Here is a 56,523-nt window from a genome sequence, read left to right on the forward strand (position 1 = left end):
CTGCCGGTCGTCTGGTAGGCGCAGGCGAGGTTGTTGCGTGAGGTAAGGGTGCTGGGGTGGTGGGGTCCCAGGAGGTCTTCGAAGTCTTTGAGGTTTTGCTCGTACAGGGTAATGGCTTCCTCAAGTTTGCCCGCGTCGTGGTAGGCGCAGGCGAGGTTGTTGCATGAGGCCAGGGTATGGGGATGGTTGGGGCCCAAGGTATCGCACGCCTGAGTGACGGAGTCAGTGAGGGTAAGGGCCAGTTGTGGCATTCCAAGGTTGGTTGCGTACCGCAATGTTGTTGCGAGCGTTAAAACGAAAGTCGGACCAGAAAATAGCGGATAAGAGTAGTCTTGTGAAGCGACTGAACGTATTTGTTCGACAAGATTGCGTGTCTCTCGTCGCTGCTGTTCAAAATTGTCTAATCGTTCGATGTCGATACTGTTGAGAAGTGTCGTTGCGTACGTGCTTGCTTCGTCAAACTTCCTCTGGTTGCTCAGGTAGGTTTCTCGGTAAACTTGCCCTTGGAGGCGGTGAATGATGATCTTGTCACCGTTGGTGGATTCTTGAAAGATGGATGCTCTCTTCAGGAATGACAGGGTGTCTCGAACTGCGTCGGAGTCATCGTGGAGCTCGAGGAGCCAGTGGGTTGGCACTCCGGAAGCGACAAGAAGGGAGAGTGTGTCGAGGAGTGATATAGCGATCCTCTCCTGCCGAGGATGTTTCTTTCTGAGTTGCTCTAAGACCTGCTCGTACGCCATAAACAGTGCGACCCCGACGGCATCCGGGTAGTCATCGCCCTCGAGACGACTAATGCTTGACTCGAGCGGGTGATTGCTCAGTCTTTCGAGGTACTCAGATAAGGTGTATTCACCCCATTTTGCTGTCGCAGCGGCTTGAGCTATGGCAACAGGCAAGTCACCGAGTGCTTCCGCGATCTGGTCTGCCGCCTCGCGATGAGTGTCACCACTGCGTTCGCAGAGGAGAGCGATTGACTGCTCGCGATCGAAGACGCCAACCTTAATCGGCAACCATCCCAAACTGTCCCAGTCGAGGTAGCGTGTGGTGGTGACAACGACTCGGACTCTGTTGCCCTCAGGGGTAAAACCCTTCAGGTCGTCGAGATTCTCCACGTTGTCGAAGACGAAGAGGCGGTCCGTCGCATCTGCTGAGCGTAGCTGATCCAGGAAGCGCCGAATAATAGTCTCCGGAGGGATGTCTTTCGGTGCATCGATACCGATGCGCAGTGCGAGCTCGTAGAGATCGGCAACTAGTTCCGTACGCGAGGCGGCATTGATCCACGCGACGATGGGCCAGCCCTCGTCTTCACACTTGGCGGCAACTGCAGCGGCCAGCTGAGTCTTGCCGCTTCCTCGCATCCCCGTCAGGACTGTCTTTGGTTCAGCGTGAGTGAAAACAGCATCGAAGAGCTCATCCTGCCCCTCCCGCTTGACGAAGCCTGCGGTGACCGTGGGGCGGCTGCCGAAGCGAATCCGCGTGGGTGAGGCAGATTGTCTGTGCGGGATCGCGCTATGGATCTTCTTGATGCCCGTAGCCATCGTCCCCAATAGCTCGTGAGTCTCTGCTTGCCCCTCCAACAGTCGTTCCTGCCCGGCAAGTAGTTGCTCCTGGCCTGCGAGCAGTTGTTTGTGTGCGGCAATGTCAAAGCTGGGTGAGCCTGGCGCGAGATGGGTGAACTCTTCGGCGACGATGTGGGTCAGGTCGTTGAAGAAGGGTTCGGCTGCTGCCTCGACGTTCCGACGGCGGCCGGCTGTCCGTTGCCGGAGGTACGCTTCGAAGGCGTCCGGGTGGAGCACTGCCTCGATGACTGTGTCGTCGTCTTCGCTGATTTCCTTGAGTGCCACCTCCATCTCGGTGACGGCTCCAGCTAACGCGGAATGGTCAACCTTTTGGTACCGCTCGTTGGCGTTATCCACCTGTTTCTGAAGCTGGGCCTTGATGGACGCCTCCAACCGATTCTCCTCGCCACCTCGTGCCTGCAGCAAGCCCCGCATACTGCGCCAAGCGTTAAGTACGTCGTCAGGCAGAGACGCCGCGCTGCTCCACGAAGGATCTACGGCCACTGCGGCTCCGCGCATAAGCAGCCCGGCGATGCTGGCAGACAGGACAGCGAAGGAGAGGGGATCGGCCATGCTGCTATCGTACAAGCGGTCAGCGGTACCGAATCAGAATTCTCACGGCGTCCCGAAGAGCTTCCTCGCCTCCTCGGTTCTTCCCGCGGCAAGGTAGGCATTGGCGAGGTGATTACGGGTGCTGAGGGTGCGGGGGTGGTGAGGTCCCAGAAAGTAGGTGCAGTCGGTGAGAGCCTGCTCGAACAGGGGGATGGCCTCACTGAGCCTGCCGGCTGCCTGGTAGGCGCCAGCGAGATTGTTACGCGTGTTGAGGGTGTCGGGATGGTGAGGTCCCAGAATGTAGGTGTGGTCGGTGAGCGCCTGTTCGAAGAGGGGGATGGCCTCGTGGAGCCTGCCGGCTGCCTGGTATGCGCCAGCGAGATTGTTGCGCGAGGTGAGAGTCCGGGGGTGGTGGGCACCCAGAATGCGGGCGGAGTCGTCAAGGGTCTGCTGGAGCAGAGGGATGGCCTGATCGAGTCTGCCGGCTGCCTGGTATGCACCGGCGAGATTGCCGCGCGAGGCCAAAGTGTCGCGGTGGTCGGGCCCCAGAACGCGAGTGCGGTCTTCGAGGTTCTGCTGGAGCAGAGGGATGGCCTGATCGAGTTTGCCGGCTGCCTGGTATGCACCGGCGAGATTGCCGCGCGAGGCCAAGGTTTCAGGGTGTTCGGGGCCCAGGATGCGGATGAAGTCGGTGAGATTCTGTTCGAACAGGGCGATGGCCTCGTCGAGTCTGCTGGCCGCCTGGTACGCGCCGGCGAGCTTGTCCCGCCAGGCCAAGGTTTCAGGGTGTTCGGGGCCCAGGATGCGGATGAAGTCGGTGAGGTTCCGCTCGAACAGGGCGATGGCCTCGTCGAGCCTGCCCGCATCCTGGTAGGCACAGGCGAGGTTGCCGCGCGAGGTGAGAGTGTCAAGGTGATCGGGACCCGCGAGACGGGTGAAGTCGGTGAGGTTCCGCTCGAACAGGGGGATGGCTTCGTCGAGCCTGCCCGCATCCCGGTAGGTGCCGGCGAGATGGTCGCGTGAAGTGAGGGTGCGGGGGTCGTGGGGGCCCAGGATGCGGATGGAGGCCTCGAGGTTATCCCCGAACAGACGGATGGCTTCGTCGAGCCTGCCTGCTTCCCGGTAGGCGCCGGCCAGGTTACCGCGCGAGGTGAGAGTGACAGGGTGAGCAGGTCCCAGGGTGCGGCTGCGGTCCTCGAGGTTCTGCTCGAAGAGGGGGATGGCCTGATCGAGTTTGCCGGCTGCCTGGTAGGCGCTGGCGAGCGTGCTACGTGAGGTGAAGGTGTCGGGGCGGTCAGGGCCCAGAATGCGGATGAAGTCAGCGAGGTTCTGCTCGAACAGAGGGATGGCTTCGTCCAGTCTGCCCGTATCCCGGTAGGCGCCAGCGAGACTGTGGCGTGAGGTCAAAGTTTCAGGGTGGTCGAGGCCCAGGGTGCGGGTGCGGTCTTCGAGGTTCTGCTCGAAAAGGGAGATGGCCTCGTGGAGCCTCCCGGCTGCCTGGTACGCGCCGGCGAGGTTGCCGCGCGAGGCCAAGGTCTCAGGATGGTCGGGACCCGCGAGACGTACGAAGTCGGTGAGGTTCTGCTCGAAGAGGGGAATGGCTTCGTCGAGTCTGCCCGCATCCCGGTAGGCGCCGGCGAGCGTGCTGCGCGAGGCCAAGGTTTCAGGATGGTCGAGGCCCAAGGTGCGAGCGACGGCGTCGAGGTTCTCCTTGTACAGGGTGATCGCTTCGTCGAGCCTGCCCGCATCCCGGTAGGTAGCGGCGAGGCTGAGACGTGCGGCCGAGGCGCCGGAGCTGCCGGGGCCCATGATTCGCATGGCGTCTGCGAGGATCTGCTTTTTCAGGGTGATGGCCTCGTCGAATCTACCCGCTTCCCGGTAGGCGCCGGCGAGTTCGTCGCGTGCGGTGAGGGTGCAGCGGTGGTCGGGGCCCAAGACGCGGCTGCGGCCGCTGAGAACCTGCTCGTACAGGGTGATGGCCTCGTCGAGTCTTCCCGCTTCCCGGTAGGCGCCGGCGAGGTTGAGACGTGCGGTCAGGGTGCTGGGGTGGTCAGGGCCCAGGATGCGGATGGAGTCCTCGAGGGTCTGCTCGTACAGGGCGATGGCCTTGTCGAGCCTGCCGCTCGCCCGGTAGGTGCCGGCGAGGTTGTTGCGTGAAGCCAGGGTGTCGGGGTGGTGGGGGCCCAAGGCGTCGCAGGCCTGGGTCACGGAGTCAGTGAGACAAAGGGCTAGCTGCGACATCCCAAGGCTGGTCGCGTAGTGCAGCGTCTCGGCGAGCTTTAAAGACACTCGTGGCTCAGAAAATAATGAATGAGAGTAGTCCTGTGATGTGACTGAGAGCAGCTGATCGATGAGATAGTGGATCTCGTGTCTCCGCTGTTCAACATTCTCTAGGCGGTCTACGTCCATCCCGCTGAGAACTGTTGCGGCGCACGTACGAGCCTCACCGAGCTTCTTCTGGTCATTCAGGTAGGTTTCCCGGTACGCGTGTCCCTGGAGGCGGTGAATAACGGTCTTCTGGCCGTCGTTGGATTCATGGATGATGGAAGCACTCGTCAGGAAAGACAGGGTGTCTCGTACTGCGTCGGAGTCGCCGTCGAGCCTCAAGAGCCAGTGAGTCGGCACTCCGGAAGCGGCCAGGAGGGACAGTGCGCCGAGGAGCGATACGGCGATCCTCTCCTGCTGAGGGTGCGTGGTTCTGAGCTGCTCCAAGACCTGTTCATAGGCCATGAGCAGTACGATGCCGACGGCGTCGGGGCAGCTGGCGCCCTCGAGGCGACCCATGCGTGACTCGAGCGGGTGATGACTCAGCCTGTCAAGGTAGCCGGATAAGGCATATCTACCCTGTTGTGCTGTCGCGGCGGCTTGGGTGATGGCGACGGGCACGTCGCCCAGCGCATCCGCGATCCGGTCAGCAACTTCGCGGCGAGTGTCGCCAGTGCGCTCGCACAGGAGAGAGATCGACTGCTCCCGATTGAAGGTGCCGACCGTCAACCGCAGCCACCCCAGGCCGTCCCAATCGAGGTGGCGCGGGGTGGTGATGAGGGTCCGGACTCCAGCGCCCTCGGGGATGAGGTCTCTCAGGTCGTCCGGATTCTCCACGTTGTCGAAGACGAAGAGGCGGTCCGCTGCCTCTGCTGAGCGCAGCCGATCCAGGAGGCGCCGAACAATGACCTCCAGAGGGATGTTCTTTGGTGCGTCGATACCGATCCGCAGCGCGAGCTCGTAGAGACCGGCAAGGATCTCCTTGCGGGAGGCCGCATGAATCCACGCGACCAGGGGCCAGCCCTCCTCCTCGCACCTGGCCGCAACCGCAGCAGCCAGCTGAGTCTTGCCGCTTCCCCGCATCCCCGTCAGAACCGTGCGAGGCTCCACGCGAGTGAAGACGGCGTCGAAGAGCTCATCCTGTTCCTGCCGCTTGACGAAACCTGCGGCGATCATCGGTCGACTTCCGAAGCGAATTCGCGTGGGAGAAGCGGATGGGTGGCGTGTGGTCATACTACGGATCTCCCCGATGTCCTTAGACGTCGTTCTCAGTGGCTCGTGAGTCTGTGCTTACCCCAGGGGGTGGCCATGCCGCCTATCGTACAAGTGGACGGAAATGCAGAAGCAGGATTCGTAAGGCGTCAGAGTTCGATGCTGAGGAATGCAGAAATCGCGTGGGGCAACGGAAAAACCATTGCCCCACGCGAAGAACGTTGCTGCCGGTGAATCGGTGTCGATGAAAAGGACTCCGTCAGGCGGCGATGGTGCCGGCGGAGACCAGGGCGATGATGATGAGGCCCAGCAGCACGCGGTAGACGAGGAAGGACGTGAACTTGTTGGAGGACACGAAGCGCAGCAGCCAGGCGATGGTCGCGTAGGCCACGATGCCGGAGACGATGGTCGCGATAATGGTGGGTGTCCAGCCTACGGTGTCGCTGATGGTGCCAGCCTCAGTCACGGCTTCCAGCAGCCCGGCCGCGACCAGGGACGGGATACCCATGAAGAAGGACAGGCGCGTAGCCGTCACCCGGTCGAACTTGAGGAAGAGACCGGCGGAGATCGTCGCCCCGGAGCGGGAGATGCCGGGGAAGACCGGTGAGAGGGCCTGGAACGCACCGATGATGAGGGCGTCCTTGACGGTCACGTCCTTCATGCCCTTGGTGAGGTTCTGCTGGCGGTCGGCCAGCCACATGGCCCCCGACCACAGAATGAGGGCCCCGGCGATCACCCACAGGGAGCGGACCGGCCCCTCGATGAAGTCCTTGAACAGCAGCCCGACGGCCGCCACCGGGATGGACCCCAGGATGATGCCCCAGCCGAGCGTGTAGTCGGGGTCCTGGCGGGCCTGCCTGTTGCTCAGGCCCTTGATCCAGGCGGTGATGATCCGGACGATGTCGGCCCAGAAGTAGACGATGGCCGCGAGGATCGCACCCACCTGGATGACGGCGGTGAAGGCGGTCGTGCCCGCGGAGTTGATCTCGTAGCCGAGCAGCTTCTCGACGATGTTGAGGTGCCCGGTGGAGGACACAGGGAGGAACTCGGTGATGCCCTCGACGATGCCGAGGAGGACGGCGTGCAGCCAGTTCAAAGGGACTCCTGGGGTGGACGGATGGTGGACTCACGGCAGGTTACCGGCGCAAGGGAAGGGGAAACGTCCAGATGGCTGTGGTACCCGCCGCAGCGGTGGACGGCTCGATCATGGGCGACGTCGGGTCAAAGGCCCAATTCTACAGCCGCGTATGAGTTTGTATCCCTTTTATAACGTTGGATGCGTGGCAAGTCCAGCCCGTGTGATCCCGGCGTGTGGCTAGCCCTTGGTCGGGGTGTTCTGAGGCGCGTGGAATGTGCTGAGTTGACCCCTCGAAGGCGCTGTCTGCTCCAACGGGGTCGTGCCATGCCGTGAAGATGGTCTTATCCCCGCCAACACTGTGCGCAGCCACCTCGAAAAGTGCTCTGGCTCACTTTTGTGCGCTTTATATCTTTTAGATCTTTTATAACTTCGGGGCGCGTTGAGGTCCAGTGACGGGAGGTGAAGGCTCGGACGGCTGTGGCGGCGAACTCAGTCCGTCTCGGCGCCCAGGTGGCTCAGGGCGACGTCGTGCAGCAGCGAGTTCGTGGCCACCGCGTTACCCCCGAAGGGCCCGGGCTCGCCGTCGAGGGAGGTGAAGCGCCCGCCCGCCTCGGTGACCACGGGCACGAGCGCGGCCATGTCGTAGAGCTCGAGCTCTGGCTCGGCCGCCAGGTCCACGGCTCCCTCGGCCACCAGCATGTAGGACCAGAAGTCCCCGTAGGCGCGGGTGCGCCAGCACGACTGCATGAGCGCCAGCATCCCGCGCAGCCGCTTGATCTGCGCCCACCCCGACAGCGAGGAGTAGGACATCGAGGCCCGGGTGAGGTCGTCGACGCCGGACACCGACATCCGCCGCGCCGAGCTCAGCGAGCGTCCGGTCCAGGCCCCGCCGCCGGAGACGGCCCACCAGCGCCTTCCCAGCGCGGGGGCCGAGACCAGTCCGACGACGCACTGGCCGTCCTCGATGAGGCCGATGAGCGTGGCCCACACGGGCACGCCCCGCACGAAGTTCTTGGTCCCGTCGATCGGGTCGATGACCCACTGGCGCGAGGAGTGCCCGGTGGTGGGCAGCTCCTCGCCCAGGACGGAGTCGCGCCCGCGCGCCCGCCCCAGCTGCTCGCGGATGACGCGCTCGGCCTCCCGGTCGGCCTCGGTGACCGGCGTGAGGTCCGGCTTGGTCTCCACCGTGAAGTTGCCGGCGTCGAAGCGGGCCTGGGTGAGGCTGTCCACCTTGTTGGCGATCGTGTGCGCCAAGTGCAGGTCGTCGCGCCAGCGCCGCTGCTTGTCCGGGGGCGCCGTCGTGGTGGGCGGAGCCGCCTCCGGCGAGGGCGCCGCGGGAGGCGCCGGGAAGACGGGGCGTTGCGGGCGGGGAGTCTCGCTCATGACACCACGGTAGCGGGGGAGTGGGCTCGGGGAAGTCCCACGGCCGCCGGGCGTGCCACTCTCCGGGCGCCTCGCGACCGCGGCGAATCGTTATCGAATCTTGAGATTCCGGGGGGTGGGCGGCCGGATGAGGGAATGTCGATTTCTGCCGTAAAATTGCAGAAGAACGGCGTCGGACATCATGTGATCAGGCGGCCACGATTTGGCTGCCTGTTACTGGTTCGTTACGCTGACAGGCATGACCCAACTCGGGAGACTCTATGCAGCATAATGCCGCTTTTACCAGGGACGACGTCGTCACAGCCGCCCTCGAGATTGGTGTGGACCGGTTCACCATGGGCAAGGTGGCGCGCCGACTGGGGGTGAGTACGGCCGATCTGGGACGTACTGTCAGCTCGCGCGACGACCTGCTGGTGGCCTGTCTCGAGCGCGTCTCCGCTGACGTCACGCTGCCGTCCGCGGGCCTGCGCTGGCCGGACTACCTGCGTCAGCTCTCCGACTCGCTGTGGGACGTGCTCGACGCCAACCCCGGCCTGGACCACACCCTCATCGACCTGGCCTGGGCCTACGTGCCCTTCATGTCCGTGGCCAAGCGAGCCCACCAAGCCCTGGTCTCGGGCGGTCTGCGCAGTGAAGACGCCTACCTGGCGCTCAACTACACCCTGTCGACGGTCCTGACCTCCCACCAGCAGGCGGCCGCCATGGCCGAGACGATCGAGTCCGAGCATCAGCCGGGCCGCCGCGAGCGCGGCATCGACATCGCCACCCGCATGTGGGACGAGCGCTTCGGAGATTCGGGCGCCGCCCTCGGCATGCGCCGGTCGCACCAGCTGCACGGCGGCGACGACGCCGACCGCGTCCCCTTCCGCCCCAAGGAGTCCTGGCTGGACCGCGGTGCGATGGCCCCCAAGTTGGAGGTCATCATCGGCGGCTTCTCCAGCCTCAGCAACGTCCTGTCCTCCGGCGCCGGGGGCGACGGCGCCTCGCGTGGTCCATCCCCCGCATCGCAGTCCAACGACACCAGGGAGTCCTCCGTGAACACTCTCGTTCTCGTCTTCCACCCCAACATCTCCGAGTCGCGGGTCAACAAGGCCCTCGGGGCCACGGCGGAGTCGCTCGGCGGCAACATCACCGTGCGCTACATGTACGACATCTACCCCGACTTCAACATCGATGTGGCCACCGAGCAGGCCGCCCTGCTGGGCGCCGACCGCATCGTCCTGCAGTACCCCATGTACTGGCTCTCCTGCCCGCCGCTGCTCAAGAAGTGGCTCGACGACGTCCTCACCTTCGGCTGGGCCTACGGCTCGACCGGCACCGCCCTGCACGGCAAGGAGCTGCTCCTGGCCGTCAGCGTCGGCGGCGCCGGCAGCGCCTACGGCCGCGAGGGCGCGCACATCTACACGATCCACGAATTCCTGCGCCCCATGCAGGGCACCTCGCGCGTCATCGGAACCAAGTACGCCGTGCCCTTCCTGTCGGTGGGCGCCCTGGAGATCACCGACGAGGCCATCGCCCGGCGCGCACAAGACTACGCCGCGGTCCTCCAGACCGCCGAGCTGCCGATGCTCGACATCTTCGGCTGAGGCGCTGCCCGCCCCTGAGCCTGTTGGGTCCCCGTCGGCCAGATTGCCGGCGGGGACCGCGCGCGTCTATCGAGCGCACCGTAGGATTCCGGCATGGTTGAGATCATCGCTTACCGGCCACAGCAGCGCCAGGAGCTGCTGGACCTGTCCCTGCGCGCCTGGGCCCCGGTGTTCCCACTCATGGAGCAGGACGTGCCCGCCTTCGTCTACCGATCCTTCTACCCCGAGGGCTGGCGGCGACGACAGGCTGCGGATCTTGCTGAGGTCCTCGACGGCGAGCCCGAGAGCGTCGACGTCGCTGTCCTCGACGATCGCCCGGTGGGCTGGGTGTGCACCCGCCTGCACTCGGAGGACAGGATGGGTGAGGTCTACATCGTCGTCGTCGACCCCGACTACCAGCGCCGCGGCATCGGCCGGGCCCTCATGAACCACTCCATGGAACGGGCCAGGGCCGCCGGGATGGCCATGGTGATGGTGGAGACCGGTGGGGACCGCGGACACGCACCTGCCCGCGCCACCTATGAGGATCTCGGCTTCCGGCGCTGGCCGGTGGCCCGCTACTTCAAGGACCTGGCCGACGGCGACTGAGCCGATACTGCACCGATCCTGCGGACTCGATGAGAAGGGGCCCAGAACCATGTGACGGTTCTGGGCCCCTTGACGATGATCGGGTCGCGTCTCCCGTCAGCCGCGGCGATCCAGAGTCGGAAGGTCGGCGGACTCCAGAACGGCCGCGTAGTCCTCGACCCGCTGAGCCAGGGCCTCATCGGTGATGGTGAGGGTCCCGGTGGTGGTGAAGGGCTCGAGGTAGGTCATCTGGACCATGTTCGCCGTCGCCTGGAGCGGGCGCAGCAGCTCAGTGAGCGTGTAGCCGTAGGAGCCGTCGTGGCTGTAGTCATCGCCGGGACCGCCCGTGCTGACGGCCACCAGCAGCTCCTTGCCGGCCAGTGCCTTGCCGGTCGAGCCGTAGGCCCAGCCGTAGAGGAACACGTCGTCCTCCCACTGCTTGAGCAGGGCGGGGGTGGAGTACCAGTACATGGGGAACTGGAGGACGACCCGGTCGGCGGCCTCCAGGGCGGCCTGCTCGGCGGCGACGTCGACCTTCTGATCCGGGTAGATGTCGTACATGTAGCGCACGGTGACGTCGTCACCGAGGGTTTCGGCCTTGGCGGCCAGGGGGCGGTTGGCGCGTGAGGCGGACATGTCGGGGTGGAAGACGAGAACGAGGGTCTTCATGAACGCTCCTGCTTTCAGATGGTGATCGTGGACGGCGCGTCGCTCGGTCGGAAGACGCCGACGACGTCGTGCCCTCCCGTTCGATGCTACGCACCGTCGGCGCGGTGCGGGCGCGAATCGGGGTCAGGGCTCCAGGAGCACCTTGATGGCGCGGCGTTCGTCCATGGCCTTATAGGCCTCGGGGGCCTCCTCCAGGGGCAGGCGCAGGGTGAAGACCTTGCCGGGATCGATCTCGCGCTTGAGGATGCGGTCGATGAGGTCGGGCAGGAAGCGGCGCACGGGGGCGGGGCCGCCCAGCATGTTGATCTCAGCGAAGAAGAGCTGGTCCCCAGGCAGGGAGACACCGTGGGCCACACCCACGTAGCCCAGGTGCCCGCCGGGGCGGCAGGAGGCGATGGCCTGCATCATCGAGGTCTGGTTGCCCACGGCCTCGACGACGCCGTGCGCGCCGTAGCCGCCGGTGAGCTCTTTGACCTTCGCCGCGCCCTCGTCGCCGCGTTCGGCGATGATGACGTCGGCGCCGAACTCGCGGGCCAGGGCGGCCCGGTCCTCGTGGCGGGAGAAGGCGATGACTTTCTCGGCGCCCAGGGTCTTGGCGGCCAGCACTGCGGACAGGCCCACGGCGCCGTCGCCGACCACCGCGATGGTCTTGCCGGGGCTGGCCTGGGCGGCCACGGCCCCGAACCAGCCGGTGCCCAGGACGTCGGAGGCGGCCAGTAGCGAGGCGATGATCTCGGGGTCCTCAGGCCTGCCGCCGGGGACGACGACAAGGGTTCCGTCGGCCAGGGCCACGCGCGTGTACTCGGCCTGCGTGTCGCCGATGAAGCCGCCGTTGGCGCAGCGCGACTGGTAGCCGTCCTCGCAGATCTCGCAGGTGTTGTCGCTCAGGCAGAAGGAGCCGACGACGAAGTCGCCGACCTTGACGTTCTTGACCTCGTCGCCGACCTCGACGACGGTGCCCACGTACTCGTGGCCCATGGGCCGGGCCTTCTCCAGGGGCTGGATGCCCCGGTAGGGCCACAGGTCAGAGCCGCACACGCAGGCGGCCTCGAGCTTGATGACGGCGTCGGTGGGTTCGATGACGCGGGGCACCTCGCGGTCCTCGACGCGCACGTCACCGGCGGCGTGCATGATGACACCGCGCATTGTGGTGGGCAGGGCGGGAGCAGAAGCAGTCACAAGCAGTCCTCACATCAGTGCGGGTTGATATGTGAAGACTAAACGCGCGCCTCGCCGCGGGTCCACCGCCTGCCGGGTTCTGTCAGGTCCCCCAGCGGGACTGCGGGGCGCCGGTCTCGGCTTGAGGACTCGGCGTATTCGGCCCGAGCATGGGCGAAGACCGGCGCCGGCGAGCGGCAGTGATGAGCGCAGATGGCCGCGAATGATCGCGCTCGGCCGAAGTCCGGACAAGCCCGGGAAGGCGCTACTGCACCTGCTCGTGCCCGTCATTCGACGTCGTCGCACCGGCCCCGCGCGGAAGGGGCAGCACCAGCGGGGTCCCGGTGAGCGGGTCGGAGATGACCCGGACCGCCAGGCCGAAGACCTCCTCGACCATCTCTGCGGTGACGACCTCCTCGGGCCGCCCGTGGGCCAGGATGCTGCCGGCGCGCATGGCGATCACCTCGTCGCCGTAGCGGCAGGCCTGGTTGAGGTCGTGGAGCACCGCCACGATCGTGGTGCCCAGTTCGGAGTTCAGGTCTCGGCACAGCTCGAGCAGATCCACCTGGTGGGCCAGGTCCAGGTAGGTGGTGGGCTCGTCGAGCAGGAGGATGTCGGTGCGCTGGGCCAGCGCCATGGCCACCCACACCCGCTGGCGCTGCCCGCCGGAGAGGGAGGACACGTGCCGGTTGGCCAGGCCGACGACGTCGGTGCGCTCCATGGCCTCGGTGACGGCCGCGTCGTCGTCGGGCGACCACTGGTGCAGGAGCGACTGATAGGGGTAGCGGCCGCGCGCCACCAGCTCATGGACCGTGATCCCGGGCGGGGCGATCGATGATTGGGCGAGCATGCCCACTCGCCGGGCCAGCTTCTTGGGGGCCAGGGTGGCAATGTCGCGGCCGTCGAGGACCACCTGGCCGGCGCCCGGGGAGAGGACCCGGCTCATGGCGCGCAGCAGCGTGGACTTCCCGCACGCGTTGGGGCCCACGATCATCGTCACCGCGCCCGGGGTGATGGCCGTGCTCAGGTTCTCGATGACGGGGTGGCTGGGATGGTAGGCCAGGGAGATCCCTCGGACGCCCAGGCCCGTGGCGGGGGCCTGGGCGTCCGAAGGCGCCTCCGTTGAGACGGAAGTGGGCACGGATTACTTCTTCTTCGACAGCGTGTCCGTGACCGTGGTCATGACGAGCCGTGCCGCGGTGGGGCCGGCGTTGAGGAAGAAGGCGTCGTCGTCGACGCGCACAGCGTGCTTGTCGTTGACGGCCTTGAGCCCCGCCCACAGGGGCATGGCGGTCAGCTCGGTGTTGTTCTTGTCCTGGTCCTTCTCATCCTTCGGGGTCTTCTGCGCCCCGTAGAGGATCCAATCGGCCTCGGCGTCGGCAAGGGTTTCGGAGTCGATGTCCTTGTTGCCGTTGTCGGTGAACTTCTGGGTGTCGGGACGGGCGACGCCCATATCGGACAGGACCGATCCCGCCAGGGAGACCGCCCCAAAGATGCGGAGCTTGTCGCTGGTCTTGCGCAGCAGCGAGACGGTGGGGTTGCCGTCGATCTTCTCACCGGACTTCGCGGCATCGGCCTCGTAGGTCTCGATCCACTTCTTGGCCGTGTCCGGCTTGCCCAGGGCGTCGGCCACGAGCAGGAAGTCCTGCTTCCATGCCTCGCTCTTGCCCTGGGTGACCACCGTCGGCGCCACAGCGGACAGGGAGGAGTAGAGGGCGTCGATATCGTCCTTGCCGGCCTGGTTGACGAGGATGAGGTCCGGGGAGAGGTTGCCGATGTCCTCCACGCTGGGGGATTTGCGCGAGCCGACGTCGGTGATGGAGCCCAATTGGTCGGCGTGATCCGGGAAAGCCTTCTTGAGGTACTCCGGGACCGTCTCAGCGCCGTCGCCCTTGGTGGAGCCGATCGGCACGATGCCCAGGGTCAGGGCGACGTCGAGCTGGCCGGTGGACAGGATGACGACCCTGCTGGGGGCCGCCGGGATCTCCGTGCTGCCCTTGAAGTGGACGACCGTGCGGGGGAAGACGCCGTCGGCCTGGCCCGAGCCCTTGCCGTCGGGCATGCCGGTGGGCACCGACGAGGTGGGCTTGACCTTGGCCGATGAGGCGGCACTGGAGCCGGTCTTCTTGCCGGAGGAGCAGGCGGCGAGGACGGGGACGGCGGCGGCAAGGCCCGCGAAGGCGAGAATGCTGCGGCGACGGTAGAACGATGTCATGGCCTTAGGCTAACCTCAGCCCTGCCTCATTAATCAAGAACTATCTTCAGAAAAGGTGGGCCCGTGGTCAATATCGCCTCGATGGCACTCCCCGGTACCGGGCGTGCAGTTGTGGAGGATGCTGCAGATGTCCTGGACTGCGGAGGTTTTGCGGGGCGCGTGAACGGGCCGACGTCGTGACCCCATGGTGGTCTGCTCGACGGCGCCGCCCCGGAGGTGAAGGGGGCGTTGGACTTCACGCCAGGGGTTCCACAGGGGTTCCGACGGGTGTCATCATCCTTGTTCTCACGGCACTGTGCGTGCTGCTGTGCCTGACGAGCCTGGCCATCGGGTCGCGCAGCCTGACGCTGGGGGAGTTGGCGAGCGCCTTCACGCCCGGGGAGAGATCGGTCGCCTCCATCATCGTGTGGCAGCTGCGGATGCCGCGGACAGCCCTGGCAGTCATGGTCGGCTCCTCGCTGGCCGTGGCCGGGGTCGTCATGCAGGGGCTGACCCGCAACCCTCTGGCCGAGCCCGGCATCCTAGGCGTCAACGCGGGGGCCTCCCTGGCGGTGGTCCTGTCGATGTCCCTGCTGGGGCTCACCGACGCCGGCGGCTTTCTCTGGTTCGCCTTCGCAGGCGCCGCCGTGGCAGCGTTCCTCGTTCACCTCATGGCGCGTCGTAGCGCCGAGGCTGGACCCGCCAGGCTCGTGCTGGCCGGCGTAGCGCTGGGAGCGAGCCTGCGCTCGATCACCGGGACCGTCACCATGTACGACTCCGTCACCTTCGACTCCTACCGCTTCTGGGTACTGGGCTCCCTGGCGGACCGGGACGTCGGGCTGCTGGTGTGGGTGGTTCCCTTCCTCGTCGTCGGCCTGGTGCTGGCCCTGGCCTCGGGGCTGACGCTCAACGCCCTGGCGCTGGGGGAGGAGCAGGCCAAGGCCCTCGGAGTGAGCCCGGGGCGGGCTCGGGCGCTGGCACTGACGTCGATCACCCTCCTGTGCGGGGCGTCGACGGCGGCGGTCGGGCCGATCTCCTTCATCGGGCTGGTGGTCCCGCACGTGCTGCGGCTGGCCCTGGGGGCCGACCAGCGCAAGCTGCTGGCGGTCTCCGTCGTCGCCGGCCCGGTGCTGCTCCTGACCGCCGACATCCTGGGCCGCGTCATCTTGGAGTCCGGTGAGATGGAGGCCGGCGTCGTGACCGCGTTCATCGGTGGGCCGGTGCTGCTGCTCATGGTGATCCAGCGCATGGGGGTGAGCGGGCGATGAGTCGGCCTCGGGGAGCCGGGGGCGGTTCGGCGTCGCCGGAGCGGGCGGTGCGGCTGGGCCCGCCGGCCTCTCAGCTGCGATATCCCCTGGGAGGCGCGAGGGTGTTCCTGGCCCACCGGCGGGCCGTGGTGGTGACGGTGCTGGTGCTGGTCGCCGCGGTGGCCGTGGTGGTCGCCTCGGTGCTGTTCGGCGCCTACAACATCTCCGCCGCCGACGCCCTGCACACTCTGGTGACGGGCTCCGGGAGCAGAATGGACCGCTTCTTCGTTCTGCATCAGCGGCTTCCGCGCGCGGTTGCGGCCGTGCTGGTGGGGGCGATGCTGGCGCTGTCGGGCGCGATCTTCCAGAGCCTGTCCCGTAATCCCCTGGGAAGTCCCGACATCGTCGGATTCACGACCGGCGCCTCCACCGGTGGGCTGTTCATGCTCCTGCTGGCGGCGTCGGCGAGTGACCTCCAGGTCTCGGTGGGCACGATTGTCGGTGGGTTTGTCACCGCAGCGGCGGTCGCCCTCATCTCGCGGCGTGGCGGCGTCGGTGGGGACAACCTGGTCCTGACCGGGATCGCCATCTCCGAGATGCTCTCAGCGGCCAACAACTACCTCATCTCCCAGGCGAGTCTCCCCAGCGCAGAGGCAGCCAAGGCCTGGCAGTACGGCTCCTTCAACGCGATCTCCTGGGGACAGGTCAGGCCCCTGGCCCTGGCGGCTGTGGTGCTGCTGGCCCAGGTTGTGTGGTTCGTGCGGCCGGCGGGCCTGCTGGAGATGGGCGACGACGCCGCGATGAGCCTGGGACTGCACGTCGGGCGAGTGCGCGGTGCGATGCTCGGCTACGGCGTCGTGCTGGCGGCGATATGCGTGGCGACTGCCGGTCCGATCGGTTTCATCGCCCTGGCCGCGCCGCAGCTGGCGCGCCGATTGAGCCGGTCGGCCGGGGTCACGATGATCGCCTCGGCGTCCATGGGGGCGCTGCTGCTGGGCGGGGCTGATTTCCTGGCGCAGCGCCTGCTCAGCCCCTTCCAGATCCCGGTGGGCCTGGTCAGCGCGGCGTTGGGCGGGCTCTACCTCGTCTGGCTGCTCATATTCTCCTCCGAGCGCGCCGGGCGGACCGGCTGAGGCCGCCGTCGGGCGACCGCCGGAGCCAGGCTGCTGCTCTTTTAAGAACTCGCATCACCCCACGCAGCTCACGGACCTCCGCCTTGAGTTTCGTGATTCTTAAGCCGACTCGGAGGCCTTCTGGCGGTCCTGGTCGGTGGCGTGCTCCTTCCTGTACCTTGCGACCCAGATGCCCACTTCTATGGGCCACAAGGTCGTAGGACTCGGCCACCTCTGCGATGGTGCGGTCCTTCATAGGACACTTCACGCACGCCCCGTGTCTAGCAGCTCCTCTGAGTACTTCGCCGCTGGCATGGTCTCCACCCATGTCTACTCACGGGAAGAAAATCTCCCCAAATCCGACAAACGCCAGGCACTCCACATACAGGCTGGCGACGTTAGTGGTGCAGCTCAAGCAGCTGCTCCAGAATGGACACCACCGCGCCGGGGCGTGAGGGGACGCGGACCGTCTGCCTCCTCGCCCTGACCTCTTCCAGGCCGTCCCCGACGATGACACCGATGTCTGCCGCGCGGATCATCGCTATGTCGTTGGCGTCGTTGCCTACCGCGACCCACGTGGAGACGGGCCGGTGGCGAAGGCCTGGTGCCTGCCCCATGACGGCTGTCCTTTCTGTGGTATCCGCCCTTCCCGAGGCGGCCGGCTCCTCCTCGCCGGTCGGCAGCCTCATACAGACGCTCTTGTCCACCCCTGCCGCGCAGACGTCGACCACGCCGTCCTCGTGTGGGTAGGCGACGACGCCGTCAAGACGCAGCCCCAGCAAGTCCTGGAGAGCGCCCGCGGGCTCCGGGCCGCCCGTCTCCTGCGCGCCGGCAGCCCTCGTACCCGGACCAGCCGCTCCCTGTAGCGGATCGGCAATCCTCTGCCTGATGATGTCCTGCCCCGCACGGCCCTGGTACCTCCTGCTGACGACCGTCACCTTGAGCACATCCTCAGTCGGGACCTGCGCCGGATCGGTGCACCACGTGCCATCCGGGTAGTCCCGCATGCGCTCCAGGCCGTCCCAGAGGCCCGGTGCCGTCTCGGAATCTTGGCTGCCCCTTCGCCGGGTCTCCTTCTCCGCCACTGTCCCTGGAGACGCAGCGAAATCTGAGACCGCTGCAGACGCCTCCCTTGACCGCGGCTCTGCAACAGGGACATGCCCTGCCAGTGCAGTGAAAGAGTGGCCCCGGTCCACGTAGAGGGGCATGCCCGCACGGAAGGCGGCGTCCACGACGGCGCGGACGTGATCCGCCCTCATGGGGTAGCGCCTCTCCTTGTCTCCTAGGCGCAAGAGAGCCCCGTTGAGGCAGACCGAGCCTTCCAGGCAGGTCACGGCGTCTCCCAGTACCTCGGTCATTCCTCGGGGCGCACGTGAGGTCGCCACGATGACCGATATGTCCTCACGTCCCGCGGCCCGCCTGAGAAAGGGGGTCAGCCGGGGATCGGCGACTCCGCCGAAGACGACGGTCCCGTCCAGGTCTGTCACCACGCCCACCGGGCTGCTCAGCATTGACCACGCATCCTTGCAATATCAGGAATAACCCTGCTCTGAAAGGTTGACCCATCACCTGGCGAGCAGGTCACGGGGACCCATTCTACGGCCTCGATCTCAGAGCGAGGGACCGGGTCGCCCACAATATCGCACATGTAGACGAATAGGGTGATCATCCTGCTCCGGTCGAAGATGGAGACATCTTCATAGGTACCGAAGTAGGTGGCCGACACCAACGAGACCCCGAGCTCCTCATCAAGCTCGCGGCCGAGGCAGGCGACATGCGACTCCCCTTTCTCCAGTTTGCCTCCAGGAGAAATGAGGTCGGTCGTACCGTGCTTGCGGACAAGCAGCACGCTATCCCCGCGGAGAACGACCGCAGCACACTTGACAACTGGCGAACTCTTTCCCATGTCACGCTTATCAAGTCGCACCCGCTCCCTCCCTCCTTGAGCGGCGAATGTAGTGCATGTTGAGGCCGACGATCGCCCCAATGACCACCGACCCACCTACGAGCGAAGCCGCCCCGGGATTCTCACGGAAGAACAGCCACACCCACACCGGGCCCAGCACTGTCTCCGCCAACACGAAGATTGCCACATGGTGCACGGGCAGGAGCTTCGGCCCAACGGATAAGCAGACCAGACCGACCGGCATGACCACGAAGCCCTCGGCTACCAGAGGCAGCCATGAGGAGGACTCGTCAGGAACCTTGACCCCGTGCAGAAGGGCGGCAGCGGTGAGTGCGCACAGCGCCCCACCGACCGCTGTGGTGAGGAAGGGGCTGGAGCGGCGTTTGGAGGAGCACACGAAGCCGCCGCTCATCGACACGGCAGCCAGCAGGGCCAGCAGTTCCCCCCGGCCTGCGGCGCTGGACAGCTGTGAAGCGAAGATGATCGTCATACCGGCCAGCGACGCCAGGATCGCCAGGACCGTCGGCCGGTCGATACTGGCCCGGAGAAACACTCGTCCCAGAATTGCCGACCATACCGGCATGGTCGCCATGATAAAGAGCGTGTTAGCGGCGGAAGTACTCTCGATGGAATACACGAATGCCACTGATGCTATCCCGAACATCAGCCCGTTACCCCAGGCAGCCCACTCGTTGTCCCAGCGTTGCTTTACCCCAGCAACGTGGCAGACCACTGCCGCCAGCACCATGGCAGCGCATATCAGCACACCGCGCCACAACGACAACACCCCGGCCGGCTGGTCTACAGCGCGGATGAGGGCTGCATCAAAAGACATGACCAGGACCCCGCCGAGCACCACCACCGCGCCCCGGACGTATCGGTTATCTAGCATTCCCGACATCTGATCAGTCCCTCCAGGTCACGGCAGAAGGCTTCAGTAGCATCGACCCAGGAATCATCCTTGCACCCCAGGCTCGAGTACGAGTAGCGAATGATTCCCTGACGCCTGAAGTACTTGGCGCTGGGTGGAAGTTCTCGTACCATCACGTTCGCGTCGCCTCCTCCTCTGGACATCTTTACCGCCGCCATAGGGAGTCCGCCGCCACCTCCCACGATCTCTAATCCCTCCGCGGCCGCCCAGTCGACAAGGTCTTGAGAGAACAGGAGCTGCGCCTTGTTCCAGACCTTTCCGCGTCTCATTCTATCAAGCGCCTGTTCAAGCAGATCAAGTGATGGGCAGCCGCCCTCAGTCAGTGACAAAAAACTCGCAATCGACGGCAGCTGTTGCCCTGTAACGGCATCTAGTATCACTATACCCAGCCCCGGTGCGAGCGCCAGATGCTTATGAAGCGGCGCAATTACGACTGTACCACTCGACACCAGTTCCTCGGTAAGGGAAGTGCCAAGAGACTGTGCTCCGTCCACGACAGAGGCTGTCGCGCCCCCTGGTTCACGGAAGCTGTTATCGACGCTAACGTCCACTGGGGCTACATGCGTATGAAAACCGACCCACCTGCCGTTGAGCACCTCTTCCATAGATCTGACTACCCCTTGATAGGGACCGTAGTGCCTCCATAGTGGACCTGCCCCTCTCAATCTTAAATTCTCTGCCATAATCCCCCCGAGCACCACAGCCAGGGCGGTAGAGGTGTTCGGGACAAAATGAATGCAGTTAGAGTCTACGCCTAGGTCGTGGCCTAGCATGTCAGCAAGAGCGCTCCGACTTCTGGAAGTATGTCCGTAATATGATTCTCTCGATCGGTCGCGACTCAAGAAAGGATTTAGTGAAGGATTTATTGAGGCTGGATCATTTGGCATACCTAGAACCCTCCAAGGAGGTGGAAGAGTTAACTTTACTGCCCTGAAGGAAGTCGATAATGTCGACAGCCTTGCGCTCCTTATCGCGCAAATACTGTAAAACAACTTCATCGCTCGGCGTGGTAAAACTGTCGGCGAATACCGACAGGCCCTCGAGTGATTTTGTGGACAACCCTAACTGTAATAACTTGTACTTAACGTCATCAGACGACTGCGCCCAGTCGTAGATGGGGCTCTCGTACGTGATTCCGTAACCCTTCATGAACTCCACAAAGTAGTCCTTGGCCACGGAACGCTGCTCCGGAAACTCCTTCTGGTAGACAGCGATACCGTCATTAACTATAGTAATGTCGTTCCGCTTGCAGTAGTCGATCACGTGGCAGTGTATCGCTATTTTCTCTCCCAGTAGTACAAGATTCTTCCTGTAGGTCAGGATGTCTTGTTCAAGGTCGGCAATAGCGAGAGAGCGGAAGCTTCCAGAAATATCTTGTTTGACGTGTCTCAGCATCAGTCCGCCAAAGCGGCTCCTCATCTCTCGCACCCGTACCTCAAGGACATCTCTGTGTAGAGAACATCCAGAATTTGCCGTGTACAGATGTACTGGGATACCTCTCAGCATCAGGGAGCAGGCTGCAAGAGTGCTATCGCGTCCACCCGTGAACATCACCAACTGTGCGTCGCTGCCAGCGTATTCTCCCAAGGTAATCTCCTTCTGTGTTTGCAACCAATTCATCGAGTCTCACCTCATGTGGAGCCCATCTGGATGCAAATGATTCGATCTACTTGTAGTTAAATTAACACACTCCCAAGAATGCTGCAATTCCAGAACAATATACGATATGTACAAAAATAATTACGGAGGTTAGTAGCACTCCTTGAGGTGGGGCTGGCAAAGTTGGTTCAGGTGCTTGGCTGGGTGATGAAATTGATGGCTCGTTTGGTCGTCTTGACGTGGATTTGGCGGTTGAGGCGATGAATATGCTGGGGCTGTGGAAGAGTCGGGTCACGCTGATGGGCAGGTTATGCAGGTCGGGCATGATCTCGGGGACCGTTAGCGGTGTGCAGCTGGTGGTGGTCCTCGCACGTGACGACGTCTCTGGCCCAGTGGAGTCGGTTCTCTATTTTCCAATGCCCTTGGAGCCAGACGGTGACCTGTTCGGGCTGGGCGTCGGTCATGGGTAGGGAGCTCAGGGGTCGGCAAAGTCGGTGGGTGAGGGTGTCTGAGCTGGTTTGATGGGGCGGTGTGTCGTTAGGACGGGGGCGCGGGCCCCGTGGGGACGATGAGTGGTGCTTAATCAATCCCTTCGTCCTGGGAGCCCGCGCTGATGTCATCCTCCACCACGAACGCCTTGTCGCGCCAGCCCCTGGTCCAGGTTCTCAGGAACATCACCGACCCACGCGACAGACGCGGAGTGCGCCACAGCCTGTTCACGGTCTTGTCTCTGGCTGTGACCGGAGTGCTGGCGGGCTGTCGCAACCTGATAGCGATATGGGAGCACGCCACCGACCTGACTGGTGCCGACCTGGAGGTCCTGGGGCTGGAGGCGGGGCAGGCTCTTCCGTCGGAGTCGACCATCCGCCGGGTTCTGCAGGACCCGGACCACGCCACCGGCGCCGTGCTGACCCAGCAGCGGGTGGCGGACAGGTCCAACTAGAGGTCCCGGCCCTGAGGGACTTGCTTGAGCCCGTCGACCTGGACGGGGTGGTGGTGACTGCCGATGCGATGCACGCCCAGACCACCTGGCGGCCCATCGAGGGCACCATCACCACCACCGAGACCTCCACCCCCTACGACCTCGTCCGCATCACCTCCTACCTCACCGACGACGCCGAAGAAGCCCAAGGCCACTGAGCCCCGTACTCCCTCGCCGTCAGACACAGGGAAAGATCCGTCAATCCCTGCAGCTCACGAGCTTCGGTCAGTCGGCCGCTCCAGCCGCCCAGGCCTTCATACCGCCCTCGAGGTTGAGGAGCCGGCCGGGGCAGCCCGCTGCCCTCAGCGCCTCGATGGCCCGGGCCGAGCGCACGCCGGCGGCGCACACGACCACGGTCGGGCGATCCGCGTCCAACTCGTCCATTCGCGCCACCACCTCGCGCAGTGGAATATGCCGGGCCCCCTCCATCGGCTCGAGCGCCACCTCGACGTCCTCGCGCACGTCCAGCAGCGCCGGTGGCTCGGCAGCGTCCAGGAGCCTCCGCAACTCGGCAACAGAGACGACGTCCTCCGTCGATGCTGTTGTCAGGTCCTCTTTAGCCGCCTGAGCCCTGAGGCGTGCGCTGGAGCCGGTCTCGGGATCCCGTAGCCGTCCGGGGGAGTCGAACCGGGAGGTTCGGGTGGGCTGGCAGGTATCGGTCTTAGGGGACTGGGGGAGCGTGCAGGAATCGACCGGCGTCGACAGCTCCGTGATGCTCGGGCCAGCCCCGCACACTGGGCAGGCCGGGTTCTTCGCCACCGGAATCTCCCGCAGGCGCGCGCCCCAGACGTCCAGCAGCGCCAGCCTTCCCAGCAGCGGCTGCGCACCCCCGATGATGAGCTTGAGCGCCTCGGCGGCCTGCATCGTCCCGATGATCCCGGGGAGCACCCCCAGAACCCCGGCCTCCGCGCAGGAGGGCACCGAGCCCGCGGGCGGCGGCGTGGGGTGCAGGCACCGGTAGCACGGACCCCGCTGGGCGTCGAAGACCCCCACCTGCCCGTTGAAGCCCAGCACCGCCCCGTGCACCAGCGGCAGCCCCAGCATGACGGACGCGTCATTGACCAGGTACCGCGTGGGGAAGTTGTCCGTACCGTCGATGACCACGTCCCAGCCGCCCAGCAGATCCAAGGCGTTCTCCGCAGTCAACCGAATCCGGTGGGCGACGACCTCGACGTCGGGATTGAGGTCCCGGATAGCCTCGGCCGCCGAGTCCACCTTGGGACGGCCCACGGCGGCACTCGTATGGATGACCTGGCGTTGCAGGTTGGATACGTCGACGTCGTCGTCATCAATGAGCCCGATCGCACCCACCCCGGCGGCCGCAAGGTACAGGGCGGCCGGCGCCCCGAGCCCGCCGGCGCCGATGAGCAGGATCCGGGCGGCCCGGATGCGCTGCTGGCCGACCACCCCCACCTGCGGCACCAGCGCGTTGCGGTGGTAGCGCTCCAGCTCATCTCGGCTGAGCGGCCGCAGACGCTCATCGGCGATCACCGAGCCGTAGGTGCGTTGGTCGGCCCTGCTCATGGTGTCCCTCCCCATTTCTATTCGTCCCTGCGTCAATGCTGTCTTGATCTCTGGTGCTGGAGGCCTCAAGCCCGGCGGGCGACGACGCGCACCTGTACCGCCTTGATGACGCAGCAGACCTGGCGGCCCTCGGCGATGCTGAGCTCGGCCACGGCCCCCGCGGTGACCGCAGCCGACAGGCGCTGCCCCTCCTCCAGCTCCAAGCGCACGCTCACCAGCGCGCCCGAGCGCTCCAGTCCCGTCACCCGACCGGTCAAGACGTTGCGGGGGCTTCCCTCGGGCGCCTCGCGGTAGAGGGCGACGGCATCGGGCGGCACCAGCGCAACCCCCGGAGCCCCAGGGGAGAGAATCTCGCCCCGATCCGCGGTCTCGGCCTCGGTGGAGCCGTCCTGCGGGCGGCCATGAATGACCCGGCCCGACGGCAGCCGCAGCCCCGGGGCCCCGGCCTTCCCGTCGATGACGCCCATGAGCACGGATGTCCCGGTGAGTCGGGCGACGAAGTCCGAGCGCGGTGCGGCCAGGACCCGCGCCGTCGGCCCCTGCTCGACCACGCGGCCCCGGTCCAGGACGACGACCTCCTCGGCCAGCGCCGTCAGATCCAGGACGTCATGGGTCACCAGCAGCAGCGTCAGCCCCTCCTCGGCGCACCGGCGCGACACCAGACGGCGCATCTCCTGGCGGGCGGTGACGTCCAGGGCCGACATCGGCTCATCGAGGACCAGCAGCCGTGGGCCCGTTGCCAGCGCCCGCGCCAGGGCCACGCGGGCGGCCTGCCCGCCCGAGAGCGCACCCCCCGAGCGAGAGGCCAGGTGCTCGGCGCCGACGGCGGCCAGCTCGGCGCGGGCCCGCGCCACCGCCTCGCCCCGGCGCACACCTTGGCAGCGCAGCGCGAAGACCACGTTGCCCAGAACCGACATGTGGGTGAAAACCCCCGGATCCTGGCTGAGCAGCGCCACCCGGCGGCGCCCGGCGCGCACGAACTCCCCGGGACCGTCCAGGACCCGTCCGCCCAGGACCACCCGGCCGCTCTCGGCATCCAGCAGGCCCGCCGCCACGGAGCAGACCGTCGACTTACCCGAGCCGTTGGGCCCGATGAGCGCCACCGTGCGCCCGGCCCCCACCTCCAGGTCGACGACGACGTCGCGCGCCTTCAGCTCGAAGGCGACCTGCAGGTCTTGGCCGCACCCGGTGCCCCGGGGCGGTGCAGTGGAAGGGGAGCTCGCGGAGGACGAGCCCGAGCCGGGCCCGCCGTCCGAGGACCGCTCGGGGGACGGGGGGAGCGCCCGGCCGACTCGGCCCAGGAGGCCGCCCGGCAGTAAGCCGACCAAACGGGACCAGTCCACGGTGGTCGCCGCGACGATGAGGAAGGACAGCCCGATGAGCACGGCCGCCAGGGCCAACGATGTCGCCGTGTCCTTCTCCCGCTCCAGGTAGATGGCCAGCGGCATGGTGCGGGTGACCCCCTCCTTGGAACCGGCGAAGGCGATGGTCGCCCCGAACTCGCCTAGGCTCCGCCCCAGGGCCAGTGCGGTACCGCGCGCCAGCGCCGGCGCCGCCAATGGCAGCGTGATCTGCGCCAGAACTCGCCACGGCCCCGCCCCCAGGCTCCGGGCGGTCGTCTCGACCCGCTGGTCGCGGCTGCGCAGCGCCGCCTCAAGAGTCACCACCAGGTAGGGCATGGAGACGAAGACCTGGGCGATGACCACCGCCGTGGTGGAGAACGCGATGGGAATGCCCCACTGCCGCAGCTGCGCCCCCAGGATCCCGCGGTTTCCCAGCGTGGACAGCAGCGCGATACCGGCCACCACCGGCGGCATCGTCATCGGCAGCACCGCCAGGACCCGCGCCAGCCGCACGCCCGGCCAGCTGCGGGACAGCAGCGCCGCCAGAGGCACGCCCAATACCACGCAGATCACCGTGGAGACCAGGCAAGTGCGGATCGACAGCCACAGGGCGGCCTGGGCGGACGGCGTTGCCAGCAGCTGGGGCAACTGTCCCCAGGAGACGCGCGTGCCCATGCCCACCAGAGGCAGGACGATCGCACAGCCGCCCAGGATCGCCAGCACGGTGACGATCACCGGCAGGGGGGAACGAGTGGCCCGCCCGCGCCAGGGCAGGGCGCGGGCGGGCCATCGTGCCGACTGCTGTGCGGGCCGCTCAGTGGAGGACATCCGGTTCACGGGACCATGTCTACCGGGCCGACCGGTGTGCCGGGAGCCGCTGTGCGCGCTGTGCTCATCGCGTCAGCCGCATGAGACTTCACGGAGCAGTCGTCTCCGCGGTGGGCTTGTCCGCCTCCGGGGAGGCCGGCCCGCCGGCGGTCGCGGCCTGGGACGGGGCAGCGCTGGTTGCCGCGCCGGCCCCTGCGCTGGAGCTCGCCCCCGCGGTTGCACCGGCCTTAGAGGCGCCAGGCGCTCCGAAACCGTACTTGGCCAAGACCTCCTGGCCGGCCTTGCCGGTGACGGCGTCGATGAAGACCTTGGCGCCCGCGGCGTTCTCGGGGGTGGCGGTCTGGGCGATCGGGTAGTGGTTGACGACGCCGCCGTCGGGGATGTCGATCTTGTCCGCCTTGTCCTTGGCGGCCGCCGCGTCGGTGGCGTAGACGATGCCGGCGTCGGCCTCACCGGACTCGACTTTGCCGCGCACGTCGGTCACCTTCTGCTCCTCGGAGACGGGGTTGAGGGTGACGCCCAGGGCTGCGGCGAGCTTCTTGGTGGCCTCGCCGCAGGGGACCTCGGGGGCGCAGATGACCAGGTTGGCGCCGTCGAGTGAGGAGTCCAGGCCGGTGACGTTCTTCGGGTTGCCCTTGGGAACGATAAGGGTCAGGACATTGGTGGCGAACTCGGTCTGGTCGCCGACCAGCTTCTGGTCCACGGCGTCCTTCATGGTGGAGTTGTTGGCGGTGGCCAGGACGTCGGCGCTGTTGCCGCCGGCCAGGGAGGCCACCAGGTCCTGCGAGCCCTGGAAGTCGAAGGTGACGTCCAGGCCGGGGTTGTCCTTCTCCACGGTCTTCTCGATCTCCTCGAAGGCCCCCTGGAGGGAGGCTGCGGCCAGAACCGTGACCTTGCCGGTGGCCTTCTCGGCGCCGGCCGAGGCCCCCGGGGAGGCGGCGCCCGAAGCGGCGCCGGTGGAGCTGTTGCTGGCAGAGCCGCCGCAGGCGGCCAGTGAGAGGGCGGAAAGCAAGCTGACGGCGGCGATCGCCGCACGGCGGGTCATCCCCATATGTTCTCCTTACCGGTGCCGGGGCGGCCGGGTTCAGGCTCCCTGGGAGGGGGTGACGTCGTTGATCCCTTGGTTGCCGGTGCCCTGGGTCCGTACCGGGGTCCAGCCGCGCGAGGCCCGGGCGGTGGAGGTGGCCCCCTCGCGTGAACGGTAGACCACGTAGGGGCGGGTCGCATAGCCCACAGGCGCGGAGACCGCGTGGACCAGGCGGGTAAAGGGCCAGATCGCCAGGAGCAGGAAGCCGGCGATGACGTGGAGCTTGAAGGAGACCGGCACGTCGGCCATGAGCTCGGGGCGCGGCTGGAGGACCAGTACCGAGCGCAGCCAGGGGCTGATGGTCTCGCGGTAGTCGTAGCCGTGGGCGTCGGCGAGCTGGTTGAGGACCGTGGCGGCCGAGCCCAGCAGGACCGGCACGATGAGGAAGCAGTACATGACCAGGTCGTTGCGGGTCGTGGCCAGGCGCACGCTCTTGACGACGACGCGCCGGTAGATGAGCCCGGCCAGGCCCAGAATCGTCATGATGGCCGCGAAGGTTCCCAAGTAGGTGGCGCCCAGGTGGTACATGTGCTGGGAGATGCCCAGCATCTCCGTGACGTCCTTGGGCACCAGGAGCCCGACGACGTGACCGCCCATGACCATGAGGAAGCCCAGGTGGAACAGGGGCGAGGCCAGGCGCAGGATGCGCGACTCGTTCCACTGGGAGGACCGGGAGGTCCACCCGAACTGGTCGGTGCGCCACCGCCAGATCATGCCGGCCACCAGCAGCACCAGGCTGGCGTAGGGCAGGGCCACCCACAGGAGGTTCTGCTGAATTGGGCTCATGTCATGCTCTCCTGGCTGCTCGTGAGGGGGAAGGGCCGGCGACCGGTACGGGATCCGGCAGAGTGGGCGAACCGGACAGGCTCGGGTTGCGCACGGGAACGGTGGGGAAGGGCAGGGTGTCGGTGACGCCGACGGTCTCGGTGGGCGGACCGGCCGCCACGAGGGCGCGCACGCGCTCGGCGGTGGCCTCGTCGATGCGCGGCAGGGTCATCGAGACGGCCTCCACCAGCCCGGCATAGGGGGAGGCGGCGTCGGCCAGGGCACTACGGAGCACCTCGATGCCCTCGCGGTGGGAGGACAGGAGCGCGCCTGCCACCTCGTCGCCGCTGCGCGCGGACAGCTCGAGGACCACCGGCAGGTAGTCGGGCAACTCGTCGGCGGCCATCTCGTAGCCGGCCGCCGCCAGCGCCTGCTTGAAGGCCAGCAGGGCTGCGCCCCGGTGCCGGGTGTCGCCCACCGTGTAGTACGTCAGGTACAGGCAACAGCGCCGACGCCGGTCGAAGATCTCCACGTAGTGCTCGGCCATGGCGCGCTCGCCGCGGCGCCGGGCCTGGCCGATGAACTCCTCTAAGAGGACGGCCACCTCCGGCGGCAGACCGGCCAGCTCGGCCTCGACGGCGTTCAGACGCGTCTCCAGGGTGCCCTCGGCCGGGTAATCCAGCAGCAGCGAGGCAGCCATGTGAACGGTGGCTCGCTGAGAGGAGTCCAGGGGCACCTCGGGGGGCGCCTGAAGGACTCGGGGAGCGCGGACGAAGGAGACCATCTCAGAGATCCCTGGGGGCCGTGACCGCGGGACCGGTCGACGCGGATCGTGAGGGGACGTCGGCCGTCTGAGCCTGGCCCACCGGCTGGGGCATGCCGACCTCCGGCATTCCCGGACCGGCAGCCGGCACCGGCTCGCGGCGCACGGTCGGCAGCGGCAGGCTCACCGGGCCGCCGTTCATGGAGCCGGCACCGCCCTGACCGTGGAAGGAGGCGACGTCGGGGTGGCAGCCGGCCGGCGCCCCCTCGCCCAGGAGGGTCTTGACGTCGTTGCCCATGGACTCCATGCCGCGCGGGACCTCGGGCTTGGTTGTGGGGATGACGTAGCGATCGTCGTACTTGGCGATGGCCAGCAGACGGTACATGGCCTCCAGCTTCTTCCCGTCCAGGCCCACGGCGGCGGCGATGGCTGGGTCGGGCTCGCGGCCCAGGCGCACGTCGCGCATGTGGGAGCGCATCGCGGCCAGGCGCCGCAGCACGAGCTCCACCGTGTTGGTCTCACCGGCCGTGAACAGGCCCGCCAGGTACTCCAACGGGATGCGCATCTCGGAGACGGCCGTCAGCAGCACCTTGTGGTCCTCCCCGTCCAGCCCGGCTGCCGCCACCTCGTCGACGACCGGGGAGAGCGGCGGGATGTACCAGACCATCGGCATGGTGCGGTACTCGGGGTGCAGGGGCAGGGCCACCTCGTAGGTGTCGATGAGGTCCCAGATGGGGGAGGCCTGGGCCGCCTCGATCCAGTTGTCCGGGACGCCCTCGGCGCGCGCCCCGGCCACGACCTCGGGGTCGTGGGGGTTGAGCAGGATCTCGCGCTGGGCCATGTAGAGGTCCTGCGGGTCCTTGACGGCAGCGGCCTGCGAGACGCGATCGGCGTCGTAGAGGAGGACGCCCAGGTAGCGCAGGCGGCCCACGCAGGTCTCCGAGCACACGGTGGGCTCGCCGACCTCCAGGCGCGGGTAGCACAGGGTGCACTTCTCGGCCTTGCCGGTGGCGTGGTTGAAGTAGACCTTCTTGTAGGGGCAGGCCGACACGCACATGCGCCAGCCGCGGCAGGCGTCCTGGTCAACCAGGACGATGCCGTCCTCGGTGCGCTTGTACATGGCGCCCGACGGGCAGGCGGATACACAGGTGGGGTTGAGGCAGTGCTCGCAGATGCGCGGCAGGTAGAACATGAAGGCCGACTCGATGTCGGTGCGCACCTTGGTGCCCATGGCCTCGATGATCGGGTCCTGCTGGAGGGTCTCCATGGAGCCGCCCAGGTCGTCGTCCCAGTTGGGGCCCCACTTGATGGTGGGCATGTACTCGCCGGTCAGCTGGCTCTTGGCCCGGGCCACCGGCAGGGCCGGGGAGTCCTTGGGGGCCGAGAGCAGCTTGTCGTACTCGTAGGTCCACGGCTCGTAGTAGTCCTCGACCGTGGGCATCTCCGGGTTGGCGAAGATGTTGACCAGGCGGCGCAGGCGCCCGCCCGAGCGGGGCCGCAGGCGGCCCGAGGCGGTGCGCTCCCAGCCGCCGCGCCAGGTCTCCTGGTCCTCCCACCCCTTGGGGTAGCCGACACCGGGGCGGGTCTCGACGTTGTTGAACCACATGTACTCGGTGCCCTCGCGGTTGGTCCAGGCCTGCTTGCAGGTCACTGAACAGGTGTGGCAGCCGATGCACTTGTCGAGGTTCATCACCATTGCGATCTGGGCCATGACCTTCATCAGAACGTCACCTCCTGGTTGCTGCGGCGACGGATGAGCGTGACCTCGTCGCGGTTGTTGCCCGTGGGGCCGATGTAGTTGAAGGCGTAGGACAGCTGCCCGTAGCCGCCGGCGAAGTGGCTGGGCTTGAGCACGATCCGGGTCAGCGAGTTGTGCGTCCCGCCGCGCCTGCCGCTGGATTCGGTCAGCGGGGTGTTCATGGTGCGCTCCTGGGCGTGGTGCATGAAGACCATGCCTTCGGGGATGCGGTGGGAGACGATGGCCCGGGCCGCCACGATGCCGTTGCGGTTGTACGCCTCGACCCACTCGTTGTCCTTGACGCCGATCTTGTCCGCGTCCTGGGGGCTCATCCAGATGGTCTGGCCTCCGCGCCCCAGGGTGAGCATGTGCAGGTTGTCGAAGTACTGGGAGTGGATCGCCCACTTGTTGTGCGCGGTGATGTAGCGCACCGCGACCTCCGCCGTGCCCGCCTGGTTCATGGACACCGAGCCCGGTGCGGCCTCCCCGTACAGGGCGTGGAAGTCCAGCGGCGGTCGGAAGACCGGCAGGGACTCGCCCATGTCCCGCATCCAATCGTGGTCGAGGTAGTAGTGCATGCGCCCGGTCAGGGTGTGCCAGGGCTTGGCGTGCTCCACGTTGACCACGAAGGCCGAGTAGCGCCTGCCGCCGTGCTCGGAGCCGGACCACTCCGGGGAGGTGATGACTCCCTGGGGCTTGATCTGGGTATCGGCGAAGGAGATGAGCTTGCCGGCCTCCTCCTCGCTGAGCTCGACCAGCGTGGTGCCGGTGCGCTTGGACAGCGTGTCCCAGCCCTCGGTGGAGATGCGCCCGTTGGTGGTGCCCGACAGCGTGAAGATCGCGTCGGCGGCGCGGATGTCGGTGTCGAGCAGTGGCCGGCCGGCGGCCACACCGTCGGCGGAGACCCCGTGGTTGCGGGCCAGGCGCTTCACCTCCGGCCCGGGCTTGAGCATGATGCCCTTGCAGGGCAGCCCCAGCTTCTCGGCGAGGGGCCCCAGGGCGTCGAACTTGGCCCGGATCTGGGTGTAGTCGCGCTCGGTGGGCACCAACTTGGGCATCGTCACCCCCGGCACCCACTCCTGGGGCAGGGCCGAGACATCACCGTGGGCCATCGTCATGGCATCGGGAGTGTCGTGGGTGAGGGGTGCGGCGACGACGTCGGTCTGGGTGCCCAGGTAGCGCGGCGCCCAGGCGGAGATGAGCCCGGCCAGGGTCTGGAAGACCTGGAAGTCGGTGCGCGCCTCCCAGGGTGGGTCGATGGCCGCGTTGAAGGAGTGCACGAAGGGGTGCATGTCGGTCGAGGAGATGTCGTGCTTCTCGTACCAGGTGGCTGCGGGTAGGACGACGTCGGAGTGCAGGGTGGTGGAGGTGTTGCGGAAGTCCGCGGTCCACATGAGGTCGAGCTTGCCGACAGGGGCCTCATCGCGCCACGTCACCGAGGCCGGTCGCTGCTCGGGCGGGGTCTCCACAGCGTTGACGTCGTTGTCCGCGCCCACCATGTGGCGCAGGAAGAACTCCGTTCCCTTGGCCGAGCTGCCCAGCAGGTTCGTGCGCCACGAGCACAGGATGCGGGGGAAGTTCTCGGGGGCGTCGGGGTCCTCGCAGGCGAAGCGCAGCTCACCGGAGCGCAGCTGCTCGACGACGTAGTCCTTGGGGTCCATGCCCGCCTCGGCGGCCTGCTGGCCCAGAAGCAGCGGACTGCGGTTGAAGGTGGGGTAGGACGGCGTCCACCCGCGCTTCATGGCCTCGACCATCGTGTCGGTCGCCGTCTTGCCCGCCAGGGTCCCGGGCCCCAGCGGCGAGGCCAGGCGCTCCGCGGAAGTGGTGTCGTAGCGCCACTGGTCGGTGGTGATGTACCAGAAGCCCGTGGAGATCATCTGCCGGGCCGGGCGGTGCCAGTCCAGGGCGAAGGCGTACTGCTGGAAGCCGCTGAGCGGGCGGACCTTCTCCTGACCCACGTAGTGGGCCCAGCCGCCGCCGTTGACGCCCTGGGTGGCGCACATGGAGGTCAGCGCCAGGATCGTCCGGTAGATCTGGTCGGCGTGGTAATAGTGGTTGATTCCCGCACCCATGACGATCTGGGAACGGCCACCGGACTCCACGGCGTTGAGGGCGAAGTCGCGCGCCACCTGGATGATGGCGGGGCCCGGCACGCCGGTGATCTCGCTGGCCCAGGCGGGCGTGCCCGGGACGGTGGCGTCCTGGTAGTCCGCGGGCCACTGGCCCGGCATCGAGGGGCGCTCGACGGCGTACTGGGCCAGGAGCAGGTCGTAGACGGTGGTGACCAGGCGGTCGCCGATACGGGTGACCGGCACACCGCGGCGCACGACGCCTCCGCCCACAGAACCCTCGGGGGTGGACGAACCGGGCAGGTCGAAGCGGGGCAGGAGGACCTCGGCGGCCTGGACCTGGGGGCCCTCGCCGTGCAGGTCCATGATGCTCATGACCGGGTCGACGCCCTCCATGAGCAGGTTCCACTTGCCCTCGCCCTCGGGGGTGAAGCGGTCGGCCAGGGTGCCGCCGGGGTCGGCCGGACCGCGCCGGCGGTCCCACACAAGGGGGCGGAACTCGTTCTTCGGGGCGCCGGAGGCCACTCCCTCGACGTCGGAGGCCGTCACGAAGCGGCCGGGCACGTAACCGGTGCCGTCGGGGGATGCCTCCAGCCCGATGAGGAAGGGAGAGTCGGTGTGGCGGCGCATGTAGTCCAGGAAGAAGGGCTCCTCGCGTTTGACGTGGAACTCGGTCAGGATGACGTGTCCCATCGCCTGGGCCAGGGCGCCGTCGGTGCCGGGGGCCACGCGCAGCCACTGGTCGGCGAACTTGGTGTTGTCGGCGTAGTCGGGGGAGACGGCCACGACCTTCTGCCCGTGGTAGCGGGCCTCGGTCATGAAGTGGGCGTCCGGGGTGCGGGTCAGCGGCAGGTTGGAGCCCCACATCATGAGGTACTGGGAGTTGTACCAGTCGCCGGCCTCGGGGACGTCGGTCTGGTCGCCGAAGACCTGCGGTGAGGCCGGGGGCAGGTCGGCGTACCAGTCGTAGAAGGAGAGCATCGTGGCGCCGATGAGCTCGTGGAGGCGGCCACCGGCGCCGTAGGAGACCTGGGACATGGCCGGGATGACAGAGAACCCGGCGATCCGGTCCGGGCCCCAGGTCCGGATGGTGTGGACGTAGGCGGCCGCGACGATCTCCATGGCCTCGTCCCAGCCCACACGCACCATGCCGCCCTTGCCGCGGGCCGACTTGTAGGCCTTGGCGGTGGTCGGGTCTCCGGTGACCTGAGCCCAGGCAGCCACGGGGTCGCCGTCGTTGGCGGACTTCGCAGCGCGGAAGGCGTCCAGCAGCACCGATCGCACGTAGGGGTAACGGATACGCGTGGGGGAGTAGGTGTACCAGGAGAAGGCCGCGCCGCGCGGGCAGCCGCGGGGCTCGTACTCGGGCATGTCCGGCCCCGTGGTGGGGTAGTCGGTGATCTGCTTCTCCCAGGTGATGATGCCGTCGGAGACGTAGACCTCCCAGGCGCACGAACCGGTGCAGTTGACCCCGTGGGTGGAGTGGACCATCTTGTCGTGGCTCCACCGGTGCCGGTAGAAGGTGTCCGCCTGGCGCCCGCTGGTCAGGAACAGGCGGCGGGCGTCGGCCGAGGCCTGCCCTCTTCGCAGGTACGAGCCCAGCGTGAGCAGTCCGGGGGCGTTCTCGACCTGCTGGTCGGGCCCGGGGACGATCCCGGGGCCGGTGGGCTGGGAGCCGGTGGTGCTCATCAATGGTCCTTTGGTCCGTGAAGCTGGCGGGTTGCTGGTAGGTGGGTGGTGACTGGTCTGTGCGGCCCAGGGCCGAAGAGGGCGGGGCGGGCGCTGAGTTCTTCTGGCCGGCCCCGGCGACGCTGCCGAGCTCTCAGCAGCGTCGCCGTCGGGCCGATCATTCGGTTGTGGGCGGTCGGCTCGGCGGAGCGGGCCCGGCCGATGCCGGATGCCGGATCAGCCCGGACGCTTGGCGCCCGGCTTGGCGTAGCGGATCCAGCAGATGACGGCGCATACGATGCAGAAGACGGCGCAGCTGTAGAAGAAGACGTGCGTCGGCATGAGGGTCAGAGCGATGCCGACCAGGAAGGGGCCGAGCGAGGCCACGGCGGCGGTGAAGCCGATGGCGCCGCCGGCCTGGCGCTTGGGCATGATCATCGGCATCTGCTTGAAGGTCGAGGCGTTGCCGACGCCAGCGAAGAAGAACATGGCCAGCAGCGCCACCATGAAGATGGTGAAGTCGGCCGGGTCGTCGGCACTCGCCACCAGGTATCCGCACCACCCCATGGTGATGGCCATGCCGATCGCGGAGACGAAGGTCCAGATCGCCCCGCCGAAGCGGTCGCACAGGGGACCCCATGCGAAGCGCAGGAAGGAGCCGATGAGGGTGCCGATGAAGGCGTAGGAGGCTCCCTGGGGCAGGTCGGAGGCAGCGAACCTCTGGGCCAGGTCGGAGGCGGCCCCGTAGTTGTTGTTGATGATGTTGGCGGTCTGGGCGGCGAAGCCGGAGAAGACGCCGAAGGTCATGATGTACAGGACCGTCATGAGCCAGGTGTCGAGGTTGCCGAAGATGTCCATCTGCTCCTTGATGTTGGCCTTGAGCGGGACGTCCTTGATATAGCGGAAGGTCAGGAAGGCTGCGATAAGGGACCAGGGCAGGAAGAAGACGGTGGCGTTGACGACCATGGGGGCGCCCTCGTGGTGGGGGGCGACCCAGGTCAGCCCGAACAGGCTGATGCTCATGAGGAAGGGGGCGGCAAGCTGGATGACGCTCATGCCCATGTTGCCCAGGCCGCCCTGCAGGCCCAGGGCGGTGCCGGCTAGGCGCTTGGGGAAGTAGAAGCCGGTCGAGGGCATGTAGCCGGAGAAGGTGGCGGCCCCGATACCGCAGGCGAAGGACAGGGCGAGCAGGACGCCGAAGGAGGTGTTGTGGTTCTGCACCGCGAAGAACCAGCCGAGCATCGGCAGGATGTACAGCAGGGAGGACCAGCCGATCATCTTGCGGGCGCCGATGGTGGCGGGCAGGAACATGTAGATCAGGCGCAGCGCGGCGCAGGACAGACCCGGCATGGAGGTGATCCAGTAGATCTGGTTCTTGGTCAGGTGGAAGCCGATGTCGTTGAGTCTGGGGGCCACGGCGCTGGGCAGGAACCAGACGGTGAAGCCGAGCATGAGGGAGAAGGTGGTAATAGCCAGAGTGGTCCAGGCGATCTTCGCGGACCAGTTCTCCGGCTCCTCGGGGTTCCACCCTGTGAGGACGCGACCGGAGGTGTCGAGCGTGGACATAGGGCTCCTGCTGTGGTGTGTGCTCGGTCTGCTGGGCGACGGCGCCGTGGACCTGAGCTGTTGTGAAAATGTCGGGAGTGTCGGTGAGAGCGCGCGGGCCCGCACCGCTCCCATGATGCATGGACCCGGTCGAGCCTTCACGCAAGGGACGAATGTCCGAGTAATACGAAGCGAAACCGACATCTCGAGGCTGACGAGGGGCGATGAATTAGATTCAATCTAAGTTGTCTAATTGGGGTGACCGGTTGGAGCGGGGCGCGGCAACCCCCGAAGTTCCCAGCAGGAGACGGGAGAGCCGCAGTCGGGTGGCGCGGACTACTGTGGGCCCATGAGCCAGACCCCGATCGTTCAGAAGGGCCTCGTGCCCCTGACCGAGCCCGTCAAGGGCGCCGTCATCACCGTCTCCGACCGCTGCGTCAGCGGGGAGCGCGAGGACCTTTCCGGCCCCCTGGCCCAGCGCCTCCTGGCCGAGCACGACATCGTCGTCGACGAGGTGCACCTCGTGCCCGACGGCGTCGAGCCCGTGCGCGAGGCGATCGCACGGGCCGTGTCCGCCGGCGCCCGGGTCGTCCTGACCACCGGCGGTACCGGGGTCACGCCGCGCGATCTCACCCCGGAGGCCACGGCCCCGCTGCTTGAGGCCCGCCTGGAGGGACTCGAAGCCCAGATCCGCGCCCACGGACTGACCAAGACCCCGCTGGCCGGCCTGTCGCGCGGCCTAGTGGGGGTGACCTCCCGCGGTGATGACGGCGCCCTAGTCGTCAACGCCCCCGGCTCGCGCGGCGGGGTCAAGGACACCATCGCCGTCATCGGCCCCCTGGTTCCCCACGTCCTGGAGCAGCTCGGCGGCGGCGACCACTGATCGCCCTCCTCGGCCGTCACCGGGGAGCGTCGGCGTCCCAGGCGCGGACCTCCGCCCAGGTGTCCAGGTCCCGCACGACATCACGGGCCGCGGGTATCGCCCTGACACGGAGCGCCCCGAGAACCCGGCGCACGGCCACGTCGCGCAGGGGGACACCGCCCGGGGCGACGGCCGCGGCCAGCGCCGCACGGCGGTAGAGGCCCAGCAGGTACTGGGTGTGGTCGCCGTCGCGGGCGCAGACGCCGTCGGTCCCCGGTTCGCTCTGGCGCAGCGCCTCGATGAGGCTCGGCAGCGCCCGCCAGGAGGACGGGGCGTCGCAGGTGAGGACACCGGTCAGCCCGGCGGCGGACCCGCAGCGGTCCAGGCGCACCAGGCCCGCGGCGATGCCGGCGACCGGCCCGCCCAGCGGCGGGTCCTCCAAAGCCCTCAGAACGCCGTCCGGCAGTGTCACCTCCGCCGGGGCAACCGCGCACACGCGCCCCAGCGGAACGCCCCGGCCCCGCAGTTGCTCCAGGCCGGCCAGGACATGGTCGAGCAGGCGCAGCCCCCGGGCGACGACATCGGGCTTTGAGGCCCCGTCCAACCGCCTGCCGGTCCCGCCGGCCAGCACGACGACGTCGACCGGGCCGACCGCATCGGCGGAATCGAACGGCCCGGCAGCACGTGCGCTCGCGGTGCGCTCCTCCGAACGGTCAGCCGCCGTCACCGCGCACCCAGTCCCCGGAGCGGCCTCCGGACTTGGCCAGCACCTTGGCCTCGCGCAGCTCGACGCCCCGGTCCACGCCCTTGACCATGTCGACGATCGCCAGTCCCGCCACGGTGGCGGCGGTGAGGGCCTCCATCTCCACCCCGGTGCGGTCCGCCGTGCGCACGGCGGTCTCGATGCGCACGCCGCCGTCGACGATCTCCAGGTCCACGCGCGCCCCGTGCACGCCGATGACGTGCGCCAGCGGGAGGAGCTCGGGGACCTTCTTCGTCGCCGCGATCCCGGCCACGCGGGCCACGGCCAGGACGTCCCCCTTGGGGACTGCGCCCTCGCGCAGGGCGGTCACGATCGCCTCCGAGCAGGCCACGAAGGCACCGGCCCGGGCCTCGCGGACAGTCGGGGTCTTGGCTGTGACGTCCACCATGTAGGCGGCGCCCGCCTCATCGAGGTGGGTGAGAGTGATCTCGGGGCGGGGATTCATGAGGAGGCTCCTTCAATGGGTTGCGGGCACTCGTCGCGGACGCGCCTCAGGCCTTGACGGCCGGCCCTGAAGGGTTCGTCCGCGAGCTGTGAGGCGCGCTCGCGCGCACCTGGAGGTGACGGGGGAACGAATGGGAGAGCGGAATGAGGGGCAATGCGTCGCCGACGTCGACCGCCTCGACCTCGGCGGCCACCACCGCCAGCGCCTGCGCAGCGGGCAGCGAGGCCACCAGGTGCGAGCCCGAACCCAGCCGGTGGGAGGGCGTCACCCAGGGCAGGCCCGCACGATCGTCGACATGGCCTCCGGAATGATCCCCGGCGTCGTCTCCCACGGCGGACCGGGAGGGAGGCCCGGTGAAGCGCACCGGCACGTGCTGACGCCGGCCCGGCGGGGTGCGCCAGGCCACTGCCGCGCGCGCCGTCAGACGGGGACGGCCCGGAAGAGCGCCGTCTTCCCCGTCAACCGGGTCGTTGCCGAATCCCGCCAGGCGGGCCAGCGCCGGGGCCACAATCGTGGTGAAGGAGACCAGGACGCTCACCGGGTTGCCCGGCAGGCAGATGATCGGGACCCGCCGGCCGTCGTCGGCCCGCACCCAGCCGTGCCCCTGGGGCTTGCCCGGCTGCATGGCCACCTTCACGAAGTCCAGACGCACCGGCGCGTCCTCGCCCCGCCGGGCCTGCGCCAGCATCGTCAGCGGGTCGAAGGCCCCCGCGGACACGCCCCCGGAGGTGACGATGAGATCGGCGCCCGCCGCGGCCCGGCGCAGCACCTCGCCCAGCTCCTTAGCGCTGTCACCGCTGCGGGTCACGCTCGCACAGTCCGCCCCGTGCTCGGAGACCAGGCCTGCCAGCAGCAGGCCGTTGGAGTCCGGGATCGTACCGGGGACGAGCGCCTGACCGGGGTCGCGCAGCTCCGCCCCGGTGGAGACCACGGCCACGCGCACCCGCGCCGCGACCGGTACGGAGCCGAGTCCCACGGAGGCCAGGGCGGAGACGGCCGCCGCGGACAGCCTCGTCCCCGCCGCCATGACCGGATCGCCCGCGCGCACGTCCTCCCCGGCGCGGCGCACATTCAGCCCCGGCCGGGCCCCGGCGCGGAGCTCGACGCGCTCCGGCAGCGGGCGGGGACCGGGCGCCTGGTCGGTGTCCTCCACCTTGACCACCGCATCGGCGCCTTCGGGCAACATCGCCCCGGTCATGATCCGCTGGGCGGTTCCCGCAGCCAGCGGCTGCGGGGCGGCACCGGCCGGAATATCCCCGGTCACCGGCAGTACCACGGGCGTCTGCGGCGAGGCTCCGGCCGTGTCCCCGGCGCGCACGGCGTAACCGTCCATCGCCGAGTTCGTCCACGGCGGCACCGGTACGACCGCGGTCACGTCCTCGGCCAGCACCCGGCCGTGCGCCTGCTCCAGCGCCAGCCGACCGTTCTCCAGGGGGGAGAGGGTCTCGAGCACTTGGGCGACGTAGTCCTCCAGGGGAATCATCTGCGCCATAGCGGTCCTTTCTCGACGAGCCGTCCTCGGGTGCGGCAGAGCCGCCGCCGGGCCGCCGCTCGGACGGGACGGTCGACCGACGTTGTCATGTGCCCATCATGCCCGTTCGGCGGGCCCCGCCCACCTGGGTATGCTCGCGGCCGACGACGCCCCGGCCCCAGCGGGACCGTCGGATCGATGCACAACAAGACGCACCAGGACGAGGAGACCTTCGTGAGCATCAGCCCCGACAAGCCCGGGAGCGCCCGCGTAGTGCGCGCCGAGGTCACCGAGGCGCCCATCAGCGTCACCGAGCTCGCCGGCGCCGTCCAGGACGCGGCCGCCGGCGCCGTCGTCACCTTCGAGGGCGTGGTCCGCAATCACGACGCCGACCGCGCCGTCACCGGTATCGGCTACTCCTGCCATCCCACGGCCGGCCGGATCGTCGAGCAGATCGCCCGCGACGTCGCCCAGGCCGGCCGGGTGCGCGCCCTGGGCGTCGTCCACCGCGTCGGAGACCTCGCTGTCGGGGACGCGGCGCTCGCGGTTGCCGTCAGCTCCGACCACCGCGCCGAGGCCTTCGCCGTGTGCGGCCAGATTGTCGAGGAGGTCAAGAAGCGCCTGCCCGTGTGGAAGCGCCAGACCTTCACCGACGGCACTGCCCAGTGGAGCAATCTCGCCTGAGGCTCCTCCACCGCCGAGCCGGGCATTTTTCGCGTATCCTTACCGCTTTTCTGCCCGGCTCGATGCGAATGAGGGGGAGTGCGAGACTCACCCGCCGGCGAAGGGCGGCAGCACGTCGACGGCGTCGCCGTCGGTCAGGGGCGTGAGGGAGTCGGCCGGGGTGGAGACCGAGTTGACCAGGAAGCTGCAGATGGGGACGATCCGGGCCATCTCCAGGTCGCGCCCGGCCAGCTGCTCGCGCAGGCTCGCCAGTGTCGTGTCGGCGGGCAGGTCGAGGCGTTCCTCGGGACGGCCGGCGGCCTCTGCCGCAGCGGCGAAGTAGCGCAGGGTCACCGACAGCGTCTCAGGCGGCGACTCAGAGCTCGTTTCCGGGCGTGATTCCGCATGTGCCGTGCTTGCGGGCTCGGGGGAGGGGGGCATCTCGGGGACTCCTTCTCGGGTGCGGCTCGGGTGTGGCCGGGTGCGGGTCAGCCACCAATGGCCGACATAGTGCGCTGCGGGCGTGCGAAGCCGTCGTTGCCGGCCTGCGGATCGTCCGAGCCGTGGGCGCGGGGCTTGAGCCAGGCGGCTCTGGCCCAGAGGCGGATGAGCTCGTCGTCGTCAGCCCCGGTGCGCATGGGGCCGCGCAGGTCGGTCTCGGTAGTGGAGAACAGGCAGGTCATGAGGCGCCCGTCGGCCGTGATGCGGGTGCGGTCGCAGTCCGAGCAGAAGGGGGCGGTGACCGAGGCGATGATGCCCACGCTCCCGGCCGGATACGACCGGCCCGCATGCGTGCCGGCGGCCACCTGCCACAGGGCGGCCGGGCGACGGTCGGGACGGCCCGCCTCGGCGAGGACGAAGCCGGCCGCCCGCAGCGCCCCCAGGATCTGATCGACGCCGACGACGTCCTGGCTGCGCCACGTCTGTCGCGGCCCCAGCGGCATGTGCTCGATGAATCGCAGCTGCCAGCCGCGGCGCAGGGACTCGGCCAGCAGCTGCGGAGCGCGCTCCTCTACGGTGGCGGGCATCGCAACGGCGTTGACCTTGATGGGGGCCAGGCCCGCCTCCTGGGCACCGGCTATCCCCGCCAGGACGTCGACGAGCCGGTCTCGGCGAGTGATGGCGGCGTAGTCCCGCGGGTCCAGGGAGTCGACGGAGACGTTGACGCGGTCCAGGCCCGCCTCGCGTAGGCCGGCGGCCCTCCTCTCCAGCCCCAGGCCGTTCGTGGTCAGGGCGATATCCGGCTTCCGGCCCGCCGACGTCCGCAGCGTGGACAGTGAGGCGATGATCTCCTCCAGGTCCCGGCGCAGCAGCGGCTCGCCCCCGGTCAGGCGGATGCGCTCCACCCCCAGGCGCTCGACGGCCAGGCGCCCCAGGCGGGTGAGCTCGGCGGTGGTCAGCAGCTCCGGGGTGGGCAGCCACTGGAGCCCCTGGGCGGGCATGCAATAGGTGCAGCGCAGGTTGCAGCGGTCCGTGATGGACAGGCGCAGGTCGCGCACGGTGCGCCCGTAGCGATCGGTCAAGTGCTGCGGAACATCGTCGTCGGCGATCGCCGGAAGCTCCGGCATCGTCTCCACCGGGAGGAGCAACCCCGATAAGTCCGGACGCCCGGACGGCTCGGGTAGCACCGGCCGGGTCGTCGGCATGGGCAGGTCCGTGGAGGTACCACAGATCCTGCTCTGGCCGACGACCGCGGCATCAAGTGGCACTGGCGTCATAGATCGAGCATATCGGCCGGGCGCGCGGGACCGGGAGGCGCGCTCCGCGACCGGGAATCAGGCGGTGCGCAGGATCTCGACGCGCGCGAAGCCCTCGGACTGCTCCAGCAGGGTGTGCTGGAAGGTGAAGGGCAGCTGGTCGATCTGGGCCAGCAGCGGGGTGGGGACGTGCGGGGCCACCAGGTCGAAGCCCTCGCCCGGGTTCAGGGAGGAGGCGGCGCCGATGACCGCGGCGTGGCGCAAACGGTGCGGGATGGCTCGCGCGTCCAGGGTGAGCCGCTCGTCGCCGTGCTCGTGGCAGCCGCAGCTGGACTTCTTCTCGGTGATGGGCAGCAGCTCGGGGCTCTCGCTCATAGGGTTCTCCTTCAGAGTGTTCGTTCTGGCCAGAGAGACCTTACTACCACCGCGAGCCGGCCGGAACGACCGTCCGCTTCCACCGGCACGACCTCCGCCACAATCGACCACAACCTCATGACCTCATGGATGACGCGGGGCGGTGTCGTCCATGAATTTTCTGCTGCTGCGGGTGCGGGTGTTTCCGGCGCTGTTGGATACGGTTGGGCCGTGGAGACGGACAAGCCGGCAGCGGCGGCAGACGCACAGGTCAAGGCGTCCAGCGCCGACGACGCGACCGGCCGCCTCAGCCGGGCGCTGACCACCCGGGTGGCGCCGCGTCTGGTGGCCCTGGCCCTGGGGGCCGCCTGCATCCTCATGGGACTCAACGCCGCCCTCCTGCGCCTGAACCTGCCCGCCCTCATCAGCGGCGCCAGGCTGGCGGCGCTCCACGGCCCCCTCATGCTCGTCGGCTTCCTGGGCACCGTTATCGCCCTGGAGCGGGCGGTCGCCGCCCGGGCCCCCTGGGCCTTCCTCGCCCCGCTGGGCAACGCCGCGGGCTGCCTGACCCTCATGGCCGGCGCGCCCGACGCCGTGGGTCGGGGCCTCATGACCGCCGCCGCCTGCATCCTGTGCGCCGTCTACCTGCGTGTTCACCGGCGCGCCCCCAGCGCCGCCGTCGACGTCGAGGCCATGGGTGCCGCAGCCCTCCTGCTGGGAGACGTCTTGTGGCTGGGCGGTCGCGGCATCGAGGAGGTCGTCCCGCTGTGGCTGCTCTTCCCCGTGCTCACCATCGTCGGGGAACGCCTGGAGTTGGCCCGCATTGCCTTCCTCGACGAGATGGTCGAGACCGTCGTCGAGGCCCTGGCCGGTGCCGCGGTTCTGGGCGCATGCCTGCTGCTGGTCGGACAGGGCGCCCACCTCGTGACTGGCCCGGCCCTGTTGGGACTGGCCGTCGTCATGGCCTACTACGACGTCGCCCGGCGCACCATCCGAGCCGGCGGCGGGGTCCGTTTCATGGCGGCCTCCATGCTCGCCGGCTACATCTGGCTCGCTCTGGCCGGGGCGGTCTGGTCGCTGTGGGGCCTGGGCGGGCTGGGCGGCTCGGCCTATGAGATCGTCATCCACGCCATCACGGTCGGTTTCGCCTTCTCCATGATCCTGGCCCACGCCCCGGTCATCATCCCCGCGATCGTCCACCGGGCCCTGCCCTACCACCGGCTCATGTGGCTGCCCTACGTCCTGTTGCACGCCGGTCTGGTGGTGCGCGTCGGAGGCCTGCTCGCCGGGACCGCCGGAATCTGGCAGGTCGGAGGCGCCGTCGGGGTGGCGGCGATCGGCATCTTCATGGTCCTCACCCTGGTCCGCGTGCTCACCTCCGGCAGTATTCGAAAGGCCGTCCGGGCGAGGCGTTCGGCCGCGGCGGCCGGCTCGACGACGATACGGTCGGGCGGGAGCCCCGCATGAGCCTGTCCATCGGTTCTCCCACCCCCCGCCCCGGTCCTGGACGATCGCAGGGCCCGGGAGGTCGCCCCGCCAAGAAGCCCTCCCGGCGCACCACCCAGGTGCGTCGCAACGCCTTCGTCATGGCCTGGTTACTCGCCGCCGCGGTCCTGGCGGGCCTGACCATCGTGGGCCCCCTGGTCTCCTGGGGCACGTGGCTGCCCCTGCACGCCCTGCTTCTGGGCGGGATCGGCAGCGCCATCACCATCTGGTCCGCCCACTTCGCCGACACCCTCCTGCACCGTCCCGCCCTGGGCGGCGCAGCCCTCCTGGACACGCGCCTCTACGCCCACAGCCTCGGCACGATCATTGTGCTCACCGGCATCACCACGGGCCGACAGGTGCCGGCGCTCATCGGGGCGGGCATCGTCATGGCCCAGGCCATCGCCGGCGTTGTGGCCATCACCGTGCAGTACCGGCGCGCCATCGCCCCGCGCCTGGCCTCCCTGGCCATCCACTACGCCGTCGCCCTCGTCCTGCTGGCCACCGGCGCGCTCCTGGGCTTCCTCATCTCCTGGTCCAACGCCCACGGACGCTCTGGCCTGGCCGACGGCCTCTATCTGGCTCATACCACCACTATGCTGCTGGGTTTCGTGGGCACCACGGTCCTGGGCACGCTCACCGTCCTGTGGCCAACGATGCTGCGCACCCCCATGGAACCCGTGGCGCCGCGCTGGACCACCCGAGGTCTGCCCTATCTTGTGGGCGGCACCGCGCTCGTGGCCGCCTCCGGGCTGTGGCCACCCCTGGCCGGCCTGGGCACCCTGGTCTACCTCGGGGGCGCTTGCGGGGTCCTCGTGCCCGCCTACAGGACGGCCCGCCGGGTCCCGCCGACCTCCTTCGCCACGGCCTCCGCCACGGCCTCGGTGTCCTGGTTCGTCGGCTGCGCCGCCGTACTGGGCGCCCGTATGGCCCTGGCCGACGACGTCGCCGCCGCCCGCGACGTCATCCACGCCCTGCGCCTGCCCCTGGCGGCCGGCTTCGCCCTCCAGATCCTCGTGGCGGCCCTGAGCTACCTCGCCCCGGTGATGCTCGGCGGTGGACCCGCGGCCACCCGGGCCACCAACACGATCATGGACCGCCACGCCGCCTACCGCGTCACCGCTGCCAACGCCTGCCTCCTGCTGGCGGTCAGTCCGGGCACGCCCTGGCAGGTGCGCGTCGTCGCCGGGGCCCTGGCCGCGCTGGTGACCTCCTACCTGCTGGTCGGCATCATCCTCTGCCTGCGCGAGCTCTCCCGTCGCAAGCGCACGCCGCGCGGCGCCTCCACCGCGGCCGCCACACCCCACCCGACAGACCCCGCGGGCCGCCGGCCCGCCCAGCCCCGAGGGGAACACCGATGACGAAGACGCCCGACGCGCAGGCCCCATCTCCGGACGAGGCCGCCGCCACCTCTGAGAGCGCCGCCGCAGGCGCCGCCGAGAGCAGCACCGCGGATGGAGTCGCCGACAGTGCCGCTCATACTGCCGGCGACGCCGCGACGAGCCCCGACAAGTCCGACGCCGCCCACCGCCGGGCCGTCACGGCCGGCACCGCGCCGGCCATCGACCGCAACCGCCGCCCCCTGTCGAGCAGGGCCGACTCCACGGCGGGGGCCGGCGCGACGGCATCTGCTGCGTCAGCGCCGTCGGGCGGCCTGATCCGCTCCGCCGACCGCCGCGGCATCCTCATGGGACTGCTCACCGCGGGGGCGGCCGTCGTGGTCGGTAGCGTCATCGGCAACCGGGGGCAGGGCACGGGCGCCCAGGACGTCGAGGCCACCGGCAACACCGTCAACGCCACCATCACCGTCCAGGGTATGCGGTTCGTGCCCGACACGGTTGACGTCACCCCCGGCGACCGGCTCGTCATCACCCTGGACAACACCGCCGACCAGGTCCACGACCTCGTTCTGGCCACCGGCCAGTCCACCGGCCGCGTGGCTGCCGGCGCCAAGGGTACGCTCGACGCCGGTATCGTCTCCGGGCCGGTCGAGGGCTGGTGCTCCATCGCCGGCCACCGCGCCCAGGGCATGGTCTTCCACGTCACCGCGGGCGGGGCGGGCGCCGGCACCCACCAGCACGGCGGCGGCCAGAGCAGGCAGACCGGCTCGGGCAAGGACGCGGTTCCCGACTACTCCGCCCACCTGCCCGCCGACTTCAAGGCCTTCGACGCCGCCCTGCCGGCCGCCCCGAGCAGCCCCGACGGCGGGCCCATGACCCACCGGCACACCTTCACCGTCACCGAGCAGGTCATGCAGGTCGGCGGCGGCGTCACCCAGCGGCGCATGACTTTCAACGGCCAGGTCCCCGGCCCCGTCCTGCGCGGCAAGGTGGGGGACACCTTCGAGATCACCCTGGTCAACGACGGCACCATGAGCCACTCCATCGACTTCCACGCCGGGATCACCCCGCCCGATGAGGCGATGCGCTCGATCAACCCCGGCGAGTCCCTGGTCTACACCTTCACCGCCCAGCACTCGGGGATCTGGCTCTACCACTGCTCCACCTCCCCGATGAGCCTGCATCTGGCTGCGGGCATGCACGGGGCCGTCATCATCGATCCGCCGGGCCTGCCGGCCGTGGACCGCGAGTACGCCATCGTCGCCTCCGAGGTCTACCTCGGTCCCGAGGGCGGCGAGCCCAACACCGACAAGATCGCCGCCAAGACCCCCGACCTCATGACCTTCAACGGGGTGGCCTTCCAGTACCACCAGCAGCCCCTCAAGGCCAGGGTGGGCGAGCGCGTGCGCTTCTGGGTCATGGCCGCGGGCCCCTCATTGCCGACCTCCTTCCACGCCGTCGGCCTGCAGTTCGACCAGGTCTTCTTCGAGGGGGCCTGGACTCTCGGCGGCCCCAGCCAGATCGGGGCCGCCTGGTCCGGCGGCTCCCAGGCCCTCGGCCTGCACCCGGCCCAGGGCGGCTTCGTCGAGTGCGTCGCCTCCGAGCCGGGCCACTACGTGTTCGTGTCCCACTCCTTCGCCGACATGGAGAAGGGCGCTCACGGCGTCCTGGAGGTCACCGCCTGAGCCGAGACCGCGCCTTGGGGAACCGCCCCGAGCACGACTCGGCCCCGGGCGCCTGTGCCCGGGGCCGAAGTCTCGCGATCTTAGTAGTGGTTGGTGATTGGACAGATGATGGAGGTCGACGGAGCAGCGCGGCTCAGGCGACGTCGGCGTGGACGATCTTCAGCTCCGTGTCCTCCTGGGGCGGCTGGGCCGGGGTGATCTGGCAGCCGTCAGGCCCGTTGGGCAGGAACTTGATGCGCTCGTAGGACGCCGGGTCGGGGCCGACGACGGCCCGCAGGAATCCCTCGTGCATGGTGCACACCAGGTCGCGCGGCCTGTGGTTGCGGGTGACCAGCGGACAGGAGCGCAGGACGACGGTGTCGCCGGAGACCTCTGGGGCGAAGCCCATGACCGCGAGGTAGGGGATGAGGGCGGTGACCCGGTCCACCTCCTCGCCGTCGATGGTCGGCTCGGCAACCGTTCCCGGGGTCAGCTCGGCCCAGCGGCGACCGATCTCCAGGGCGGTGGCGTGGGCGTCCTCGCCCTCGCCCAGGGTGTCGGCGATCGCGTCGAGCAGCAGCAGGTAGGCGTCGACCATCTGCTGGGGGTCGGGGGCCGTCGAGGCGTAGCGCAGGGCCGGGCGGCCCCGCTTGCCGGTCGGCTTGGTGGACACCGTGACGAACCCGGCGTCGACCAGGGCGTCGAGGTGTTCACGGACGGTGTTGTGGTGCAGGTTGAGTGCGTTGGCGACCTGAACGGCCGTCATTGCGTCGTTTGAAGCCTCCACGACCTCCAGGACGCGCCGGCGCGCCGCTGAGAGATTGGCGCGCGCGGACAGATCGCCCAGGGCGGGACGTGGGAGTGAAGGGATCGGACGGTTGTGCATGTCATGAGACTAACGCGCTTTCGCTTGTGGGAACCGTCAAAATCGGCTTGTAGTTGAATCCTGCAACGGCTCTGTGATGTGAGTTTTAGCACACGGTGTCCAATAGTGGGAAGGTTGAAGCGTGAAAAAACTCAGTGCTGGCGCCGTTTCGGTCGGGTCATGGCCCAATAGTCGGGCAGACGGCCCTCAGAGTTAAGGATCGCGCTATCGACGAAACCGTGACGCCCATAGAAGGACGCCGCCCGGCGCGTCGTGGCCTCCAGATGGGCGACCGTCCCCTGGGTGTCCACTCGCTCCAGGCCTCTGCGCAGGAGCGCGGCCCCGGTACCGGTGCCGCGGGCGCCCGGGGCGACGGCGATCATGTATAGGTACCAGTGGGGCTCGGCGGGGCGCTCGGCCTCGCACATGGTGCCGTCGAGCAGGCACAGCTCCCACGCGTTCCCCAGAAGTTCCAGGTCGAGTCCGGCCGGTGGCTCGCCGTGGGGGCCGAGCGGGCCGGCGGGATTGGCGGGGCTGGTCGGGGTGGCCGTGTGGTCCGAGCTGTCTGCGCCGGCGGGATTGGGGGCGTCCCACAGGGCGACGCCGAGGAGGCGCCCGGCGTCGAGGTCGTCCGGTGAGGCGCAACGTAGGTGGGGGCTGGATGTGGTCACGCCCATGTGTGTACCACGGCGGGTGGCCGGTTCTCCTCCGGGACAACCTGCCGACGGCGGCGGGTGCCGGCCCACCGGGGCCGGCCCGAGCCGCTGTGGACCGCCCCCGAGAGCGCTCGCGCAGAGCCACCGCTCTGCGATGGGAGGTTGTTCAGGGCTTGGTGGGATCCTCAGCCTCCAGTGAGGGCGCCAGTAGGCGGCGGAAGGAGTCGACCCGCTCGCGCCGCCCTTCGGGGGCGGCCGGGCCGCCCGGCTCGGCCGGCTCGCTCGTCCACGTATCCAGGGCGCAGTCGACGACGCCGTCCTCGTGGGTGCACCCGCGCGGGCAGTCCTCGGCCACGGCCGCCAGGTCCGGGAAGCCGCGCAGGACGTCGGCGCTGCCTACGTGGGAGACCCCGAAGGAGCGCACTCCGGGAGTGTCGATGACCCAGCCGCCGCCGGGCAGGGCGAGGGCCTGGAGGCTGGTGGAGGTGTGACGGCCGCGGCCGGTGACCTCGTTGACGCGGCCGGTGGCTCGGTCGGCACCGGGCACGATCGCGTTGATGAGCGTGGACTTGCCGACCCCGGAGTGGCCCACGAGCACCGAGACGGCGCCGGTAAGCGCCTGGCGAACCGCCTCGACGCCGTCGCCGGGTCGCTCGTCCGCACCGCCGGCCTCGGGGGGCTGGGTGTCGGAGCCGTGGGGCAGGTGCGTGGCCAGGCAGCGTACCCCCAGGGGGCTGTAGAGGTCCGTCAGGGGGGCGGCGTCGGCCAGGTCGGTCTTGGTGAGCACGATGAGCGGCTCCATGCCGGCGTCGTAGGCGGCGACGAGGTAGCGGTCGATCATCCGCGGGCGCGGCTCGGGGTCGGCCACGGCGGTGACGATGACGAGCAGGTCGGCGTTGGCGACGATCGCCCGCTCGGTGCCGGCGGCGTCGCCGTCCTCGGCGCTGCGGCGCAGCAGGGTGGTGCGCTCCTCGATGCGCACCATGCGGGCCAGGGTCCCGGTACGTCCGCTGGTGTCCCCGACGACGGCGACCCGGTCGCCGACGACGACCTTGCCCCGACCGAGCTCGCGGGCCTTCATGGCGGTGATGTCGCCGCCGGAGTCCTCGGTGAGATCGGGGTCATCCAGGCGGATGCGGTAGTGGCCGCGGTCGATGCGGGTGACCATGCCCAGGACCGCGTCGGCGTGGCTGGGGCGTTGCTTGGTGCGGGGGCGCGAGCCCCTGCCGGGGCGGACCCGCACCCGGGGGTCGTCGGTGCCGATGTCGCGGCGGGCCATCAGGCGCGATCTCCCGGGACGCCCGGCTCAGCGCCCGGTGCGGTGCCATGTTCTTCGGCCGCGGTGGCGAGCATGGCGGTCCACAGGCCCACGAAGCCGGGCAGCGTCTTGGAGGTGCACCCGACGTCGTCCAGGCTCACTCCGTCCACGCCCAGGCCGATGATGGCGGCGAAGGTGGCCATCCGGTGGTCGGCATAGGAGTGCAGAGCGGCGCCGTGCAGCGGGGCGGGGCGGATGGCGAGTCCATCGGCGGTCTCCTCGGCGTCCCCGCCCAGGAGACGGATCTCGGTGGCCAGGGCCGCCAGGCGGTCGGTCTCGTGCCCGCGCAGATGCGCGATGCCGGTGAGGGTGCTGGCGTGGCCCTGCGCCCCGGCGAGGGCCGCCAGGGCCGCCACCGTGGGGACGAGCTCTCCGACGTCGGACAGGTCCGCCTCGAGGCAGGTCAGCCGCCCGGTACCGCGAGCCGTGAGCAGGTCACCCGAGAGCGTCACTTCGCCGCCCAGGCGGGGCAGGAGCTCGCGCCAGGCGTCACCGGCCTGGGTCGTGGCCGCCGGCCAGTGGGGGACGCTCACCCGGCCGCCGGCCACGAGGGCGGCCGCCAGGAAGGGACCGGCGTTGGACAGGTCCGGCTCGATCGCCACCTGCCCGCCGCGAGGGCGGCCGGGGTGGACCCGCCAGGTGCGCTCGCCGTCGCCGGCCCCGGGAGCGGGCTCGTCGACGGCGATGCCCCGCTCGCGCAGCGTCGCCACCGTCATGGCCACATGCGTCAGCGAGGGCACCGGCCCGGTGGGGGTGAGCTCCAGGCCACCGGGCAGGAGGGCTCCCAGGAGCAGGAGGGCGGAGACGAACTGGGAGGAGGCCGAACCGTCGACCGCCACCCGGGCGTTCTGGGCTTTCAGGAGTGCGCCGTCGCCGGGGCCGATGCGGAAGGGCAGGAAGCCGGGCTCACCGAGGTGGGTCACCTCCGCGCCCAGGGCGGCCAGCGCGTCGATCAGTGGCGCCATGGGGCGGCGCCGGGCGGCCTTGTCCCCGTCGAAGACGACCGGGGCGTCGGCCAGCGCGGCCAGTGCGGGCACGAAGCGCATGACGGTCCCGGCCAGGCCGACGTCGATACGGCCGACGCCGTCGGGGCCGGCCTGCACGCGCAGCGGCAGGGGAGCCGGCGTGACGCGCAGCTGCGTGCCGGAGTCGTTGAGGTCCTCGAAGCGGGCGCCGAGCGCGCTCAGAGCGGCGAGCATGAGCTCGGTGTCGCGCGAGCGCAGGAGCCCGCTGAGCGTCGTCGGCGCGTCGGCGACGGCGGCCAGCAGCAGAGCCCGTGCACTGAGCGACTTCGACCCCGGCAGCTCCACGGCGGCGTCCAGCGCCCCCGCCGCCACCGGCGCCCGCCACGGCTCGTTCGAGCCGTCCGAGCCGGCGCCGGGGCGGTCAGTCATGACAGCGCCTCGATGACGGCGTTGAGGGTTGTCGAGGGACGCATGACGGCGTCGGTCAGGGCCTCATCGGGACGGTAGTAGCCGCCAATGTCCACCGGCGAGCCCTGGACGGCCAGCAGCTCGGCTTGGATCGTGTCATTGAAGGCCTCGAGCTGCTGGGCGATCGGGGCGAAGACGGCGGCGAGCTCCGGGCTGGTCTCCTGTGCGGCCAGCTCACCGGCCCAGTACAGGGCCAGCCAGGCGTGCGAGCCGCGGTTGTCGATCTGCCCCAGGCGGCGCGCCGGCGAGCGGTTATCCTCCAGCAGCCGGGCCGTGGCGGCCTCCAGGGCGTCGGCCAGGACCTCGGCGCGCTCGTTGCCACTGACCTGGGCCACGTGGTGGAAGGCCTCGGCCAGGGCCAGGAACTCGCCCAGGGAGTCCCAGCGCAGGTAGTCCTCCTCGAGCAGCTGGCGCACGTGCTTGGGGGCCGAACCCCCGGCCCCGGTCTCGTACAGGCCGCCGCCGTTCATTAGCGGAACCACCGAGAGCATCTTGGCGCTCGTGCCCACCTCCAGGATGGGGAAGAGGTCCGTGTTGTAGTCGCGCAGGACGTTGCCGGTCACCGAGATCGTGTCCTCGCCGCGGCGGGCGCGCTCCAGGGACAGGCGCGTGGCCGCCACCGGGTCCAGGACGCGGATGTCCAGGCCCTCGGTGTCCTCATCGGCCAGGTAGCGGCGAACCAGGTCGATGAGGACGGCGTCGTGGCCGCGCTCGGGGTCCAGCCAGAATACGGCCGGGGCGCCGGTGGCCCGGGCCCGCGTGACCGCCAGGTGCACCCAGTCGCGGATGGGGGCGTCCTGGGTGGTGCAGGCCCGCCAGATGTCGCCGGCGGCCACCTCGTGGGACAGCAGCACCGCACCGGGCTCGGCGCCCGCGCCCTCGACCAGGACGACCTCGACGGTGCCGTCGGCCGGGATGAGGAAGGTCTTGTCGTGGCTGCCGTACTCCTCGGCCTTGCGGGCCATGAGACCCACGTTAGGCACCGAGCCCATGGTGGCCGGGTCCAGGGCCCCGTGGGTGCGGCAGTCCTCGATGACGGCCTGGTAGACCCCGGCGTAGGAGGAGTCCGGGATGACGGCGATCGTGTCCGCGGTCTTGCCGTCCGGCCCCCACAGATGGCCGCCGGCCCGGATCATGGCGGGCATGGAGGCGTCGATGATGACATCGCTGGGCACGTGCAGGTTCGTGATGCCGCGGTCGGAGTCCACCATGGACAGGCGCGGTCCGGCTGCGAGCTCGGCCTCGATGGCGGTACGGATCTCCTCTCCCTGGGCCAAACCCTCCAGGCCCGCCAGGATCGAGGCCAGCCCGTCCTCGGCGCGCAGGCCGGCCTCGGCCAGTACCTGCCCGTAGGTGGAGAAGACGCCCGGCAGGGCGGCGCGCACCGCGTGGCCGAAGATGATCGGGTCGGAGACCTTCATCATCGTGGCCTTCAGGTGCACCGACAGCAGCAGGTCCTCATCCTTGGCCGCGGCCACCTGCCGGGTGAGGAACTCGTCCAGGGCGACGGCGCTCATGAAGGTGGCGTCCACGACCTCACCGGCGCTCACCGGCAAAGACTCCCGCAGGATGACGGGAGCCCCGCCACCTGCCGGGCGCAGCCGGATCTGCAGGGTGCCGGCCTCGGGGATGACGACGCTGCGCTCGTTGTGCCGGAAGTCGCCGGCCCCCATCGTGGCCACGCGTGTGCGCGACTCGGGCGACCAGGCCCCCATCGAGTGCGGGTGGGAGCGGGCGTAGGCCTTGACGGCCGCCGGGGCGCGCCGGTCGGAATTGCCCTCGCGCAGGACGGGGTTGACGGCACTGCCCTTGACGGCGTCGTAGGCGGCGCGCGCCTCCCGCTCAGCGGGCGTGCCGGGGGAGTCGGGGTAGTCCGGGACCTCGTAGCCCAGGGCTTGCAGTTCGGCAATGGCGGCTTTGAGCTGGGGCAGAGAGGCGGAGATGTTGGGCAGCTTGATGATCGTGGCCGCAGGAGACTGGGTGAGCTCGCCCAGGCGGGCCAGGTCGTCGTCGGCCAGGGAGAAGGCGGCCAGGATGCGACCCGCCAGCGAGATGTCCGCGGTGCCCACGCTCACACCCGCCCGCTGTGCGAAGCCCCGCACGATCGGCAGGAAGGAGTGGGTCGCCAGCATTGGCGCCTCGTCGGTCCAGGTGTAGATGACATCGGGCTGCGCGGCCCATTCTGACTGGGGCGATTGGTTTGCCTGGGCCGGACGGGCGGACGGGACGGTCATGGGTGCTCCCTGCGTGTCGATGACGTGTCTGCGCATGGTGGGGTGGAGTGGACGAGTCGAGGCTAGCCGTCACCTGTGACGTCCAGGTGACGGCGATGTCGGAGTCGGGGCGAGAATCGGCCCTGGCCCTGGAGGAGGGCCTCAGGCGGTCACGTAGCGCTGGCGGACCGTCTCCCGAGCGGCCTGGATCGCCTCGCGCTGCTGCCGGGAGTTGCGCATCCGCCACGCCAGGGATGGCTTGCCCTGGCGGTCGACGGTGGCCAGCGCGAGCCCGGCGCCCACGGCGGCCCCGCGCAGCAGGCCCGAGAGCGCCTCCTTGCGGGCCTTGGTCCCTTTGACCGCCCACACGGGGTTGTTGACGACCGTGAGCGGAACATTGAGCGCCGCCAGGATCGTGGCGTTCGTGCGGGGGGCCCGGCCGGCGGCCAGCCCCAGCCCGGCCAGGAGGCTGACGGCACCCGAGGCGCGGGTGAGCAGACGGGCGTCGGAGGCGAGCACCGGCGGCAGCCCGGCGCGCTCCAGGGTGGGGGCGACCTTCTCGAACTTCTCCACGTGGCGCGAGGGGCGCACGAGGGCGTCGAGCCCATCGACGATGAAGGGTGCAGCGAGCATCGGGCGGGCGAAGGAGCGCAGAATGTTCATGCCCCCATCCTGGCGTACGCGAGCGGCTCGGGCCAGCGATATCGCAGCTCGAACGTGGTGCGCGCCTCGCTGAGCGCGGACGGGGAATGAATCCGGGGCACCGCCCTGTTGCTCAGGACATGAGCACTCAGCAGCCGACCGCGCCGACGTCGAGCAGGACCGCTCGTCGCCGGTGCTCCCCGACGAGCGGCCCGCGCGGGCGCGACGACCGGCTCGGTGGACCCGGCGGCCCCGCAGCGATCCGTATGGTCAGCCGGCCGGGCCACCCCGCTCCCGCCCCGGCCCGGTCCGGCACTATAACCGGCCCCCTGGGTCCTGATGACGCCCGGGAGGCCCGGCTCGGGCTAGGCTCGTGGGCGATGACGGACATCGACGACCACGCAGACGAGATCGCCTTGGCTGAGGTGATCGACCCGGACGACTCCGCCGACGGCCTCGACCGGGCCCCGGCCGACGAGGACGAGGCGGCCCGGGCCGCCCGCTTCGAGGCCGAGGCCCTGCCCTACCTGGACCAGCTCTACGGCGCCGCTCTGCGCATGACCCGCAACCGGGCGGACGCCGAGGACCTCGTGCAGGACGCCTACGCCAAGGCCTTCGGCTCATTCCACCAGTACCGGCCCGGCACCAACCTCAAGGCCTGGCTCTACCGGATTCTGACCAACACCTTCATCAACTCCTACCGCAAGAAGCAGCGCGAGCCGCTCCAGTCCGACGCGGACGCGGTCGAGGACTGGCAACTGCACCGGGCCGCCTCCCACGACTCGGTGGGGCTGCCCAGCGCCGAGAACCTCGCCCTGGACGCCCTGCCGGACTCCGACATCAAGGAGGCCCTGGGCCAGCTCACCGAGGACCGGCGCCTGGCCGTCTACCTGGCGGACGTGGAGGGCTTCTCCTACAAGGAGATCGCCGAGATCATGGACACGCCGATCGGGACCGTCATGTCCAGACTGCACCGGGGACGCCGCCAGCTGCGCGAGCTGCTGGCCGACTACGCCCGCGAGTACGGCTACGGGGAGGAGGAGAAATGAGCGATCACATGGAACCGGGAGCGAGCGGCGAGAAGAGCGCTGAGTCCGCCAAGGCTCCCAAGACGGCCGAGACGGCGACCGGAACCCGGGACTGCTCCTGCGCCGAGGCCCGCGCCCACCTGGAGGCCTTCCTCGACCGGGAGTGCACCGCCGACCTCACCGAGCGCCTCGCCCAGCACGTGGCCGCCTGCCCGTACTGCTCGCGCATCGCCGACGCCGAGACCCACCTGCGCGAGATCCTGCGCTCGCGCTGCGCCGAGCAGGCCCCTCCCGAGCTGCGCGCCCGGGTTCTGGGTCGCCTGTCGACGCTGCGGGCCACCGAGGTGAGCGTGACGACGACGTCGACGACCCGGTCTGCGACGACGACCTCCTCCGGGCGGGTCGTGCGCGTCGTGGAGTCCCGCGTCGAGTCCTCACGAACCATTCGCGTGGAGGGTGACTGAGACGTTTCGTCCCGAGGTCCGGTTCTATCCGTTCGTGGTCGGTGCCGAGTCGCCCGCAGCGGTGTGTGGTCGCCTTCACCGGTGAATGCATGGCATGAGACTGGCCGGGCCAACTCGCCTTGTGCGACAATCGGCGGCGTTCCGTGCCCCCTCGTGGGGCAAGTCCAGACACGAGGAGGCAGTCATGAGCAAGCGCGGTCGTAAGCGTCGTGCACGTGCGAAGTCCAGCGCCAACCACGGCAAGCGCCCCAACGCCTGAGCCGGGTAGCGCGCTGAGCGCAACGCCCTGAGACATAACACGTCGGCCGGTCACCACCGTGGTGACCGGCCGACGTCTGTTGTCCCCCTATACTCCTTGCGAAACGGTGTTGTGAACGGGAGCGCTCATGCCAGCAGGCGAAATCGGTGAGGAGCAAATCCAACCGCGTTATCAGGAGATCGGGGAATGGCTCGTAGAGGAGTGCTCCCGACTGCCTGCGGGGACCTTGCTGCCGTCGGAGTCCCAGCTGGCAACTAAGTTCAACGTCAGCAGGATGACGGCCCGCCACGCGCTCGAGAAGCTGCGCGAGAGCGGGAAGATCGAGCGGCGCCGTGGTGTCGGCAGTTTCGTCGCTGACCCCCAGCTGCACCGCAGAGAGGCTGTGCTGCGCTCCTTCACCGAGGAGATCGCAGCACGGGGCATGGTCGCCAGCTCGATTGTTCTCGATATGAGCCTGGTGGTTCGCCCCTCTGAAGCGAGAGAACTCGGGCTGGACCCCAAGTCGACCTTGATCGCTATTGACCGGATCCGTTGCGCTGACGGTGTCCCAGTGGCCAGGGAACGCGTTCACCTCTCGGAGGAGAAGTATCGAGCGGTCCTAGACCGGGACCTGTCCGCCGGGTCGTTGCACGCCGCTCTGCTCGATCTCGGTGCGACGCTGGCCCAAACCCGTGGTGTGGTCACTGCTCGGCTGGCGACGTCGGAGGAGTGCAACCTGCTGCAGGTAGAAGCCCCTGCCGCACTGCTCGTTGAGACACGAACGGTCTCGGACAGCAATGGCGTCCCGGTTGAAAACACCGAGACGGCGTATCTCGGTACCCGGTGGGCGATCGACACCCTTGGTGCCGTGACGCCGCGCTGACGCTCATCTCACGTAACGCCGCCTACCTGGACAGCGCCAAGGAATCGGTCGGTTCAGTACAACTGTACTTGCACACGTATATACATCGTTGTGAGCGCGCGAGTTTGGGCTTGAAGGTAGGTGTCGCCAGCTCTAGTTGGTGACCGCTGTGAGTTGTCCTGATTGTGCGGTAGCTGTCTGTGCTCTTGGAGTGAAGGCAGACCGTGATGTGATGCACATCATAAAATCCAGCCTGTCGCACATGTCGTATATACAGGTACAGTGGTTGTCGGCGGAGCGAACTGATGCTCTGCCGCTCTATGGGCCAGATCAAGACGCAAAGAGAAAGAGGACATCATGCGACCCATCAAGCCGGCCTCTGAGATGACACGAGATGAACTTGCGGCCTACATCGACTACTCCGTCCTCAAGCCTGAGTTCACTACGCAGGACGTCAAGCGCGAAGCTCGGACTGCCGCTGATCTTCGCTGCAAGACGGTGTGCATCAACCCGGCCTATATCGAGACGGTTCTCCCCATTGTTGAAGGCACCAACACGGGCATCTGCGTCGTCATCGACTTCCCGTTCGGAACCTCGAGCACACGTTCAAAGGTCGCTCAGGCCGAAGTTGCTCTCGAGTACCCAATCGAGGACCTTGACATCGTCATGAACTACGGTTGGCTGCGCGATGGTGAGATCGAGAAGGTCGCTGAGGACATCAGGGCGGTGG

Annotated in this window: 50 protein-coding genes (1 of these 50 only partly in view); 16 read left to right on the plus strand and 34 right to left on the minus strand. The window is 68.6% G+C overall.

All coding sequences use genetic code 11. The features are described from left to right. From FK256_RS13510 to FK256_RS13525, 4 genes are all read right to left on the minus strand, one after another. Positions 1 to 2,132, minus strand: a 2,132-nt coding sequence (locus FK256_RS13510) for a tetratricopeptide repeat protein (protein WP_141425106.1), incomplete at its 3' end; no start/stop codon positions are given. A 42-nt stretch (positions 2,133 to 2,174) separates the two neighbouring features. Continuing rightward, the gene (locus FK256_RS13515) at positions 2,175 to 5,552 is read right to left on the minus strand and encodes a tetratricopeptide repeat protein (RefSeq protein ID WP_141425107.1); all 3,378 of its coding nucleotides are present in this window, start codon (positions 5,550 to 5,552) and stop codon (positions 2,175 to 2,177) included. 295 nt (positions 5,553 to 5,847) lie between these two features. After that, positions 5,848 to 6,684, minus strand: a complete 837-nt coding sequence (locus FK256_RS13520) for an undecaprenyl-diphosphate phosphatase (RefSeq protein ID WP_141425108.1) — start codon at positions 6,682 to 6,684, stop codon at positions 5,848 to 5,850. Positions 6,685 to 7,155: 471 nt separating this feature from the next. Further along, a complete protein-coding gene (locus FK256_RS13525; protein ID WP_021605637.1) occupies positions 7,156 to 8,049 on the minus strand; it encodes an inositol monophosphatase family protein in 894 nt (297 codons plus the stop codon). A gap of 260 nt (positions 8,050 to 8,309) precedes the next feature. On the opposite strand from FK256_RS13525, the gene FK256_RS14830 reads away from it, so the two are divergent. After that, positions 8,310 to 9,635: an NAD(P)H-dependent oxidoreductase gene (locus tag FK256_RS14830; RefSeq protein WP_021609929.1), complete on the plus strand. Its 1,326-nt coding sequence runs from the start codon at positions 8,310 to 8,312 to the stop codon at positions 9,633 to 9,635. 93 nt (positions 9,636 to 9,728) lie between these two features. Next, positions 9,729 to 10,223, plus strand: a complete 495-nt coding sequence (locus FK256_RS13535; protein ID WP_141425109.1) for a GNAT family N-acetyltransferase — start codon at positions 9,729 to 9,731, stop codon at positions 10,221 to 10,223. Between the two features lie 96 nt (positions 10,224 to 10,319). Here FK256_RS13535 and FK256_RS13540 read toward each other — a convergent pair whose 3' ends face one another. The 4 genes from FK256_RS13540 to FK256_RS13555 form a co-directional block, all read right to left on the minus strand. Continuing rightward, positions 10,320 to 10,871, minus strand: a complete 552-nt coding sequence (locus tag FK256_RS13540) for an NAD(P)H-dependent oxidoreductase (protein ID WP_141425110.1) — start codon at positions 10,869 to 10,871, stop codon at positions 10,320 to 10,322. 123 nt (positions 10,872 to 10,994) lie between these two features. Continuing rightward, entirely contained in the window at positions 10,995 to 12,050 is a 1,056-nt protein-coding gene (locus FK256_RS13545; protein ID WP_244936465.1) for a zinc-dependent alcohol dehydrogenase family protein, read from the minus strand. A gap of 244 nt (positions 12,051 to 12,294) precedes the next feature. Next, entirely contained in the window at positions 12,295 to 13,170 is an 876-nt protein-coding gene (locus FK256_RS13550; protein ID WP_141425111.1) for an ABC transporter ATP-binding protein, read from the minus strand. 3 nt (positions 13,171 to 13,173) lie between these two features. Then, entirely contained in the window at positions 13,174 to 14,244 is a 1,071-nt protein-coding gene (locus FK256_RS13555) for an ABC transporter substrate-binding protein (protein WP_141425112.1), read from the minus strand. Positions 14,245 to 14,543: 299 nt separating this feature from the next. On the opposite strand from FK256_RS13555, the gene FK256_RS13560 reads away from it, so the two are divergent. After that, positions 14,544 to 15,491: a FecCD family ABC transporter permease gene (locus FK256_RS13560; RefSeq protein WP_141425113.1), complete on the plus strand. Its 948-nt coding sequence runs from the start codon at positions 14,544 to 14,546 to the stop codon at positions 15,489 to 15,491. After that, positions 15,488 to 16,603 (plus strand): FecCD family ABC transporter permease, encoded by a 1,116-nt coding sequence (locus tag FK256_RS13565; protein ID WP_141425114.1) that lies wholly within the window; start codon positions 15,488 to 15,490, stop codon positions 16,601 to 16,603. Before FK256_RS13560 ends, FK256_RS13565 begins: the two co-directional genes overlap by 4 nt. A 377-nt stretch (positions 16,604 to 16,980) precedes the next feature. On the opposite strand, the gene FK256_RS13570 is transcribed toward FK256_RS13565, so the two are convergent. The 6 genes from FK256_RS13570 to FK256_RS14835 all read right to left on the minus strand — a co-directional run bounded on the left by FK256_RS13570 (position 16,981) and on the right by FK256_RS14835 (position 21,638). Continuing rightward, positions 16,981 to 18,093, minus strand: a complete 1,113-nt coding sequence (locus tag FK256_RS13570) for an HAD hydrolase family protein (protein WP_141425115.1) — start codon at positions 18,091 to 18,093, stop codon at positions 16,981 to 16,983. Next, on the minus strand, positions 18,087 to 18,509 hold the full coding sequence (locus FK256_RS13575; protein ID WP_141425116.1) for an NUDIX hydrolase: 423 nt from the start codon (positions 18,507 to 18,509) through the stop codon (positions 18,087 to 18,089). The genes FK256_RS13570 and FK256_RS13575 overlap by 7 nt, the downstream gene beginning before the upstream one ends. Continuing rightward, positions 18,499 to 19,389 carry a DMT family transporter gene (locus tag FK256_RS13580; RefSeq protein WP_039893205.1) on the minus strand — a complete coding sequence of 297 codons (891 nt, stop codon included), beginning with the start codon at positions 19,387 to 19,389 and terminating at the stop codon, positions 18,499 to 18,501. The genes FK256_RS13575 and FK256_RS13580 overlap by 11 nt, the downstream gene beginning before the upstream one ends. Beyond that, positions 19,374 to 20,306 (minus strand): DUF6024 family protein, encoded by a 933-nt coding sequence (locus FK256_RS13585; protein ID WP_231382021.1) that lies wholly within the window; start codon positions 20,304 to 20,306, stop codon positions 19,374 to 19,376. The genes FK256_RS13580 and FK256_RS13585 overlap by 16 nt, the downstream gene beginning before the upstream one ends. Further along, positions 20,296 to 21,006 (minus strand): adenine nucleotide alpha hydrolase family protein, encoded by a 711-nt coding sequence (locus FK256_RS13590; RefSeq protein WP_039893211.1) that lies wholly within the window; start codon positions 21,004 to 21,006, stop codon positions 20,296 to 20,298. Before FK256_RS13590 ends, FK256_RS13585 begins: the two co-directional genes overlap by 11 nt. Positions 21,007 to 21,326: 320 nt before the next feature. Then, positions 21,327 to 21,638 carry a transposase gene (locus tag FK256_RS14835; protein ID WP_331456731.1) on the minus strand — a complete coding sequence of 104 codons (312 nt, stop codon included), beginning with the start codon at positions 21,636 to 21,638 and terminating at the stop codon, positions 21,327 to 21,329. Here FK256_RS14835 and FK256_RS13600 point away from each other — a divergent pair. Together FK256_RS13600 and FK256_RS14365 are read left to right on the plus strand one after the other, a co-directional pair. After that, the gene (locus FK256_RS13600) at positions 21,632 to 21,961 is read left to right on the plus strand and encodes a transposase family protein (RefSeq protein ID WP_039893204.1); all 330 of its coding nucleotides are present in this window, start codon (positions 21,632 to 21,634) and stop codon (positions 21,959 to 21,961) included. The genes FK256_RS14835 and FK256_RS13600 overlap by 7 nt on opposite strands. Before the next feature lie 20 nt (positions 21,962 to 21,981). After that, positions 21,982 to 22,158: a hypothetical protein gene (locus tag FK256_RS14365; protein WP_021605617.1), complete on the plus strand. Its 177-nt coding sequence runs from the start codon at positions 21,982 to 21,984 to the stop codon at positions 22,156 to 22,158. A 67-nt stretch (positions 22,159 to 22,225) separates the two neighbouring features. Here the strand turns inward: FK256_RS14365 and moeB are convergent, their stop codons facing one another. From moeB to FK256_RS13640, 8 genes are all read right to left on the minus strand, one after another. After that, a complete protein-coding gene (moeB, locus tag FK256_RS13605; RefSeq protein ID WP_141425118.1) occupies positions 22,226 to 23,524 on the minus strand; it encodes a molybdopterin-synthase adenylyltransferase MoeB in 1,299 nt (432 codons plus the stop codon). 65 nt (positions 23,525 to 23,589) lie between these two features. Beyond that, positions 23,590 to 25,695 carry an ABC transporter permease gene (locus FK256_RS13610; RefSeq protein ID WP_211343588.1) on the minus strand — a complete coding sequence of 702 codons (2,106 nt, stop codon included), beginning with the start codon at positions 25,693 to 25,695 and terminating at the stop codon, positions 23,590 to 23,592. Between the two features lie 88 nt (positions 25,696 to 25,783). Continuing rightward, on the minus strand, positions 25,784 to 26,746 hold the full coding sequence (gene modA, locus FK256_RS13615) for a molybdate ABC transporter substrate-binding protein (protein ID WP_141425120.1): 963 nt from the start codon (positions 26,744 to 26,746) through the stop codon (positions 25,784 to 25,786). A gap of 33 nt (positions 26,747 to 26,779) precedes the next feature. Next, a complete protein-coding gene (narI, locus tag FK256_RS13620) occupies positions 26,780 to 27,568 on the minus strand; it encodes a respiratory nitrate reductase subunit gamma (RefSeq protein WP_141425121.1) in 789 nt (262 codons plus the stop codon). Position 27,569: 1 nt separating this feature from the next. Continuing rightward, on the minus strand, positions 27,570 to 28,331 hold the full coding sequence (gene narJ / locus FK256_RS13625; RefSeq protein ID WP_141425122.1) for a nitrate reductase molybdenum cofactor assembly chaperone: 762 nt from the start codon (positions 28,329 to 28,331) through the stop codon (positions 27,570 to 27,572). Position 28,332: 1 nt separating this feature from the next. Continuing rightward, on the minus strand, positions 28,333 to 30,030 hold the full coding sequence (gene narH, locus FK256_RS13630; protein WP_141425123.1) for a nitrate reductase subunit beta: 1,698 nt from the start codon (positions 30,028 to 30,030) through the stop codon (positions 28,333 to 28,335). Next, entirely contained in the window at positions 30,030 to 33,806 is a 3,777-nt protein-coding gene (locus FK256_RS13635; RefSeq protein ID WP_141425124.1) for a nitrate reductase subunit alpha, read from the minus strand. The genes narH and FK256_RS13635 overlap by 1 nt, the downstream gene beginning before the upstream one ends. A gap of 216 nt (positions 33,807 to 34,022) precedes the next feature. Beyond that, positions 34,023 to 35,351: an MFS transporter gene (locus tag FK256_RS13640; RefSeq protein ID WP_009234092.1), complete on the minus strand. Its 1,329-nt coding sequence runs from the start codon at positions 35,349 to 35,351 to the stop codon at positions 34,023 to 34,025. Positions 35,352 to 35,679: 328 nt separating this feature from the next. Between FK256_RS13640 and FK256_RS13645 the strand changes: the two genes are divergently transcribed. Further along, positions 35,680 to 36,213, plus strand: a complete 534-nt coding sequence (locus tag FK256_RS13645) for a MogA/MoaB family molybdenum cofactor biosynthesis protein (protein WP_141425125.1) — start codon at positions 35,680 to 35,682, stop codon at positions 36,211 to 36,213. 16 nt (positions 36,214 to 36,229) lie between these two features. On the opposite strand, the gene mobA is transcribed toward FK256_RS13645, so the two are convergent. Genes mobA through FK256_RS13660 form a run of 3 tightly spaced genes read right to left on the minus strand, consistent with a single transcriptional unit; the run spans position 36,230 to position 38,892 of the window. Then, on the minus strand, positions 36,230 to 36,919 hold the full coding sequence (gene mobA / locus FK256_RS13650) for a molybdenum cofactor guanylyltransferase (RefSeq protein WP_141425126.1): 690 nt from the start codon (positions 36,917 to 36,919) through the stop codon (positions 36,230 to 36,232). After that, positions 36,906 to 37,400 (minus strand): cyclic pyranopterin monophosphate synthase MoaC, encoded by a 495-nt coding sequence (gene moaC / locus FK256_RS13655; protein ID WP_021610239.1) that lies wholly within the window; start codon positions 37,398 to 37,400, stop codon positions 36,906 to 36,908. Before moaC ends, mobA begins: the two co-directional genes overlap by 14 nt. Positions 37,401 to 37,446: 46 nt before the next feature. Then, on the minus strand, positions 37,447 to 38,892 hold the full coding sequence (locus FK256_RS13660; protein WP_141425127.1) for a molybdopterin molybdotransferase MoeA: 1,446 nt from the start codon (positions 38,890 to 38,892) through the stop codon (positions 37,447 to 37,449). Between the two features lie 177 nt (positions 38,893 to 39,069). Here FK256_RS13660 and FK256_RS13665 point away from each other — a divergent pair, with 177 nt between their 5' ends. Beyond that, positions 39,070 to 39,555 (plus strand): molybdenum cofactor biosynthesis protein MoaE, encoded by a 486-nt coding sequence (locus tag FK256_RS13665; RefSeq protein ID WP_009234099.1) that lies wholly within the window; start codon positions 39,070 to 39,072, stop codon positions 39,553 to 39,555. Positions 39,556 to 39,642: 87 nt separating this feature from the next. Here the strand turns inward: FK256_RS13665 and FK256_RS13670 are convergent, their stop codons facing one another. Genes FK256_RS13670 through FK256_RS13680 form a run of 3 tightly spaced genes read right to left on the minus strand, consistent with a single transcriptional unit; the run spans position 39,643 to position 41,606 of the window. Then, complete coding sequence (locus FK256_RS13670; RefSeq protein ID WP_244936466.1) at positions 39,643 to 39,975, minus strand: MoaD/ThiS family protein; 333 nt, start codon at positions 39,973 to 39,975, stop codon at positions 39,643 to 39,645. A 47-nt stretch (positions 39,976 to 40,022) separates the two neighbouring features. Continuing rightward, a complete protein-coding gene (gene moaA, locus FK256_RS13675; RefSeq protein ID WP_141425128.1) occupies positions 40,023 to 41,252 on the minus strand; it encodes a GTP 3',8-cyclase MoaA in 1,230 nt (409 codons plus the stop codon). A gap of 57 nt (positions 41,253 to 41,309) precedes the next feature. Next, positions 41,310 to 41,606 carry a DUF2249 domain-containing protein gene (locus tag FK256_RS13680; protein WP_009234102.1) on the minus strand — a complete coding sequence of 99 codons (297 nt, stop codon included), beginning with the start codon at positions 41,604 to 41,606 and terminating at the stop codon, positions 41,310 to 41,312. A gap of 210 nt (positions 41,607 to 41,816) precedes the next feature. On the opposite strand from FK256_RS13680, the gene FK256_RS13685 reads away from it, so the two are divergent. From FK256_RS13685 to FK256_RS13695, 3 genes are read left to right on the plus strand one after another with little or no spacing between them, the layout of a single operon-like run. Continuing rightward, a complete protein-coding gene (locus FK256_RS13685; RefSeq protein WP_141425129.1) occupies positions 41,817 to 43,052 on the plus strand; it encodes a hypothetical protein in 1,236 nt (411 codons plus the stop codon). Continuing rightward, positions 43,049 to 44,431: a hypothetical protein gene (locus FK256_RS13690; RefSeq protein ID WP_141425130.1), complete on the plus strand. Its 1,383-nt coding sequence runs from the start codon at positions 43,049 to 43,051 to the stop codon at positions 44,429 to 44,431. Before FK256_RS13685 ends, FK256_RS13690 begins: the two co-directional genes overlap by 4 nt. Next, the gene (locus FK256_RS13695) at positions 44,428 to 46,095 is read left to right on the plus strand and encodes a multicopper oxidase domain-containing protein (protein ID WP_141425131.1); all 1,668 of its coding nucleotides are present in this window, start codon (positions 44,428 to 44,430) and stop codon (positions 46,093 to 46,095) included. The genes FK256_RS13690 and FK256_RS13695 overlap by 4 nt, the downstream gene beginning before the upstream one ends. 133 nt (positions 46,096 to 46,228) lie before the next feature. On the opposite strand, the gene FK256_RS13700 is transcribed toward FK256_RS13695, so the two are convergent. The 6 genes from FK256_RS13700 to FK256_RS13725 form a co-directional block, all read right to left on the minus strand. Continuing rightward, positions 46,229 to 46,960: a helix-turn-helix transcriptional regulator gene (locus FK256_RS13700; protein WP_141425132.1), complete on the minus strand. Its 732-nt coding sequence runs from the start codon at positions 46,958 to 46,960 to the stop codon at positions 46,229 to 46,231. Positions 46,961 to 47,091: 131 nt separating this feature from the next. Then, the gene (locus tag FK256_RS13705; protein WP_141425133.1) at positions 47,092 to 47,616 is read right to left on the minus strand and encodes a GNAT family N-acetyltransferase; all 525 of its coding nucleotides are present in this window, start codon (positions 47,614 to 47,616) and stop codon (positions 47,092 to 47,094) included. Positions 47,617 to 47,761: 145 nt separating this feature from the next. Next, positions 47,762 to 48,874 (minus strand): ribosome small subunit-dependent GTPase A, encoded by a 1,113-nt coding sequence (gene rsgA / locus FK256_RS13710; RefSeq protein ID WP_141425134.1) that lies wholly within the window; start codon positions 48,872 to 48,874, stop codon positions 47,762 to 47,764. Further along, positions 48,874 to 50,307, minus strand: coding sequence for a 3-phosphoshikimate 1-carboxyvinyltransferase (aroA, locus tag FK256_RS13715; protein ID WP_141425135.1), 1,434 nt, complete (start codon positions 50,305 to 50,307; stop codon positions 48,874 to 48,876). Before aroA ends, rsgA begins: the two co-directional genes overlap by 1 nt. Further along, positions 50,304 to 52,580, minus strand: a complete 2,277-nt coding sequence (locus FK256_RS13720; RefSeq protein WP_141425136.1) for an NADP-dependent isocitrate dehydrogenase — start codon at positions 52,578 to 52,580, stop codon at positions 50,304 to 50,306. Before FK256_RS13720 ends, aroA begins: the two co-directional genes overlap by 4 nt. A gap of 141 nt (positions 52,581 to 52,721) precedes the next feature. Next, positions 52,722 to 53,222: a DoxX family membrane protein gene (locus FK256_RS13725; RefSeq protein ID WP_009232460.1), complete on the minus strand. Its 501-nt coding sequence runs from the start codon at positions 53,220 to 53,222 to the stop codon at positions 52,722 to 52,724. A gap of 359 nt (positions 53,223 to 53,581) precedes the next feature. Here FK256_RS13725 and FK256_RS13730 point away from each other — a divergent pair, with 359 nt between their 5' ends. From FK256_RS13730 to deoC, 5 genes are all read left to right on the plus strand, one after another. Continuing rightward, complete coding sequence (locus tag FK256_RS13730) at positions 53,582 to 54,250, plus strand: sigma-70 family RNA polymerase sigma factor (protein ID WP_009232459.1); 669 nt, start codon at positions 53,582 to 53,584, stop codon at positions 54,248 to 54,250. Continuing rightward, positions 54,247 to 54,693: a mycothiol system anti-sigma-R factor gene (rsrA, locus tag FK256_RS13735; protein WP_009232458.1), complete on the plus strand. Its 447-nt coding sequence runs from the start codon at positions 54,247 to 54,249 to the stop codon at positions 54,691 to 54,693. The genes FK256_RS13730 and rsrA overlap by 4 nt, the downstream gene beginning before the upstream one ends. Before the next feature lie 184 nt (positions 54,694 to 54,877). Further along, on the plus strand, positions 54,878 to 54,952 hold the full coding sequence (locus tag FK256_RS14920; protein WP_370538935.1) for a 50S ribosomal protein bL37: 75 nt from the start codon (positions 54,878 to 54,880) through the stop codon (positions 54,950 to 54,952). A 127-nt stretch (positions 54,953 to 55,079) separates the two neighbouring features. Next, positions 55,080 to 55,814: a GntR family transcriptional regulator gene (locus FK256_RS13740; protein WP_081390983.1), complete on the plus strand. Its 735-nt coding sequence runs from the start codon at positions 55,080 to 55,082 to the stop codon at positions 55,812 to 55,814. A 336-nt stretch (positions 55,815 to 56,150) separates the two neighbouring features. Beyond that, positions 56,151 to 56,523 carry the 5' portion of a deoxyribose-phosphate aldolase gene (gene deoC, locus FK256_RS13745; RefSeq protein WP_021609829.1) on the plus strand. 344 nt of this gene lie beyond the right edge of the window, so 373 of the gene's 717 nt are visible here — the first part of the coding sequence; it begins with the start codon at positions 56,151 to 56,153; its stop codon lies beyond the right edge, outside the window.

It is taken from the genome of Actinomyces johnsonii (assembly GCF_006546835.1).
GTDB lineage: Bacteria > Actinomycetota > Actinomycetes > Actinomycetales > Actinomycetaceae > Actinomyces > Actinomyces johnsonii.

Excerpts from the sequence above, each read along its gene's own strand:
- FK256_RS13700 (WP_141425132.1), bottom strand. The coding sequence starts at position 46,960 with ATGCACAACCGTCCGATCCCTTCACTCCCACGTCCCGCCCTGGGCGAT.
- FK256_RS14835 (WP_331456731.1), bottom strand. The coding sequence starts at position 21,638 with ATGACATCAGCGCGGGCTCCCAGGACGAAGGGATTGATTAAGCACCAC.
- FK256_RS13705 (WP_141425133.1), bottom strand. The coding sequence starts at position 47,616 with ATGGGCGTGACCACATCCAGCCCCCACCTACGTTGCGCCTCACCGGAC.
- FK256_RS13640 (WP_009234092.1), bottom strand. The coding sequence starts at position 35,351 with ATGTCCACGCTCGACACCTCCGGTCGCGTCCTCACAGGGTGGAACCCC.
- moaC (WP_021610239.1), bottom strand. The coding sequence starts at position 37,400 with ATGAATCCCCGCCCCGAGATCACTCTCACCCACCTCGATGAGGCGGGC.
- FK256_RS13670 (WP_244936466.1), bottom strand. The coding sequence starts at position 39,975 with ATGCCCCCCTCCCCCGAGCCCGCAAGCACGGCACATGCGGAATCACGC.
- FK256_RS13600 (WP_039893204.1), top strand. The coding sequence starts at position 21,632 with ATGTCATCCTCCACCACGAACGCCTTGTCGCGCCAGCCCCTGGTCCAG.
- FK256_RS13730 (WP_009232459.1), top strand. The coding sequence starts at position 53,582 with ATGACGGACATCGACGACCACGCAGACGAGATCGCCTTGGCTGAGGTG.
- narJ (WP_141425122.1), bottom strand. The coding sequence starts at position 28,331 with ATGGTCTCCTTCGTCCGCGCTCCCCGAGTCCTTCAGGCGCCCCCCGAG.
- FK256_RS13660 (WP_141425127.1), bottom strand. The coding sequence starts at position 38,892 with ATGGCGCAGATGATTCCCCTGGAGGACTACGTCGCCCAAGTGCTCGAG.
- FK256_RS13565 (WP_141425114.1), top strand. The coding sequence starts at position 15,488 with ATGAGTCGGCCTCGGGGAGCCGGGGGCGGTTCGGCGTCGCCGGAGCGG.
- FK256_RS13515 (WP_141425107.1), bottom strand. The coding sequence starts at position 5,552 with ATGATCGCCGCAGGTTTCGTCAAGCGGCAGGAACAGGATGAGCTCTTC.
- FK256_RS14830 (WP_021609929.1), top strand. The coding sequence starts at position 8,310 with ATGCAGCATAATGCCGCTTTTACCAGGGACGACGTCGTCACAGCCGCC.
- FK256_RS13585 (WP_231382021.1), bottom strand. The coding sequence starts at position 20,306 with ATGCCAAATGATCCAGCCTCAATAAATCCTTCACTAAATCCTTTCTTG.
- FK256_RS13645 (WP_141425125.1), top strand. The coding sequence starts at position 35,680 with ATGAGCCAGACCCCGATCGTTCAGAAGGGCCTCGTGCCCCTGACCGAG.
- FK256_RS13725 (WP_009232460.1), bottom strand. The coding sequence starts at position 53,222 with ATGAACATTCTGCGCTCCTTCGCCCGCCCGATGCTCGCTGCACCCTTC.
- rsrA (WP_009232458.1), top strand. The coding sequence starts at position 54,247 with ATGAGCGATCACATGGAACCGGGAGCGAGCGGCGAGAAGAGCGCTGAG.
- FK256_RS13635 (WP_141425124.1), bottom strand. The coding sequence starts at position 33,806 with ATGAGCACCACCGGCTCCCAGCCCACCGGCCCCGGGATCGTCCCCGGG.
- narH (WP_141425123.1), bottom strand. The coding sequence starts at position 30,030 with ATGAAGGTCATGGCCCAGATCGCAATGGTGATGAACCTCGACAAGTGC.
- FK256_RS13610 (WP_211343588.1), bottom strand. The coding sequence starts at position 25,695 with ATGTCCTCCACTGAGCGGCCCGCACAGCAGTCGGCACGATGGCCCGCC.
- FK256_RS13695 (WP_141425131.1), top strand. The coding sequence starts at position 44,428 with ATGACGAAGACGCCCGACGCGCAGGCCCCATCTCCGGACGAGGCCGCC.
- FK256_RS13680 (WP_009234102.1), bottom strand. The coding sequence starts at position 41,606 with ATGAGCGAGAGCCCCGAGCTGCTGCCCATCACCGAGAAGAAGTCCAGC.
- FK256_RS13555 (WP_141425112.1), bottom strand. The coding sequence starts at position 14,244 with ATGACATCGTTCTACCGTCGCCGCAGCATTCTCGCCTTCGCGGGCCTT.
- FK256_RS13690 (WP_141425130.1), top strand. The coding sequence starts at position 43,049 with ATGAGCCTGTCCATCGGTTCTCCCACCCCCCGCCCCGGTCCTGGACGA.
- aroA (WP_141425135.1), bottom strand. The coding sequence starts at position 50,307 with ATGACTGACCGCCCCGGCGCCGGCTCGGACGGCTCGAACGAGCCGTGG.
- moaA (WP_141425128.1), bottom strand. The coding sequence starts at position 41,252 with ATGACGCCAGTGCCACTTGATGCCGCGGTCGTCGGCCAGAGCAGGATC.
- narI (WP_141425121.1), bottom strand. The coding sequence starts at position 27,568 with ATGAGCCCAATTCAGCAGAACCTCCTGTGGGTGGCCCTGCCCTACGCC.
- FK256_RS13580 (WP_039893205.1), bottom strand. The coding sequence starts at position 19,389 with ATGTCGGGAATGCTAGATAACCGATACGTCCGGGGCGCGGTGGTGGTG.
- modA (WP_141425120.1), bottom strand. The coding sequence starts at position 26,746 with ATGGGGATGACCCGCCGTGCGGCGATCGCCGCCGTCAGCTTGCTTTCC.
- FK256_RS13720 (WP_141425136.1), bottom strand. The coding sequence starts at position 52,580 with ATGACCGTCCCGTCCGCCCGTCCGGCCCAGGCAAACCAATCGCCCCAG.
- FK256_RS13535 (WP_141425109.1), top strand. The coding sequence starts at position 9,729 with ATGGTTGAGATCATCGCTTACCGGCCACAGCAGCGCCAGGAGCTGCTG.
- rsgA (WP_141425134.1), bottom strand. The coding sequence starts at position 48,874 with ATGGCCCGCCGCGACATCGGCACCGACGACCCCCGGGTGCGGGTCCGC.
- FK256_RS13525 (WP_021605637.1), bottom strand. The coding sequence starts at position 8,049 with ATGAGCGAGACTCCCCGCCCGCAACGCCCCGTCTTCCCGGCGCCTCCC.
- FK256_RS13740 (WP_081390983.1), top strand. The coding sequence starts at position 55,080 with ATGCCAGCAGGCGAAATCGGTGAGGAGCAAATCCAACCGCGTTATCAG.
- FK256_RS13665 (WP_009234099.1), top strand. The coding sequence starts at position 39,070 with ATGCACAACAAGACGCACCAGGACGAGGAGACCTTCGTGAGCATCAGC.
- moeB (WP_141425118.1), bottom strand. The coding sequence starts at position 23,524 with ATGAGCAGGGCCGACCAACGCACCTACGGCTCGGTGATCGCCGATGAG.
- FK256_RS13540 (WP_141425110.1), bottom strand. The coding sequence starts at position 10,871 with ATGAAGACCCTCGTTCTCGTCTTCCACCCCGACATGTCCGCCTCACGC.
- FK256_RS13570 (WP_141425115.1), bottom strand. The coding sequence starts at position 18,093 with ATGCTGAGCAGCCCGGTGGGCGTGGTGACAGACCTGGACGGGACCGTC.